We start from the raw sequence: 57,671 nt of genomic DNA, 5'->3' as shown, positions 1-57,671 counted from the left end.
ATTCAAACCGACCTAACTGTTCTCCATGTGTCTGATATTCACAATCATCCTGCCGCCTTTGATTTTATGGCGCAGGTTGTCAGCGCATTTCCGGTTGATCTGATCATTGATACTGGAGATTTAACCGATTGGGGCACTCCTCTAGAAGCGGAAATTGTTGAACGCATTGAAAAACTGGATGTGAGCTATTTGTTTGTTTCAGGAAACCACGAAGCTCCTGATGTCATCAGCCGGTTAAAAGATACGGAAAATGTGATCCTGCTTGGACCTGACCCGATTGAAGTGATGGGCTTAACTATTGCGGGATACCCTGATCCGGCAGTCCAGGACTACTCCCCGAGGGGGGCTTCACTCGCAGAATTAAACGAAATAGCTTCCCGGATTAATGAGCAGTTCAGCGGTCTAGACCATAAAATCGATATTTTTGCAGTTCATAATCATCGAATTGCCGGTCAAATTGAACCAGGTGTTTTTCCGGTGGTCGTCTTCGGACACAACCATCAGCAGTTGCTGCAGCAGGTTGACAACACCATTTATATCAACGCGGGAACCACAGGGGCTGCCGGCATTAGAGGGATTCAGAGCTCACAAGCAGTACCCTTCAGTCTTGCCCTTCTTTATTTTACCTATGATCAGGAGCTGGAACGGCATGTGCTGGCAGCGGTTGACAGCATCCAGGTGCAGAGTCTGCAGCAGAGTTTTTCATTGGAGCGGACATTCATTACATACCCGGGCAGGAATCGGCAAGAAAACGTCGAAAATGATAGCGAGGAATCAGACTAGCTTGCAATGAGGTGAACGTTTCGCAAGAGCTCTCCTCTTTTTTATTAGCTCAAAAAGCGAACAAAGGTTTTCTTATTATCGTTAAATAGGAGTGAAAATCACCATGAATGAAGATCGGAAAAGAGCTTTAGATACAGCCATTTCCCAGATTGAAAAGCAGTTTGGCCGCGGTTCAATTATGAAATTAGGCGAAGCTGCTTCAAAATCTGGTATAGAAGTCATACCTACAGGATCTTTGAGTTTGGATCTTGCTCTTGGTATCGGGGGAATTCCCCGGGGCAGAGTAGTTGAGATCTACGGACCGGAAAGTTCCGGTAAGACTACCTTGACCCTGCATATTATGGCTGAAGCCCAGAAAATGGGTGGAGTTGCCGCTATGATTGACGCAGAGCATGCGCTTGATCCTGTTTATGCCCGTAAACTCGGTGTTGATATCGATAACCTCCTAATATCCCAGCCTGACCACGCTGAGCAAGCTTTAGAGATTGCTGAGCATTTAGTGCGCAGTGGAGCAGTTGATGTTGTGGTGGTTGACTCCGTTGCTGCTTTGGTACCGAGAGCTGAAATTGAAGGAGAAATGGGAGATGCCCACGTTGGTCTCCAGGCAAGGCTGATGTCTCAGGCACTGCGCAAACTAACAGGAGCAATCAGTAAGTCAAACTCAACCGTGATTTTCACCAACCAGCTCCGGGAGAAAGTGGGCGTAATGTTTGGCAACCCAGAGACCACTCCAGGTGGACGGGCGCTGAAGTTCTATGCTTCGATTCGCTTGGATATCCGCAGAATTGAAATGATCAAGCAGAACAATGAAATGGTGGGCAACCGCACTAGAGTGAGAGTACTGAAGAATAAACTGGCACCGCCTTTTAAAGAAGCGGAGTTCGATATTATGTACGGTGAGGGAATTTCCCACACCGGTGATGTTTTAGATATCGCTGCCGGTCTTGATATTGTCGCTAAGAGCGGAGCCTGGTATTCATATGGCGATATGCGCCTTGGCCAAGGTCGGGAAAATGCCAAGGACTTTCTCAGACAGAACCCGGAATTGTTGATGGAGATAGAGCGAAAAGTCAAAGTTCATTACGGATTAATCCAGGAAGAGCCGGATAAAGATGACAAGAAAGCAGAACCAAAAGAACCAAAAGCCAAATAACCCAAAAGAGCGGGCGGTAAGGCTTTTATCTTACCGCAATTATACCAGCGCCGAGCTGCGCGAGCGGCTTGAGCGTGAAGACTACTCGCTTGATGAGATTGAGTCAGCAATCGGATGGCTGGAGGAGATCGGATATCTTAACGATCAAACTACCGCTGAATTATGGGTTGATCATCGCAATCGCTTCCGACCGACAGGAATTTATGGCTTGAAGCGCGAATTAGAACAAAAAGGCGTAGATGCCGAAATCATTGATGCAGTCATAAATACACCGGAAGAAGATTATGATCTAGCATTAAAATTGGCCAAGACTCGATTGGAAAGGCTGAAGAATCTGCCTACCCAGAAGCAGTACCAGCGCACAGCTGGATTACTGCAGAGGCGGGGGTTTAGCTGGGATGTTATCAATAAGGTTTTAGGCTCCTTGTTTAATTCCTCACTTGACACTGATCTGTAAAAGGTCTAAAATAAAGCTGAGGTTTAACATCTCAAATGAGGTCTATGAGTAATTGAGGCCGAGTTTTATGCTCGGCTTTATCTAATCATGCCACTAGTAGGAGGTGAACAATATACAAGTATTTGTGGAAATTATTAAGTATGTCGTCATTGCTGTCATTGCAGGGGCAGTTGGCTATTTTGTGCGCAGAACCATCGCCGAAGCAAAGATTTCGTCAGCTGAAGCCGAAGCAGAGAGAATCATAACTGAAGCAAAAAAAGATGCAGAAACCAAGAAGCGGGAAGCGCTGGTAGAAGCTAAAGACGAAATCTATAAAATGCGAAGTGATATGGAACGGGAAAACCGCGAGCGCAGAGTCGAACTGCAGCACCTTGAACGCCGCCTAGTTCAAAAAGAGGAAAGCCTCGACCGCAAGAGTGAAGCTCTCGAGCGCAAAGAGGAGAGTTTAAACAACAGTCGGAAAGAGGTCGAGAAGCTTCGTCATGAAGTTACCACGGTTCTAGAGGCGCAGCGAGCTGAGCTGGAGCGGTTATCCGGTTTAACTGCTGAGGAAGCGCGTACGCTCATTCTCAAACAAGTTGAGGATGACGTTAAACATGAAGCTGCAATGATGATCAAAGAAGTTGAAGCCCAAGCAAAAGAAGAAGCAGAGAAACGGGCACGGAACATTATTTCACTTGCAATTCAAAGAACTGCAGCAGATCATGTTGCAGAGACTACAGTATCTGTAGTCAGTCTGCCGAACGATGAGATGAAGGGCAGAATTATCGGACGTGAAGGACGCAACATTAGGGCGCTCGAAACTCTCACCGGAATAGATCTGATTATTGATGACACACCGGAAGCGGTGATTTTATCCGGATTCGATCCAATTCGCCGGGAAATTGCCCGTATTGCCCTAGAGAAACTGATTGCTGATGGACGCATTCATCCAGCTAGGATTGAAGAAATGGTAGAGAAAGCACGCAAAGAGGTAGATGCTGCGATTCGCGACGCCGGTGAGCAGGCTACCTTTGATGCGGATGTGCATGGACTGCACCCCGAGCTGATTAAATTGCTGGGAAGACTGCAGTTTAGAACCAGCTATGGACAGAATGTACTCAAGCATTCGGTGGAAGTTGCTCATTTAGCGGGAATCATGGCAGCGGAGCTTGGTGTCGATCCTCGTCTTGCGCGCCGCGCAGGGCTGCTGCATGATATCGGTAAGGCCATTGACCATGAGGTTGAAGGTACCCATATTGAAATCGGAATTGATCTGCTGAGAAAATATAAAGAGAACGAGGATGTCATTCACGCAATGGCTTGTCACCATGGTGACTATGAACCTCAAACGGTTGAGGCAGTGCTAGTTGCTGCTGCAGACGCAATTTCTGCGGCTCGTCCCGGTGCCAGACGTGAAACTCTGGAAACCTATATCAAACGGCTGCAGAAACTTGAGGAGATTGCCAATGGCTTCGATGGAGTTGACAAATCATATGCGATTCAAGCTGGTCGCGAGATTCGCATCATGGTCAAACCTGATCGAGTCGACGATGTGCACGCTGCCAAAATGGCCCGTGATATCGTTAAACGCGTTGAAGCTGAACTTGAGTATCCCGGTCAAATTAAAGTTACAGTTATTCGTGAAACACGAGCTGTTGAATACGCTAAATAAGCCAGGTGCATTAACCTGGCTTTATCCATAATTGGAGAAAGAGGTTTATGGAGTTGAAAGCACTCGATGACAGCAACTCACCACAGGTTAAAATGATGATTGGAGTACTGCTGAGGTTTTGGCAGATCGGGCTGATCGAATATGATTCTATTTCCAAACAGTGCAGGATTTCAATCTACCTAAAACAGATTTCCGAAGCAGAGTTTAGCGAACTTAAAGAAAAAATTCATTCCCATCTTAAAGTGCACAGCAGGTTGACTAAACAGGATAACAGTGCCTTAGTCGATATCGAACTGACAAACAAGGGTGAATTGTTCCAGATTATGATTAAGCGGGTAGTGGACTCCATGTTTCGGAAAGATATAACTATCGCAACAGAACTAATTACGAACTATCTGTCAGCAGAGCGGATTTTTTCTGATGAGTTTGCCCTGTTCGATGATCTGATCAGTGATGATGAACTGGATTCACTTATTTTGGATGCGCTGAGTGACCAGTCGGATTTAAAGCTGAGGGGAATCAGATCCGATGGCCGGCTGGCAGTATACCCTACAAAAGCTGCTGATTGAGTTTTAATCAGAGGAGGATCTATTTGAGAGTATTGTTATTAGGAGATATCTGCGGACGTCCAGGCCGGGATATCGTGAAGGAGAAACTGCCGGAGATTCGGAGCACATATCAACCGGATTTAGTGATTGCAAATGGCGAAAACGCTGCCGGCGGTTTTGGTTTAACCAAAAAAATAGCTGAAGAACTTTTCGGACTTGGTATCGATGTGATTACCAGCGGAAACCACATCTGGGATAAAAGGGAAATCTACCCGTATCTGGGCGCAGAAGCCCGTTTGTTGAGACCGGCAAATTATCCCCCAAGTGTTCCTGGTAATTACTTGTATTATGCAAAAGTGGGCGAACAAAAAGTGGCGGTAATTAATTTGATCGGTCGGGTTTTCATGGGTGATTTTGACTGTCCTTTTAGGAAGATCGATGAAATTTTAGCCGAGACCAGTTCCGTTACACCGATTTCGATCATAGACTTTCATGGAGAGGCCACTTCCGAAAAGCAAGCCTTCGGCTGGTATGTCGATGGTCGGGCCAGCGTGGTCGTTGGCACCCATACCCATGTTCCGACTGCGGATGAGCGGATTCTCCCGGGCGGAACTGCCTATGTTACGGATCTGGGAATGTGCGGACCAATGGATGGGATTCTCGGCATGCAGCGTGAGCCGATTATTAGAAAGTTTACAGATCAGCTGCCGACAAAGTTTTCGGTTGCCAAGGGTGACCGTCATTTGTGTGGAGTATTAGTTGATATAGACAGTTCTGGCAAGGCTCTGAAAATTTCCCGAATTTATTACGAGAAAAAAATTATGTAAAAAAAGGAATTTTGGCCTCGAGGCGTAATATATATATATATACGGCGGAAGTAACAGAATTGAAGAAGATTTGCAAAGGGAGGTCACTTACACATGGAAGTATTAAAGGTTTCGGCAAAATCTAGTCCAAATTCAGTTGCAGGAGCTTTAGCAGGTGTCTTGAGAGAACGTGGGAGAGCAGAGGTCCAAGCGATTGGTGCAGGCGCGTTAAATCAGGCGGTCAAAGCTGTGGCTATTGCACGAGGTTTTGTGGCCCCGAGCGGCGTAGATCTAATCTGCATTCCAGCATTTACAGACATCATGATTGATGATGAAGAGAGGACTGCAATAAAACTAATTGTAGAGCCTCGGTAGTGTTCTATCCAATTCATCGAAGCCTGTTTGTGTAATGCAAACAGGTTTTTATTTTATTCTGAGGTGATTTTCCCATGTTTATCTTTGATGCCCATATAGATACATTAGGTATTCTCGCGGAGCGGGGCTGCGAGGATCTGGCAGCCCTTACCGACAGCCATGTTAATTTGGAAAAAATGGAAAAGGCAGGAATTAATGCCCAGTTCTTCGCTGTTTATGTCCCCAGCCGCTATCGTTTCGGTTTAGCTCTTCATAAAGCAATGGAAATGATCGATATTTTTTGGCAGAATGTTGAACGTTATCCCGAGAAACTGCAGCCTCTTTTGAATCGCGAGGACTGCCGGATTTTAGAGACAAACAGACAGCCAATCCGCTGTCTGCTGTCAATCGAAGGCGGGGAGGCGTTGGAAGGCAGTCTCAGCAATCTCCGCAACTTTTTTAAATTAGGAGTCAGGGCGCTGACGCTTACCTGGAATCACCGCAATGCGCTGGCGGATGGAGTCGGTGAAGGGAAGTTCGCTTCCGGTTTAAGTGAATTTGGGCGCGAAGTGGTGGACGAAATGAATCGGCTGGGGATGATTGTTGATGTATCTCATTTAGCTGAACCAGGTTTTTGGGATGTTGTAGAAGTAAGCAGTCAGCCGATTATTGCTTCCCATTCCAATGCCTATAGGCTCTGCGGCCATCGCCGCAACCTGACTGATGAGCAGATCAAAGCCATCGCTGATTCAGGTGGAGTAATCGGTGTAAATTTCCATCCCGGTTTTTTGGCTGATCCGCCCCGCACAGCGAGTATTGATCATGTTGTGGAGCAGATTCTCTATCTGCTGAAACTTGGCGGCAGCGATACACCGGCTTTGGGGTCTGATTTTGATGGAATCAGCAGCACTCCTGCCGGATTGGAAAATGTGGAAAAAACACCAAATTTGATAACCAAACTGGAAAAGCAGGGAGTATCGGAAACCCTCATCGAAAAAGTAATGGGAAAGAACCTGCTGCGGGTGGTCAGCCAAGTCTTACCTGAAAAGAGCTCATAGAAGAGCTCTTTTTTTGGTTATACTACTACCGGAGGTGGAAGCAATGGCTGTAATAAAAGTAATCGAATTAGTCGGCCAATCCAAAACAAGCTGGGAAGATGCTGTAAAGGCTGCAGTTAAGGAAGCCTCAAAGACGATTAGACACATCAGCGGTGTGGAAGTTCTCAACTGGACCGGAAGGGTTGATGACGATGAAATTGTTAAGTATAGAGCGAATGTCAAGATTGCATTTAAAGTAACCTCAGATGACTAGGAATTTTCCGGGTTAAGGAGGTAGATTTCGGGAAATACTATTAAGGGATAAAACTGAAAATGAGGTGATGTAATGGATTGGCTGAGTGCTGTCGTCCGTTTTGTTGTTTCAGCACTCGTACTGATGGCGGTTGGCTTTGTCCTTCCGGGATTCAGCATGATGGGATTTTGGAACGCCTTATTAGCCGCAGTTGTAATCGCTGCTATCGGTTGGGTGATTGAAGCGACACTCGGCAGGCGAGTTTCGCCATACAGCAGGGGCATTGTCGGTTTCTTAGTCTCCGCTGTAGTAATCTGGACAGTCCAATTCATAGTGCCTGAAATGGAAGTTACGCTCATCGGTGCGCTATTGGCAGCATTTGTCATCGGCATAATTGACATGTTTGTTCCGACAACAGTACGATAAAAAGCGCCATTTTTACAGGCGCTTTTTATAAAGCATGGATAAGGGGATATGCTATGGCGGTACCAGTTGAAAAAAACTTGAAGCAGAATTTGGAGTATTTAAAGGAAAAGCTGGGTATTGGCATCACATTTGATATTATTGTACGGGAAATTTGTATCGGTGAGCGTGATGCCGCGCTGATATTTATCGATGGGTTTGTTAAAGACCGGGAAACTTCTGCGATCATGAAATCCCTCATGGATGTACCGCGGGGGCAGTTAGGGGTTAACGGGATAGAAAAGATTCTTACCCGCTATCTCCCCTATTTTGAGGTGGATACAACTGATGATTTGGAGGAGGGGATCGACCAGCTGTTGGCCGGTCCGATGCTGATGCTGGTGGATGGTTTGACCAGCGCTGTGGTTATTGATGTGCGGGAGTATCCGGTCAGAGGAGTAGAAGAACCTGATTTGGAGCGGGTTACCCGCGGCTCTCATGAAGGATTTGTGGAAACAGCAATCTTCAATACCAATCTGGTGCGCCGCCGGATTCGCGATCCTAAACTGCGTTTTGAAGCAATGCAGGTAGGTCAGCGTTCCAAAACTGACGTTTTTATCGGCTACATTGCAGATATAGCTGATGCGGGTTTAGTAAAAGAGGTTAAAAAGAGAATTTCCCACATCAAACGGGATGCGCTGCCCATGGGAGGTAAGAACCTAGAGGAGTATATTCTCGGCACATCAATTAATCCTCTGCCGGTAACCCGCTACACAGAGCGACCGGACGTTGCCGCTGCCCATATGTATGAAGGTCATGTCTGCATCTTTGTTGATACGTCACCTTTTGCGATGATAGTGCCGGTAACAGCCTGGCATTTTACCCAACACGCTGAGGAATACTTTCAAAACCCTCCGGTAGGAACTTATCTGCGGTGGGTTAGAACCATGGGTATTATTTTGTCTATGCTGCTGATCCCGGTATGGTACGCGCTAGTTCATACTCCAAATCTGCCGGATTGGCTGAGCTGGTTGGGTCCAACCGAAGAAAGTGTGGTGCCGCTGTGGTTTCAGTTTGTTATTCTGGAGATGGGCTTGGATATGATTCGAATCGCCTTAGTCCATACCCCCAATGCGCTGGCAACCTCTCTTGGTATTGTAGGGGCAATTCTTTTGGGAGATTTGGCAGTTACGGTAGGGATTTTTGTTCCGGAAACGATTCTTTATATCGCGGTTGTAGCGATCGGTACTTTCGGCACCCCCAGCCTCGAGTTTGCCTGGGCACTGCGGCTGTTTCGCTTTCTGATTTTGTTCAGCACATTCCTGTTTCACTGGATTGGATTCGGGATAAGTATTTTAGTCACATTTTTAATTTTTGGGCTGACAAAATCGTTTGGACTGCCGTACTTGTGGCCTCTGGTTCCCTTTAATGGACCGGCCTTGCTGCGGATTATTTTCCGCTATCCAATACCGAATATCACTATGCGCCCGAAAGCAATTGCTAAAGACAAAGATCGCGATGTCCGCAGTAAATAATCCGGGGGGATGGATATGAGAGTGGGAATCGCAAGAGGATTATATTACTACCGCTATTTTCCGTTTTGGCAGGCCTTTTTTCAGGGCTTGGGGCTGAAAGTGGTTGTTTCCGATCCCACGACTAAGCAAATTCTCGACTTTGGCCAAGCCGCAGCGGTTGATGGCATATGTCTTCCGGTTAAGGTATTCATTGGGCATGTTCAAAACCTGATCGAGAAAAACATAGACCTTCTCTTCATACCTTATATTATCAGTGTAGAAAAGGCGGAATACATCTGTCCCAAGTTCATGGGTCTCCCTGATATTGTTGCGAGCAGCATCCCGCAGCTGCCGCCAATGCTGTCCCCGACAATCGATGGACGCCGCGGGTCACTCAGGATAATGCGAACCTACCTGAACTTGGGACTGCGCTTTGCTCCTCTGCCAAAGGTGCTCCGCGCTTATTATGACGGGATTTATCAGCAGCATGAGTATGAACACAATCAAATAATAAAAGAATGCCGATCAGAGGACAAACTGCAGATCGGCATCCTCGGGCATGAGTATTTGATCCATGATGAGTTTGTATCGATGGGGATTAAAAAAAGACTTGAGCAGGCTGGATGTATTACAGTTGCGGTCGAAAATTTAGATGGGGAGACGCTTAAGGCTAATAGTAGTTTTCTTAAGAAACGGATGTTTTGGACTTCAGGTAAACGTATCCTAGGGGCGGCAAACTACTTTGCTGCCAGAGTTGATGGGATCGTATCGCTGATGTCTTTTGCCTGTGGAACTGACTCGTTTACCATCGACTTGGTGGAGCGATACTGCCGCCGCAGCCAGATTCCCCATCTGCTGATCAGTCTTGATGAACATACAGGACAGGCTGGCGTTGTCACCAGAATCGATGCCTTTGTCGATCTGCTGCAGAGGAGGAAAAACCGTGAAAATCACTGTTCCGCACATGGGTAATGTCTATATTGCGGTTGAAGCACTGCTAAACGAACTTGGCCATGATTTTATTATTCCGCCTCAAAGCAGCAAGCGGACGCTTACTTTGGGAACGAAATACAGCCCGGAAACAGTTTGTCTGCCCCTTAAACTTGGGATCGGAAACTTCCTGGAAGCAGTTGAGCTGGGAGCAGATACAATCCTGATGGTAGGAGGCAGAGGACCCTGCCGCCTCGGGTACTATGCAGCGCTGCAGGAAGAAATCCTGAGTGATTTGGGCAAACAGGTTGATTTTATTGTGCTTGATCATCCTAAAGAGGATTTTGCAAAACTGAAGTCCCAAGTGCTGCCTTTAATTAAAAAGAGGGGCATTAGGGCACTTTTAAGGGGCCTCGTTCTTGCTTGGGAAAAGTTAGTCGCAGTAGAAAAGCTCGAACGCACCTCTCACTATGTTCGCCCGCGGGAATCAGAACCCAGAATTACCAGTAGGCTGTTGGAGAAGATTTTGCAGGACTTGCGCGATGCAAATACTATAACTGGGATCCGGCGAGTGTGCCGGCAGGGATGTGAAGCTCTGCTTGACGCAGCTGACAAGACCAAAAATGTGCGGCTTAAAATCGGCATTGTAGGTGAAATTTACACTATTCTCGACCATTTTTCGAACCTAGACTTAGAAGAACGTTTAGGTCATCTGGGATCTGAAGTATACCGCACTGTCAGTTTGGTCAGGTGGCTGAAGAACCATGTGATCCTATCGTCCTTAGGCTTATACAGCAATAAACCGCTGATTAACCAAGCCCGGGGTTATCTGCACGCATCGGTAGGCGGCCACGGCTTAGATTCTGTGGCTCAGACTGTGAAACTAGCTGAGCAAAAATTCGATGGGATTGTTCATATTCTGCCGTTTACCTGTATGCCTGAAATTATTGCCCAATCGATTCTGCCTCGTGTAGCAGCTGATTATCAGACTCCGGTACTGTCACTGGTTGTGGATGAGCACACCGGGGAAGCTGGATTTCAAACGAGGTTGGAGGCCTTTGTGGATCTATTGGCCAGACATGCCAAACGGGCAGAAGGGGGACAGGAACTTGGAAAACCACTCAGTTTATCTCGGCGTTGACGTTGGATCGGTCAGCACTAATCTCGTGGTTTTGGATGCATCCAGCTTGGAGGTAATCAGCAAGATTTACTGCCGAACCCAAGGACGTCCAATTCAAGCGCTCCAGAAAGCTGTAGAGCAGATTGCGAAGCAGGGCTCCTGGCAGGTTGTTGGTGTCGGAACTACCGGAAGCGCTCGCCAGTTAGCCGGAGTGATGCTGGGGGCGGATGTAGTAAAAAATGAGATCACAGCTCACGCCCTTGCAGCTCTCCATCAAGAACCGGATGTCCAGACCATTATCGAGATTGGGGGACAGGATTCAAAAATAATCATTCTGCGGGACCAAGTGGTTACAGATTTTGCCATGAATACAGTCTGCGCTGCGGGTACAGGTTCCTTTCTCGACCAGCAGGCAGGTCGCCTTAATATTCCCATTGAGAAATTTGGTGATATTGCCCTTCAAAGCCGCAGCCCGGTGCGGATTGCCGGCCGGTGTACTGTTTTTGCAGAATCGGATATGATTCACAAACAGCAGCTCGGGCACGGTATTGCGGATATTCTTGCTGGTCTCTGTGATGCGATGGTCCGCAATTACCTGAATAATGTCGGTAAGGGCAAGGAAATAAAGGAGAAGATACTCTTTCAAGGTGGTGTAGCAGCCAATAAAGGGATGCGCCGCGCTCTTCAGGAGGCCTTAAACGCAGAAGTGCTTGTTCCTGCTCACTTTGATGTAATGGGAGCTATTGGAGCTGCGCTTTTAGCTCATGAACAGATCAGCAGAGGCAGTCAGACAAACTTCTATGGTTTTCAAATGGTTGACAGTGTGTTCGAAAACCGCAGCTGGATCTGCCAAGATTGTGCCAATCACTGTGAAATTGTCGATATCCTGCGCGACGGTCAGATCATTGCCAGCTGGGGATCGCGATGTGGCAAGGTCCAAAGCGGCATGGAATCAAGCTCTCGTCTTGCTATCTCTTAACTCTTGTGCTAAAATATTACTATCGATTATTGATGTTTCATCCCCCGCCCAAGCGGGGGTTTATATTTAGATGGTTGGGGAGGAGCCAATTTGAATTTCTGGACAGAACATATTAATCAGGCCGGACACCTTGTGATCGGAGGCTGCGACTTAGTCGATTTGGCTTCCCAGTATGGAACTCCATTTTATCTTTTAGATGAAGAAAGACTAGTCAGCAATATTAATCGATATAAACAGGCTTTCAGCAAACTGCCTAACTGCGAGATTATCTATGCCGGTAAGGCATTATTAACGGTGGGTATCGCTAGATTTATGGCGAATCAAGGGCTTTCCCTTGACGTGGTCAGCGGCGGTGAGCTCTATATTGCTTTACAGGCCGGATTTCCGCCGGAACGGATTTATTTCCACGGGAATAATAAGTCCCCTGCCGAATTGGAGTCGGCACTTCAGGCAGGAGTTGGCAGAATCGTAGTTGATAATCTCTATGAGCTTGAGGTGTTATCAGGTTTAGCGGAAAAACTAGGCCGCAAGGCAGATATTCTGCTGCGGATTATCCCTGGTGTTGAAGCGCATACCCACACCTATATTCAAACCGGCCAGCTTGATTCTAAGTTTGGGATCAGCATCGCCCACAACCAAGCTGTAGATGCAGTCAAAAAAGCGGCTGCTGCGCCGAATTTGAATTTAAGGGGACTGCACTGCCACATCGGCTCGCAAATTTTTGAGTTGGAGAGCTATGCGAAGACTGTGGAGGTCATGGTTGGTTTAATGGCAGAAGCTGCGAAGCTTGGTATTAGACTTAGTGAACTGGATCTGGGCGGTGGTTTGGGCATTAAGTATGTGCCCGAGGATCATCCAGCGTCGGTCCAGGCCTTAGGCGATCTGCTGACAGAATCACTTGCTGACGCCTGCGGCAGCCATGGAATCCCCATGCCCAAGGTGATGGTTGAACCCGGCCGCTCATTAGTGGGGGATGCAGGTGTTACTGTCTACCGTGTTGGTTCCATTAAGGAAAATATCGGTGGTCGCACCTATGCAGCAGTTGATGGCGGCATGGGCGATAATCCCAGAGTCGCATTGTATCAGGCTAAGTACCACGCAGTGGTGGTCAACAAGGCTGATCAGGAGCCGGAGAAACTCTATACGGTTGTGGGAAAATACTGTGAATCCGGCGATGTCCTGATTAATAATATTAAATTGCCCCGTTTAGAACCTGGTGATCTGCTGGCTGTCTTTAGTACCGGAGCGTACAACTATGTCATGGCCAGTAATTATAACGCTGTTCCCCGGCTGCCTCTGATTGCTGTCTACAAAGGAACCAGCGATATTCTGGTGGAACGGGAATGCTATGAGGACTTAGTCAGACTGCATCGGATTCCCGCGCGGTGGTCGGACTAGATTTAGTCAGGAGGAAAAACCATGGGTTTGGGAATGCATTTACAACAGCTTAATTTGGAACAGCTGGTTTTCCGTGTTATTGCAGCTTTGTTTGCCATATCGGTTCACGAGCTAGCTCACGGTGCAGTGGCGTACAAGCTTGGCGATCCTACTCCTAAAGCGCAGGGAAGATTGACTCTCAATCCCCTCAAGCATCTCGATCCAATTGGAATTCTGATGTTGGTTTTTTTCAGAGTTGGCTGGGCCAGGCCGGTGCAGATCAATCCCCTGTATTTTAAGAATCGCCGCAGAGATGAAATTTTAACGGCGGTTGCCGGTCCATTGGCCAATATTACTGTAGCGTGGATCTTAAATCTCCTCAGCGTCTTTGTACTGCGTCTTCCTGTCAACGGCCAGACATGGTATCTTTTGTATACGCTTTTAGTGATCAATTTCCAGATCAACATCTGGTTAGCGGCCTTTAATCTGGTACCTCTGCCGCCTCTGGATGGTTCGAGGATCCTTGGCAACCTGCTGCCGTTAATATGGCGGATTAAGTATGAGCGCATTGCCCCTTACGCACCGCTGATCCTGATTCTGGGGGTTTGGACCGGTTTGCTGATGTGGGTTGTCAGTCCGATTGCCAATTTTTTGATTTGGATCATCCAAGTGCTTTCATTATAGATTTTAAACGATAACGACAAATAGGTGGGAGCCATGGGATATTTAGTTAAGCTGGAAGTGTTTGAAGGTCCGTTCGACCTGCTTTTGAATCTGATCGATCAAGCTGAGATCGACATTATGGATATTCCCATTGCTCAGATTACCGAGGATTACTTAGGCTATCTGCGCCGAATGCAGGAGCTTGATTTGGTTGTGAGCGGCGATTTTTTGGTGATGGCAGCAACTCTGCTGCAGATTAAGGCGAAGATGCTGCTGCCGAAAAAACCAAAACTTGATGAGAATGATACTGATGATGAAGAGGATCCCCGCGATCAGCTGGTAATGCAGCTGTTAGAGTACAAGTTCTATAAAGAAGCTGCCGAAATTCTTAAAAACCGGGCTGAGCAGATTACTGTTTTTCCACGGGTGTATCCTGAACCTAGTGAGCAGAAACCACCAGTTTTTGCTAATCCTGTTGGAGATGCTGATGCTCGAACTCTGGCTAATATGTTTGCGCAGGTTTTGAGCGCTTTAGAAGAAAGCAAAAAGGTATCGTATGTCAAACGGGGACTGAGTGTAGCTGAATGTATTGGCAATATCCGCTTAACGCTCCTTAAGCAGGAGAGTGTTTCATTTAGCGATTTGCTGGTGCACAGAGATCGGGCTTTTATTGTAGTGACATTCTTGGCGGTATTGGAATTAGTGCGCATGCGGGAGATTAACGCAGTGCAGAAGCATGATTTTGGTGATATCCGGTTGATTAGGAGGTAAGCAAGTGACTTTAGAAGAGTCCTACAGGATTATAGAAGGGCTGATTTTTGCTGCCCCTTATCCGCTAACCATAAAAGAAATTAGTGAGATTATAGCAATAGATGAGAAACTCACAGCCAGATTGGTTGAGGATATCGCTGAGAAGTACCGGAACTCTGGATTTATATTGAGGAATGTGGCGGGAGGATATCAATTCGTCACCCGTCCTGAGCTGAGCGAGTGGATTGAGAAACTTGGGCGGAAAGTGATCCACACACCCTTATCAGCTCCCGCTTTAGAAACACTGGCAATTATAGCTTATCAACAGCCGGTCACCCGAGCTGAAATTGAAAAGATCAGGGGAGTGCGGGCGGACAGCGCCATCAATACTCTGTTGGAGCGGGAACTAATTGCTGAAGTTGGACGGAAAGACGGGCCGGGTCGGCCGCTCTTGTTTGGAACGACCGAGAAGTTTTTGCTGGAGTTTAATCTAAAATCATTAGATGATCTGCCGCGCCGCTCTGAGTTTCCGCAGCTTGCAAGCACTGATGAATAAGCCTAACCAAAATTTGAAAAATTAAGATCGAGAGATGGAGAGTGAAGCCATGCTGCTCGGTCTTTTTTTATTGGCAGGTGCGCTGTGCGCGGCCCTGCTCCTGCTGCCCTTTTACTTAGAACTGGAATACCTTCTGCATCAGACAAATGGAAGCTGGAAGATAATCTTTTGGATTTGGAAACTGCCGATTGCAGTGCGGGTATCACATCTTGAGCGGCTCGGAACCCGCTGGCTGACAGAGGCAAATATTCAAGTTCCCAAGGCTTCCCGGGATGTTTTTACGGTCACATCCCTTGAAAAACTGAAAAGGCTGCTCAGTACCCCGCTGCCGCGGGCAATTAAGTTCGGATCGAAACTCGCTTTGTTTTTGTTAAGAGAAATCGAGAAATTAGAAGTTAAACTGCGATACAGTACTGGAGAAGCTGCCCTGACCGGTATTTCTGCCGGCGCGGCTTGGGGACTGATCTCGATTGCGCTGAGTATTATCGGCAGCCGCGTGAGGTTTCTCCATCAACCTCAGATTCAGATTAAACCCGTATTTGGACCGATTCAATTCGAATGCTGGTTTCACTGTATATTTAAGATCCGTCTCGGTCACATTATTGTTAAGTACATCAAACAACAACTGAAGCTGGGGAAAGGAGGCTGCAGATATGGAAGAGAATCATCCGATTGAAGGTCTGATGGAAACCGCAATGGAAAGCCTCAAAGCAATGGTTGATGTTAATACAATTTTGGGTGATCCGGTTGAGACCCCAGATGGGAATGTGATCGTTCCGGTGAGCAGAGTCAGCTTTGGCTTTGCAGCCGGGGGAACAGAATTTCAAGGCCAGAACGACAATTCCGGCGGTGAACTGCCTTTTGGCGGCGGCAGCGGCGGCGGGATTTCGTTAAATCCGGTAGCCTTTCTTGTGGTAGGCAATAATGAAGTGCGCCTACTGCCGGTGGACAATACTGCCATCTATGACCGCTTAGTAGACATGATCCCAAAAGTAATCGATCAGATTCGGGGTACTGCTGACCAGAAACAATTTGAAATCTAAGGCCGCGGCAGGAGGGGAGTTTCCCCTCTTTTTTTCTTGTAAAAATCTGTTCAGTCAGGTAAGATGTTATTCATGAGGGAGCAGTGATGTAAATGAAAGAAAGACTGCAGAAAGTAATTGCTCATGCTGGCATTGCCTCACGCCGCGCCAGTGAAAAGTTGATCACAGCCGGGCGGGTAACAGTAAACGGCAGAGTAGTTACGGAACTAGGCACAAAAGTTGATTTGAGGTATGATACGGTCAAAGTAGATGGTAAAGCGATCCGATCAAAGGAGAAGTATGCCTACTATCTTTTAAATAAACCGCGGGGTTATTTAACCACTGTCAAGGACGATCGGGGCAGAAAGACAGTAATGGATCTTTTGACCTCGGTTGAAGAGCGGGTCTATCCTGTGGGTCGTTTGGACTATGAATCTGAAGGTCTGCTGCTGTTAACTAATGATGGACAGCTTGCTAACCGCCTGATGCATCCTAAATATGAGGTGCGCAAGTTTTATCTGGTGGAGGTGATCGGGGAGGTCTCAGAGGATGATTTAGCGGTGCTGCGATCTGGTGTTGAACTGGAAGACGGCATTACCAGACCCGCCTATGTGGAGTTGTTGTCATCTACTCCTCGTAAGTCAGTTCTTAAGATCGGCATTCATGAGGGCCGCAACCGCCAGGTTCGCCGCATGTGTCAGGCTCTCGATCTGTCTGTGCGCAGGTTGATCCGCACTCAGTTCGGTCCAATTAAGCTGGGAAAACTAGCACCCGGCAGCTGGCGGCAGCTGACAGAGCAGGAAATTGGCAAACTCAGACAGGCGGTGAAGCGCCGTGGCAAATAGAGTGATAGTTGTCGGAGGAGGAGCCGCAGGATTGATGGCAGCAGGTACGGCAGCCGGACAGGGTGCTGATGTACTGCTGTTAGAAAAAAATGATCTTCCAGGCAAAAAGATCCGCATCTCCGGCAAGGGACGCTGCAACATTACCAACGCCCGGACAATTCGGGAGTTTATTGCTCATTATCCGGGCAATGGTAAATTTCTTTACAGTGCCCTCCACCGCTTTACAAATTCAGATTTGATCAATCTGCTGAGTCAGTATGGGCTTGAAACCAAGGTTGAGCGGGGGCAGAGGGTATTTCCGGTATCCGATGATGCTGACCAAGTTGCCGATACCTTGATTCGCTTCGCTAAAGATTCAGGTGCAAAAATTAAGCCCAACACGCAAGTTAAGAAAGTGGTTGCTTGGGATGGGAAAGTGCAGGGTGTAGATACTAGCAGTGGTTACTATGAGGTGGACCGAGTAATTATTGCCACCGGTGGAGCCAGCTATCCCGGAACAGGCTCAACAGGCGATGGCTATACTTTTGCCAGGGAGCTTGGACACACAGTGACACCAATCTTTCCGGCGCTGGTAGCATTGAAAACCAGGCAAACCTGGGTAAAGCAGGTTTCCGGCCTGAGTTTACGGAATGTAACTGCCAAACTTTCCAGTGAAGGAGAAAGCGTCAGCGAATTTGGTGAGATGCAGTTTGCCCATTTTGGAGTTACAGGGCCGATCATTCTGACCTTAAGCCGCCAGGCAGCGCTGTGGTTGCGGGAGGGTCGAACTGTAACCATAACCATAGATTTAAAACCGGCTTTAACAGAGGACGAACTGGACAAAAGAGTTCAGAGAGATTTTCAGAAGTTTCAGCGCAAGCAGTTTAAAAACAGCCTCAGAGAGCTGTTGCCGAAGAGTCTGATTCCGGTAATGATCGAGCGGTCGCAGATAGCACCAGAAAGGCCGGTTAACCAGATTACCAAAGCCGAAAGGCTGAAGCTGGTTCAGCTGTTAAAGCGGCTGGAACTGGTCATTACAGATACTCTTCCCCTCTCATCGGCGATTGTTACCGCCGGAGGTGTCAATGTAAATGAAATCAATCCAAAAACAATGGAATCAAAGCTGATACAAGGTTTGTATTTTGCTGGGGAAGTGATCGATGTGGATGGTGTAACCGGTGGATTTAATCTTCAGGCTGCATTTTCAACAGGAAGTACAGCAGGATTTTATGCGGCTCAGGGTTAATTGATAAAGGAAAAGAAAGGAGATGCGGACTTTGGTACGTGCAGTAAGGGGAGCAATTACTGCTGCCAAAAACAATGAACAAGAGATAATTGATGCTACCAAATATCTGCTGTCAGAGATGATTAAGCAGAACAACCTAACCGAGGATGATTTGATCAGCATCATTTTCACGGTAACTCCGGATCTCGATCAAGCTTTTCCGGCTCGAGCAGCGCGTGAGTGCGGCTTTACCCAGACACCTCTGATGTGCTCTGTTGAGATCCCGGTTCCCGGCAGTCTGCCGCTGTGCATTCGGATTTTAATCCACTGTCATACAAGCCTAAGTAAGGCAGAAATTCGCCACCTATATCTGCGGGATGCAGTAAAATTAAGGCCTGATTTAGTAAAGGATGTGGAGTAATGACAATTAGGTATCGGAGCGAATTGGACCAGATTACACCATATGTTCCCGGCAAGCATATTGATGAAGTAAAACGGGAGTATGGCGTATCTGATATTATTAAATTAGCGTCAAACGAAAATCCCTTGGGAATGGGCAGCAAGGCTCGCAGCGCTATTCTCGAAAATCTTGACAGCGTCCATGTGTATCCTGACGGCAGCGCAGTTGGTTTGAGAAATAAGCTTGCGAAGCAGTTGGCAGTTGAACCTGAGCAGATTATCGTCGGCAACGGCTCTGATGAGCTGATTAAATTAACTGCCGAAACTTATCTGATGCCGGGTGACGAGGTGATTATCTGCGAACCAACTTTTTCCCAGTATCGGTTTGCTGCTGCTTTAATGGGAGCAAAAATTGTTTCGGTTCCGCTGGACAACTATCGGTATGATTTAAATGCCATGGCGGAACAGATTTCTGAACATACTAAGATTATTTTCGTGTGCAATCCCAATAATCCCACCGGCACTATTGTTGACACAACCGAACTGGAGCGATTTTTAAGCGGGGTACCCAAGCAGATTCTGGTAGTTATTGATGAAGCTTACTACGAATATGTCAGGTCTGATGTTTATCCGCAGACGATCGATTTGCTGCAAGACTATCCCAATCTATTAATCACGCGGACTTTTTCAAAAATACATGCTCTCGCTGCTCTCCGCGTTGGATATGGAGTAGCTGATCCAAGTGTTATTAACGCAATGCTGAAGACCAAAGAGCCTTTTAACGTGAACTCTTTGGCTCAGGCTGCAGCCGCCGCCGCGTTAGATGATCAAGATCATCTGCAGCGCAGTATAGAAGTGAATGAGCTGGGCAAGCGGTATTTATATGAACAGTTTGCAGAGATGGGGCTGGAATCCATCCCGACAGAGACCAACTTTGTTTTAGTCGATCTAGAATCGGATGCAGATGCGGTATGCCGTCAGCTGATGGCGCGAGGTGTGATTATCCGCTCGGGTGCTTCATTTGGACTGCCCAGCTGTGTACGGATTACGATTGGAACTATGGAGCAGAACCGCAGGATGATGGGTGCTTTAAAGGAGGTTCTGGCATGCAGATAGCGATCGACGGACCGGCAGGCGCAGGTAAAAGCACTGTTGCTAAGCTGGTTGCCAGCAGACTCGGGTATCTGTATATCGATACAGGAGCGATGTATCGTGCCTTAACCTACCTGGTACTAGAAGCGGGAGTGGAGCCTAGTTCTGAGGAGGAAGTACATCGGATTCAACAGCAGATGGATCTGCGTTTGGTTCCTGCTGCGGATGCGTTGGTTTCCTGTCGGGTATTTATCGGAGATACAGAGATAACCGAAGCAATTCGCAGACCAGAGGTATCCCAGTACGTTTCTATTATTGCGAGTCATCCCAAAGTGCGCTCTGGTATGGTCAGAATGCAGCAGCAGCTAGCGGCTGCCAATAATGTTGTGATGGATGGCCGGGATATTGGTACAACTGTTCTACCTGATGCCGATGTTAAAGTTTTTCTCTGTGCATCAGTGGAGGAAAGAGCTCGCCGCAGGTATAATGAGCTGGTAGCAAAAGGCCATGATCTTGATTTCGGTAAATTAGTGTCCGATCTCAAACAGAGGGATCATCTTGACTCCACTAGAGCGGTCTCACCACTGCGCAAAGCCGATGATGCAGTTGAGATTGATACTACCGATTTAACTGTTGCCGAAGTGGTGGAACAAGTTTTAAAGTTAGCTGCGCGGAGGGAGAAAAGTGTATAGAGTACTGCGGCTGATAGCGCTGATTCTGTTCAATATTTGTTTCCGAATAAAGATTGTCGGTTTAGAAAACATTCCGGATCGAGCGGGTGTCTTGGTGGCAAATCATGTCAGCATGCTGGATCCAGTCATGCTCGGAATTGCCGTTAAAAGGCCGGTTCATTTTATGGCAAAGGCGGAGTTATTTAAAAACCGCTTGTCGGCATGGTTTTTCGGCCAGCTGCATGCGTTTCCCGTCCACCGCGGAACTGCTGATACAAGTGCAATCCGCACTGCTTTGCAGATTCTGCGTGACAATAAGCTGCTGGGTATTTTTCCTGAAGGTACGCGAAATAAAGGCGAAGAGCTGCTGCCGTTTCACAGCGGGGCAGCGATGCTGGCGCAGCGGACTCAATCACCAATTGTCCCTGTACTAATTCGGGGAACCGAGAAACTTCGCTTTCGTCAGAAAATTGAAGTGCTTGTCGGCAGGCCAATTCAGCCAAAAGAAGGTAAAAAGGCAACCAAAGAAGAACTAGCTGAAATAAATAATTTGATTTTTGAACAATTTACTAGTCTTAATAGGCAGGAATTTAAGGCTTAAGCGAGAAATGAAACAGAGAAATGATTTTAGATAGGAAATTATTTCGAGAAAGATGACATACTATAAGGGAGTATAATTTAGATTGTGTTTTAACCTATACTGGCTTTTCATAAAAACTTATACATATTATGAGAAACAGTGATAGGTATAAATATAATAAATGTAGTGGAAGTTGTCCTGAGGTTGGGGCAGTAAGATGCGCTTGTCTCCGGACTGGTAATCGAGGGGGTTATTGAGAGAATGAGTGAATTCACAGAGGAAAAAGTTGTAGTCAATGGTCCAGTTGACCAAGACGAGACGAAACAAGAAGTTGAGACACCTGAAGCTGAGGTCGAAGCAGTTGAAACTCAGGCAGCAGAGACTAGCGGAGATCCTGAAGTTTCTCATGAGGAAGTAATGCAGGAGTATTCTGATATGCCTACACCTGTACCGAACACAATCATTTCCGGTAAAGTTGTTCAGATCGGTACTGATGAGGTACTTGTAGATATAGGTTACAAATCTGAAGGCCGGATTCCCCTTAACGAAATGGGATTAAAGCCAAATCAGGAACCAAAAGATGCTTTTGCTTTAGAGCAGGATATTGATGTATGGGTGCTCAAGGTTGACGATGCTGAGGGCAATGTAGTGCTGTCCAAACGCAGAGCTGATGCTCAGAAAGCATGGGCGGAATTAGAACAGCTCTATGCTGAAGGCAAACCAATTACTGCCGAAGTCACTCAAGTGGTCAAAGGCGGCTTATTGGTAGACCTTGGAGTGCGCGGGTTTATTCCTGCCAGCCATGTATCCCGCAACTATGTCGATGATTTAGAAAAATATGTAGGCCAGACGCTTGAATTAAAGATTATTGAGCTGGATCGCCAGAAGAATAATGTTGTGCTTTCCCGCAAAGATCTCTTAGAAGAAGAATATCAAAAAGCTAAAGAAGAAATCTTCAATACTCTGGAAGAGGGAAGCGTTGTTGACGGTGTTGTCAGAAGAATTACCGACTTCGGTGCTTTTGTCGATATCGGTGGCGGAGTAGAAGGTCTGCTTCACGTATCAGAAATGGCTCACAGCCGTGTTAAACATCCCTCTGATGTTGTTTCTGAAGGTGATCAAGTTAAAGTTATGGTCCTTGGTCTCGATAAGGAAGCAGAGCGAATTTCGCTCGGCCTGAAGCAAACTCTTCCGGATCCATGGGATACTATTGAAGAAAGATATCAAGTAGGTGACAAAGTCAGCGGTATTGTCACCCGCACAGTTGATTTTGGTGCGTTTGTTAAGCTTGAAGACGGTGTCGAAGGCTTAATTCACATTTCACAGCTGGCTCACCGCCATGTGGCTAAAACTGACGAGGTTGTGAAATCCGGTGACGAAGTTGAAGCGAAGGTTATCAGCCTTGATCCGGAAGCAAGACGGATTGGCTTAAGCATCCGCGAGTTAGAGCCGAAGCCGGAAGTGAAAAAAGAAGTTAAGAAGATGGAGAAAGTCGAAGAAAAACCCGAGGAAGAAGAACAGCTGACTACTACTCTCGGCGATATGTTTGGCGATTTGTTCAAAGACCAATAAACTAAAAGAAACTTTTAAGGATCTTGTTTTACGACAAGATCCTTTTTTTGTGCCTGTTTTCATCCTCCTCGAACAAACTGTTTACATATTGGTTTAAAGGCAAGGGAAGAATAGCCTTAGATTGGAACAGTAGGAGGGATATTATGCCGGCAGGCATGATTTTACTTTTGATTGCTGCAGCGCTCGTTTATTTCGGCGCGGGGCAGAGAATACTCGATCGCATGCGCTTAACAGACAGCCAAGCTTTGCTGTTTATCGGTATTATGATTGGCGGCAGCTTTATCAATATCCCCCTTTATCGGGGAACGGTAGAAGTAAGCGTAAATGTGGGAGGAGCACTCGCGCCGCTCGCCTTGTGCATCTATCTCCTGAGTAGAGCAGATACAACCCGAGAATGGGTGCGCGCCCTTGTTGGAGCTGCTGTTACGGCCGGAATTGTCTTTGGTCTAGGTCAGCTGACAGATTTTGATCCAACCGGACCAACATTTATTGATCCTATGTGGCTGTTCAGCATCACCGCGGGAGTGGTTGGCTACTTGATGGGCAGATCCCGGCGTTCCGCTTTTATTGCCGGAACTTTGGGCCTCATCCTGACTGATGTGATCCATCTGGTCCGCTCGTTTGCAGCAGGGCTACCATCCACAGTTGCCATAGGTGGAGCCGGTGTGTTTGATGCCATTATCATTGCTGGATTCATCGCGGTAGCGTTAGCTGAGCTCGTGGGCGAAACTAGGGAGCGTCTTCAGGGTGGTCCTGAAGCTGAATCCGATGATGAACTGTTTGTTAAAAATGTACCCAAGCTTGAGCATGAAGAAACTGGTCCAGCAGAATCGCAGCTCTCGGATGCGGAGCGTAATCTTTACATGCAGGGCATTCACGGAACAAGCTCCGATGAAGGGCAGTCTGACAGCAGCGATGGAAGGGAGGAGCAGGATTGAAGCGGGCAGTAATTTACCTGGTAATACTTGGAGTATTGATTGGAATAAGTTCTGCAGCTCAAGCATCTTGGTTGGAGACCAGTCTTTTTGAACGCAATGACAGCGGTTACTTCAGCCTTGAAGATGAGAATGGTGTAATCACTTACACCGCAAGGATCCTAGATGTAGGTGACTCGTATATCGCCGCGGACAATCAGCGGTATGAGGTAGTGGAAATTACCGGCGACCGCATAATTGTGGAAGCGAAAGAAAAGATTACTCTTCCTGATATGAAGCAGCTGACCACCGCTGTTAAACCCAGTATCTGGGAGCGGCTGTTTGGTGCTGCCGCGTCCAAGCAAGATGATGAGGAACGAGAGTGGAACACAATCGGCATTTACCATACCCACAACGCAGAATCTTATGTACCAACCAGCGGCGTTGATTCAGAAACTCACGGCGATATTATGGAAGTTGGCAGAGCACTGGCAGATGCCCTTAACAACTTAGGATACAATGCAGTTTGGTCAGACAACAGCCATCTTCCCCATGATGGAGAGGCGTACCTCCGTTCGCGGCGTACTGCCGTTGAGCTGATGAAGCACAAACCCGGGACACTGATCGACGTTCACCGGGATGCCACTCCTCCGGAAGTGTATGAAACCGAAATAGAAGGCAAACCGACAACCAAGGTGCGGATTGTAGTAGGTCGCCAAAATGAAAACCGGGAGACCACGTTAGAGTATGCCAAACGAATTAAGGCGGTAGCAGATGAGAAGTATCCCGGGATCATCGAAGGTATTTTTGATGCGCGGGGCAATTATAATCAGGACTTAGGCCCAAGGATGATTCTATTAGAATTTGGGGCCCATACCAATCCTTTAGAGTTAGCGGAGCAGGCAGCGCAGTTTTTTGCCGAGATTATTCCTGCAGCTGCGGGATTATCCAGCTCTGAAGCAGCGCAGCAGGAAACAGAGCAGACTTCCCCTCTTGCCTACCGCAGCATTCTCTGGATATTAGGCATCACGGCGGTGATAGTTATTGGCTACCTAATTATCAACAAACAAAGCCTAGGTTCCCTTGGATCTTTTTTCCGCAGAGAATTTGCTGGTGAGCAGCCTCAGGATGATCAAGACGATGAGCAGAATTAGGTGAATGCGATGGATTATTTATTTTCAGTTGTGCTGGCGGCTCTATCCGGATTGGCAGCCCGGCTCTATATGCTGAGGCGGGATTACCGCCAATATCCCAGCTACCCTCAGGGCTGGGCTATCCACTTGTTTATTGGTTTTATCGGAGCGCTGTTAGGAGCAGTTTTGGTTCCGTCTCTAATTGAAGCGGAGTTTGCAGCTGTATCGTTTTTACTGATGGCAGCATCCCAGTTTAGAGAAGTGCGAAATATTGAGCGCAGTTCGTTGGAAAAACTAGAGGCTGATGAGTTAGTAGCTAGAGGAACAGCTTATATCGAAGGAATTGCACGGGTTTTTGAGGCACGCAACTATTTGGCGATCTGGACTGCCTTTATTGTCGCGGCAGTGTCTGAATTGACTGCAGCTTTTTCCCTGTGGCTGCGGTTAGCAGCGGCAGTTGGAGCAGCTATAACCAGTGCTGGACTGCTGAACTTTTTGATGCGGGGACCGTCAATAGCCGATATTGCTGAAATCCGCTCCACGGAGATTGAGTTTGATGGACCTATATTGGTTGTCGGCGGAGTGAGCGTGATGAACGTAGGCCTGCCAAGTGCAAGGGAGTGGTACCTTAAGCAAGCGGTGGCGGCTGAGATTATTCCTAAAGACGTTGATGCGAAGGCTACGTTGGCTAATATTGGCCAGATGCAGGCGATCGCCCATGATGCTACCGCGATGGTTGGAGTTTTTATGGATGTTGGTGAGCAGGAGTTCACACCTCTCGTCCGCCGCGACCCCCAGTCGGGAAAACTGGTGGTGGTGATGATTCCTTCAGAGGACAACCAAGCCGCCTTCTTAGAGGCAATTTCCAATGTCCCGGTCCTTGAAAGCGCAATTCGGAAGCCGCTCCGCTCTGTCGCGGGCCGGATGTTAGATGGGAGATGAGACAGATGGAAGTTGTGGCTGCTAATCAAATCTTGGCTGTAATCACTACTGATAAAGAGCGAGTTGGTGGTTCTGCCCCAACTTTCTATGCTGAAAATACTGAGGAGCTGGAGAAAATTGCGGTCTATTTGGCCCGCATCTTTATGGCCGCGGTTCATGATTTGGGAAATAACGTATATATTATTGTTAAGCATTGATTATGAGGTGAACTGGGTGGATATTATCTACTGCTGTTATGGAGGAGCGCATTCGTCGCCTATTGCAGCTGCGATTCACATTGGACAGCTCAATTCTGAGCAGATTCCAACCGCTTCTGAAATCTGGAATGTCCAGCTTTACGATCGGGTTGAGTCTTCTGATCGCGGCAAAGTGAATTTTATCGGTGAGGATGAGTGCGGCAACCGGGTTTATGTCTGCGGCAGGGGCAGTGAGAAACAGGGGATAGAGCAGGCTATTAAAAGCGGCATACTACTTGCAGGAGGCAGTACAGACGGTCTAGTCTTTATTGATACGCTTCCTGCTGTTAATATATTAATGAGGATAGGCGGCTTTATGTCGCGAAAGCTAAAATGGGTCCGGCTCGGCAGACCGCTGGTCATTAAGGGTACGCAGCTGGCTTTTTTCGATCTGGTCCGGATTGTAACTGCCGCTAAAAAAGAGTATGGAATCGACTGCGCGGAAGCGAAATCCAAGCCAGAAAAGAGGAAAACCCATTAAGACTAGAGAATTATCTAAGCTGGTAAAGATTTGGTAGAAACTGTAAGGGAATGAGTGGATTATGGCAAAACCGATTGTTGCAATCGTGGGAAGACCGAATGTGGGCAAGAGCACCTTGTTTAACCGCATTGCCCGCGAGAGAATAGCTATTGTTGATGATCAGCCGGGGGTAACCCGAGATCGGATTTACTGCGAAGTAGAATGGACCAATAAACGTTTTATTTTAGTTGATACAGGCGGTATTGAGACCGAAGAAGACATCATTACTAAACAGGTTAGAGAGCAGGCGGAAATTGCTATTGAAGAAGCGGATGTTATTATTTTTGTTGTCGATGGGCGTGAAGGATTAACGGCAGCAGATGAGGATGTCGCAGATCTGCTGCGCCGAACCAATAAGGAAATAGTGCTCTGTGTCAATAAAGTAGAGGATTACTCGGCAAGTATGGAGATGACCGCCGAGTTCTGGGCGCTGGGATTAGGGGAGCCAGTCTCTGCATCCGCTGAGCACGGTCGAGGTGTTGGCGATCTGCTGGACAAAGTAGTAGCTAGATTTCCGGAAGATGCGGACCTGGGCGAAAGCGATGCTTTAAAGATCGCAGTTGTTGGACGTCCAAATGTAGGGAAATCTACTCTGATCAACCAGTTTGTCGGCGAGCAGCGGGTGATCGTTTCTGATATTCCTGGCACAACCCGCGATGCTATCGACACCTTTTTTACCTTTGAGGATCAGGAGTTTGTCCTGATCGACACTGCTGGATTAAGGCGGAAGAAGAAAATTGAAGTAGGTGTTGAACGTTACAGCGTGCTGAGAACTCTCCGCGCAGTTGACCGCTCTGATATCGTGTTTTTGATGCTTGATGCTGAGGAAGGCGTTACCGAGCAGGATAAGAAGATCGCCGGTTATGTGCATGAAAGCGGCAAAGGCTGTGCGATTATTGTCAATAAATGGGATCTAGTTGAAAAAGAAACAAATACAATGCGCGACTTGGAGCAGGAGATTTATTCCGGTCTGCAGTTTTTATCCTATGCTCCGATTGAGTTTATCTCGGCGCTTACCGGCAGAAGAGTTAACCGCTTGATCAATTTAGCGGTGCAGATTGCCGAGCACCGGAGTATGCGGATCCCAACAGGCAGGCTGAATGAGATTATACAGGATGCCGTGGCCATGCATCAGCCTCCTTCAGATAAAGGTGTGAGGTTAAAGATTTTTTATGCAACACAGGCTCAGGTTAATCCACCTGTATTTTTGCTGTATGTGAATCACCGAGAACTGATGCATTTTTCGTACCTACGCTACTTGGAGAACCGCTTGCGGACAGAATATGGATTTTACGGCACTCCGATCATTCTGAGTGTGAAGGAGAGATCATAACATGGGTGGATTTGTTCAGAACATCGGATTAATTTTCGCTGCATATGTGCTTGGTTCGCTGCCTTTTGGGCTGTGGGTAGCCAAGCTTTGGGCAAATATTAATATTAGGGAATACGGCAGCGGCAATATTGGAGTTTCTAATGTGCTGCGGACTATTGGTCCTGTGCCCGCAATAATCGTTTTAGTATTAGACGCTGGAAAAGGTTTAATTCCTGTCTTACTTGCAAAACAAATGCTGTCCAATGAGACTATGTGGTTTATCGTTGGTATTGCGGCAATCATTGGGCACAGTCTGTCGCTGTTTGCCAACTTTAAGGGCGGCCGGGGTGTCGCAACTGCCGGCGGTGTTTTATTAGGATTATCATGGAAAATAGTGCTGACACTTCTGATCGTGTGGTTGGTCACACTTTGGATCAGTCGTTTTATCTCGCTCTCGTCAATTTTGGCAGCTGTATCGCTGCCAATCAGCTTAGTAGTCTTCGGGTTTCCTCCCAGCTATTGGGTTTTGGGGGCGGGATTGGCTCTATTTGTTATCTGGCGCCACCGACCGAATATCGAGCGGCTGCTTGCCGGAACTGAATACCGGATTGGCGAGAAAGCGCAGAAACACTAGGAGTGAATATTTTGGTATAAATCACGGACAATCCGCAAGTCGCGGGTGTTCCGTGATTTTTTTGCTTCATTTTGTTATATTTTCTCCAAGCTCCTAATATAGTTATAGTGTCCATCCGCATGCATGCCTAATTGTAGACGAGGCTGGATTCATAGAGGGTGCGGTAAGTAGGAGGGGTAAACCCAATTCAAAGGAGGGAAGCCTTGATGGAGAAATTCAGTCTTTTCGCTGATATCGCGGAACGTACTGGCGGAAGTATCTATTTAGGCGTCGTAGGTCCGGTGCGTACAGGAAAATCGACTTTCATTAAGCGGTTTATGGATTTGTTAGTCCTGCCCAATATTGAAGATATCCATGTCAAGGAGAGAACGAAGGATGAACTGCCTCAGAGTGGGGCAGGTAAAATGATTACCACTACCGAACCGAAATTCGTACCCGAAGAGCCCATTGAGGTAGTTTTAGAAGAGAACATTAAGTTTAAGGTGCGGCTGGTTGACTGCGTTGGTTACACAGTTCCCGGGGCGATAGGTTATCATGACGAGGATGGACCGCGGATGGTGATGACACCCTGGTTTGACCATCAGATTCCCTTTCAAGAAGCAGCAGAGCTTGGTACCCGCAAAGTGATCAGTGAGCACTCTACACTTGGATTAGTGGTGCTGACAGACGGCTCAGTCACTGATATCGAGCGTGACGATTATCTTGAAGCTGAAGAGCGGGTAATTGCTGAACTGAAAGAATTGGAGAAACCCTTTATTGTGGTGCTGAATTCGGACCAGCCCCATAGTCCTCAAACCACTGCCCTGGCAGAAGCATTAGAAGACAAATATGGGGTTAAGGTAGTTCCTTTAGACTGTCTGCGCATGACTCAGGATGATATCCTGGGACTGATGCGGGAAGCGCTCTTTGAATTTCCGGTTAGAGAAATTAACTTCCGCTTTCCCCGCTGGATTGAAGAGCTGCCGCAGGATCACTGGCTGCGTCAGGAGTTCGAACAGGCAGCCTATGAAAGTGTGAATTTGGTTGAGCGGCTCCGTGACGTAGCAAGCTCAATGGAGTACTTAGCCGCAGCTGAAGCTCTCGACAGTGCTTTATTGGAAAGAATGGATATGGGCACAGGAACTATCGATGTTGAGTTGGGAGCGGACCGTTCGCTGTTTTATCAGGTGCTTGCCGACATGACAGGACTGGATGTTGAAGGTGATCACCATTTGATCCGGCTGATGCATGATCTGTCAGTTGCCAAGAGAGAGTATGACAAACTGTCCTCAGCGCTGATGGAAGTGCGGGAAACAGGCTATGGTATTGTCTCTCCGTCTGTAGATGATATTACATTTGAACATCCGGAGCTGATTAAGCAGGGACGCCACTTTGGAATTAAGCTGACTGCTTCAGCACCATCCATTCATCTGATCCGCGCCAATATCATGACAGAAGTAACTCCCTTGGTCGGAACTGAAAAACAGGGCGAAGAGCTGGTGCAGTCACTGTCAGAGGAATTTCAGGCTGATCCCGATGCTTTATGGAACCGTGATTTTCTCGGACGCTCACTGCAGGACTTAGTCAAGGAAGGAATTCAAGCAAAACTGAACCGCATGCCTGATAACGCGAGAGAAAAACTGCAGGAAACACTGTCCAAAATCATCAATGAAGGAAGCGGCGGATTAATTTGCATTATCTTGTAATTTTTGATAATCCTCATCATTAGTGGTTAAACTAGGGATAACACCTAATGAAGGAGGATATCGGATGACTAAAACCGATTTAGTTGATCAGGTTGCAGCTAAAACAAATTTGACGAAAAAAGATGCTGCTGCTGCTGTAGATGCTGTTTTTGCCTCTATCACCGAGAGCTTGGCTCAGGGTGAGAAGGTGCAGATTATTGGCTTTGGTTCCTTTGAAGTTAGAGAGAGAGCCGAGCGAACTGGCCGCAATCCCCAGACTGGCGCCGAAATGACTATTCCAGCAAAGTCAGTTCCTGCTTTTAAAGCTGGTAAACAGCTGAAAGATGCTGTTGAAAATAGGAAATAACCCTTGCTTTTTTTTCGGAACTATGGTATCCTATTTTCTGTCAGTCGGGGCGTGGCGCAGCTTGGCTAGCGCGCTACCTTGGGGTGGTAGAGGTCGCAAGTTCAAATCTTGTCGCCCCGACCATTCAGCTTACAGAATCCTTCCAGATTTGGGAGGATTTTTTGTTTATGCAGGAAATGACCTCTAAACAGCAAATAATATTAACGTAAGACAAGCAGACACAAATTGAAGGAGGCTGCTTCTAATTGAGCATTAAACGGTGCGGCTTGCTCCTGGTCATTTTGTTAATCAGCTTTGCCGCGAATTCAGCGGCAGTTCAAGCTGAGTACTTATTGGCTGAACAGCCTTATTTGCACAATAGTATTATCACTGCAGCAGATGTCTTAGATACCGGAGCGGATCAGATCATTGCTGGTCTTGGCAGTGAGGTTAAGATTTATGATCAAGAACAGGTGCTTGAAACGATTTCCGGGTTTTCCGGTGTGGTTACTGCTGTCGCAGCTGGTGATTTGACAGGTGACTTTCGCCCTGAAATTTTAATAGGAACCGATAAAGGCAGCTATTATATCTACCAGAAAGTCCAAGGCAAGTGGCAGCAGGTTTTTGAGCAGCGGTACTTGTGGACTCCTGTTGTTTATCTTGAGGTGTGCGATATTACCGGTAACGGTTGGGGTGACGTAATAGTCCGTACAGCTCGCGGCGAGGCTTTTGTTTACTTATCTTGGGATGGTAAGTTGGAGCTTTTCTGGCGCTCTCAGCCAAACGCAGCTGTAAAGTATATCCAAGCAGCAGATTTGACTGGCTCTGGTCGCGACGATGTAGTTTTTACCCATAATTCTGGTTATGTTGGGGTCTTGAGCTGGCAGGAAGGTCAGTTTGAACTAGTTTGGCAGAACTTTCCTTGGGGAACCATCGACAGCTTAGTGGTAGCCGAACTGCAGAGCGGCCAGCTGCCCGAGATCATGGTAGTAACTGGACAAAATATTGTGTATACCTGGAGATGGAACGGAGAGACAATTGCAACCCAAAGGCATTTTCCCTATGAACTTGAAGGTAATGTGACCAAGATAGTGCCGGGTTTAGGCTTGGTCAATATCTCAACAGCTTCAGGTATTACCTCTTATAGCATAGGAGCCAGCAGCTTGAGCGTTCGCTCAGTATATCCCTTAAGCGGTGTGCGAGACATAGTTATGGTTAATGACACCATGCTTATTGAGGAAACCAGTGGCAGGTACTATACGCTTTACGATGTCGATCCTGAGCAGATTAGAATATTTGTGAATAATAAAGCTACTAATAAGCCAATTGGGCTTCAGGTCTATTCCGGAAAGATCTATCTCGATGTCGATGGATTGGCTTCAGCGTTAGGATTGATTCGTTTTGGAACAAAGCGCATATTCTTAATTAAAGGCCTAGATTATTTTGTTATTGATCCAGAAGAAGGCGCTGTGCTGTGGCGGAACACTCCGCTGCCGTTCGCTGATCAGATTTTGACTCAAGATGGAAAAACCTATATTCCGATATCTCTCATAAGCCTGATGGGTTATGATGTCGATTTTGACTACTCCACTAGTGAACTGCGGATTACCAAGAGCTGGGGTTGGTGGTAGACCCTATTCTTCCAGTTTTTTGGATTAATTTCACGGAGAGGAAGGAAGGTGCCCTCTTCTTGTGGAATACTACAGAGGAATGTAAACAATTAGTTAATAATGTTTCCTGTTAAAATAGAGGCAGTAGGACAAGAGGAGGAGATTTAGTGAAGAACTACAGTATTGACAAATTACGTAATGTAGCCCTGGTTTCCCACAGTGGTGCAGGCAAGACATCGCTGGCAGAAGCGATGTTATTTGTATCCAAGGGTATTAACAGGCTCGGCCGCGTCGATGACGGTACAAGTACCCTCGACTACGATCCCGAAGAGGTTAAACGGCAGATCAGTATTAATTTGTCCATGGCTCCGATTGAGTGGAAAGACCATAAGATTAATATCCTCGATACTCCGGGATATTTCGATTTTGTTGGTGACGTTACTGCTGCTCTTCGAGTTGCAGACACAGCGCTGATTGTGGTCTGCGCTTCTGCCGGAGTTGAGGTTGGAACCGAAAAAGCATGGGACATGACTGAGCAGAATAATATCCCGCGCATGATCTATATCAACAAGATAGAGCGGGAGAATGCAAACTTTGATCGCGTAGTTGAGCAGTTGAGATCAATGTTTGGTCAGAAGATTGTTCCGGTACAGATTCCAATCGGCACTGCTGATAGTTACCGCGGTCATATCGATCTGATTCAGCAGAAAGCTTATCTGTGGGATGGAAACAGTGTTACCGTTGGTGATATCCCTGCAGAAATGGCTGATGATGTGGAAATGGCAAGAGATGCTCTCATCGAAGCTGTTTCCGTAACCGATGATGAACTGATGATGAAGTACCTTGAAGGCGAGGCATTAACTGATCAAGAGGTTGAAGCCGCTCTGGCAGTTGGTACCAGAACCGGAGATGTTGTTCCAGTATTCTGCGGCTCCGCTTCGGCAAATGTGGGTGTTTCTGAACTCTTAGATTACTGCATCAAATGTGCACCGAGTCCAAAGGAAAGAATCGATGTTGGCATTGATACCAAGTCTGGAGATGAAGTAGAGATTTCACCTGAAGGCGACAAGCTGTGCGCATTAGTATTTAAAACCCTTGCAGACCCGTATGTCGGCAAACTAACATTATTTAAGGTTTTATCAGGAACTATGAAATCAGACAGCACTGTCCACAACCTCAGTGCTGGACGCGATGAGCGGGTCGGTCAACTGTTTGTTATTAAAGGTAAAGAGAATATTCCGGTTACTCAAATCTCCGCAGGAGATATCGGTGCTGTGGCCAAGCTGCAGGAAACCAACACCAATGATGTACTTACTGTTAAAGGTGCTACAGTAAAACCGAAGGGAATCGAATTCCCGCAGTCAGTTATGACAATGGCTGTGCAGCCTCTGGCAAAAGGCGATGAAGATAAAATCGGTAATGGCTTGGCGCGTCTTGCAGAAGAAGACCCAACCTTTAAGGTTGAGAAGAGTGCTGAAACCAGTGAAATTCTGATTTCCGGTTTAGGCGATCTGCATTTGGAAATCATGTGCAGCCGTCTCCACAGCAAGTTTGGTGCTGAAGTAGAGCTTTCAACTCCCTCCATTCCTTACCGTGAAACAATCCGCGGTTCAGTCAAAGTTGAAGGTAAGCACAAGAAACAATCTGGAGGTAGAGGTCAATACGGCCATGTATGGCTCGAAATCAGTCCGGGCAGCGGCGAAGGCGACGATGAGCTGGAGTTCGTTGACAATATTTTCGGTGGAGCTGTTCCCCGTCAGTATATCCCGGCGGTTGAAAAAGGTATTCGGGAAACAATGGAGGAAGGAATTATTGCCGGCTATCCGATTGTTAACCTGAAAGTATCGCTTTACGATGGTTCATACCACAGTGTAGACTCTTCGGAGATGGCGTTTAAGATTGCGGCGTCTATGGCCTTGAAGAAAGGATTTGCCGATGCCAATCCAGTGCTGCTGGAGCCAATTTTGAATGTCAAAATTGTAGTGCCTGAGAGTTTCATGGGCGATGTAATGGGAGATCTCAACAAGAAACGCGGTAAGATCTTAGGTATGGAGCCCCAGGGCGGAAATCAGGTAATCCGGGCTCAGGTGCCTATGAGTGAAATGTTTAAGTATGCGATTGACCTGCGTTCAATAACTCAAGGCAGAGGCTCATTTACAACAGAATTCAGCCACTATGAAGAGGTTCCGCAAAATATTGCTGAGGACATTATTGCGGCAAGACAAAAAGAAGCGTAAAGGTATAAGTGGATCTTACAATATGCAGTCCATTTCGGTGGACTGCATATTTTTTTTTCATGAAACATAGTGTTAAATGAGCGACCTGATTGAATGGGAGTGAATACCTGTGAAAAACACAAACAGTGCTGTTAATTTCGCTCAGCTCGGCAAGGGCATTTTATTGACTTTTTTTGCTCTTTTTGTGTTTGCTTTAGTAATAGCTGTGGCAGCCTATGTTTCCTCCTGGCAGTATACTGATGGAGTTATATCGGTAGGAGTGTATGTGAGTATTGCCTCTGGCGCGTTCTATATGGGGTCAAAGTTGAAGCATAAACTGTGGCTGCATGGGATTTTGGTTGGTGTTATCTTTCTGGTGGTTGTAACAGTATTGAGAGCGGATTTTAGCTTGTTTTTGCGCTGGACTTGGTTTAAACAGTTGTTGTTAGTCAGCCTCTGTGGGCTGCTGGGTAGTGTGATAGGAGGCATCTTTAACCAGTAGCATAACTATATACTGTCAGCTGCCGGGCGCAGCATAGGTGTTGGAACATAAAATGCAAAGTCTAGAATTGGCTTTCGATATAAAATGGCAGTAAGCTGATAATTTACCCAAAACTCCAAGACAATGGAAAAATAAAGATTTGCAGTTATATGCCCATGATGGCATAATTAGAGTATCAGGAAGCATAAGCTGGGGTTTTAGGAAAATATTAGCTGAGGGATATCAAAAAATGTGTACTTTTTTTCAAGATAGCATTTTCTGCGTAGCTAACAACTAATAAATGTGGTACCATTTAACCGAACTACACATATATTGATTGTTTGTCCGCTTTTATTAAGATATCTTTAACAAGCAAAAAATGAGAAGGTTGGGGTGTGCGCCTTGTTTACTAGGAACAAAAAATGGACTACTTTTTCGGTAACTTTATTGCTTTTATTAGCTGTGGTGAAGCTAGCATCAGCAGCTGCACCTTATGAGAGTTACCTTTTTAATTTCTGGGGCGAACGGGTGCCGGCACCACAAGCATATTTCCCTTCATTATTAGTAGACGGACAAGCCCTTGGTGTCGGTGCTTTAAGAAGGCCGCAGGATTTAGCAGTCGGTCCGGACCAGAAGGTCTTTATTGCTGACTCAGGAAACAACCGCATCATCCGCTTGTCTGCGGAGTTAGAGTTAGAGTTGGAGATTACAACCTTTATAAATAATGGCAGTGATGATACATTCCGCAATCCTTCCGGAATTGCAGTCAGCGATATTGGCGAAGTTTACATTGCCGATACTGACAATGCTCGAATCGTTGTTCTAGACGCGGATGGGAATTTGCTCCGCATAATCGGGCAACCGGAATCTTCTGACAGAGCGTTGATCAAAGATGATTACATTTATCGGCCTCTTAAAATCGAAGTTGACCCCTTAGGCAGAGTTTATGTTATCGCAGCTAATGTCTATGAGGGGATTTTTCAATTTGATAAAGAAGGTAAATTTCTCGGGTTTATTGGAGCTCCCCGGGTAACTCCTTCAGCCGTGGATGTGTTTTGGATGCGGCTGGCCAGTGATGAGCAGCGGGCTCAGCTGCAGCTGTTTCTGCCTATTGAGTATGCGAATTTTGGCATCAACGAGGACGGTATGCTGTATGCGGTTCTGCGCGACACTGCTGCTGATGGAAACGAAGAAATTGTCAAGCTTCTTAATCCGGCCGGAAAAGATATTATGCGCCGGGTCAGCCAGCTGCCGATTATCGGTGATGTTGAGATCACTGGAAGTTCATTTATTGCCCAATCCTCTTTTGTAGATGTTTTAGGCCGAAAAAATGGCGTTTTCAGTGTACTTGATGGAGCAAAAGGGCGAGTGTTCACCTATGATCGCAACGGTGACCTGCTCTATGTATTCGGTGGAATCGGCGACGTTCTTGGTCGCTTCCGCAATCCAGTAGCCTTGGCAGAGCTGGATGGCAACAGACTGGTTGTTTTGGATAACAGGGGTATAACTGTATTTGAACCCACTGCGTATACTCAGGCTATCCACCAGGCCATTGATTTTTACGACCGCGGTTATTATTTTGATGCTGCCGAAGTTTGGCAGGATGTTTTAAACCAGAACCCCGGTTTCGAGATTGCGTATAACTGGATTGCTACAACCGCGCTCTTGGAGCAGGACTATGATAAAGCAATGCGGTTTTATCAATTAGGTCAAAACCGCACTGGTTATTCAGACGCATTTTCTGCTCATCGCCAGAAATTTGTTGGCGATAATATTGCTTGGATTATGACCGGCGTTTTTGCTGTCTTTATTTTTTTGTTTATTGGACCAAAACTGAAGCTGGGTAAACGCTTCAGTAAGTTTATTGGCCTTGCTGATAATCCGAAAGCGCTCGCAGAATTAAGTGCACAGATGGAATCAATGCCGGAGAACAGCATTCCGCATGCGGTTAAGCGTGAATATTCGTTTAGGAAGCTTGTGGACAGCTTGCTGTATTCACTTCATGTTATTTTTCATCCGTTTGATGGATTTTGGGACCTTAAGCATGAGAAACGGGGTACTACTGCCGCAGCAAATACTTTATTAGTCATGACAGTTCTCGCTTATGTTTTCATGCGCCAGTACACAGCCTTTACATTTAATACGCTGGATGTAACTGAAGTGAATCTGTTTGTCGATGCAACCAGTATTCTAGTTCCGTTCTTACTGTGGGTGGGAGTAAACTGGGCGTTCACTACCCTGATGGAAGGCAAGGGTACCTTAAAAGAGATCTTTATCATGTCTGCCTATGCCTTAACACCGGTTATTATCTTGAATATACCTTCAACCGCCGTAAGCCACTTCCTAATTGAGGGAGAAGGCAGTTTATTGACCTTAGTTCGCGTTATTTCAGTCGCCTGGACCGTGATGCTGCTGCTTATTGGTACAATGACACTGCACGAATACACCATGGGCAAGACTATCATAACAGCGATTTTGATTATCTGCGGAATTGCAGCGGCGCTGTTTGTTGGACTGCTGTTTACGAGTGTAGTAGATCACGTCAGCCGGTTTATCATCACGATTTTAACCGAGATAAATTACCGGCTGTAAGGCGCTGGGAATAGGAGGTAATTAAGTGCAATTCAGATCGCGTTTTATCAGGCAGATAGTTTTATGCGCAGTAGTTGCTGCACTCAGCTTAATACCTGGGGCAGCTGCCGCAGCAGATGAATCTCTAGTTCCAGAGCTGCCCCGCGGCTATGAGTTAGCAGCTGAGAATGAATTTCTGCAGCTGTACCTCAACGAGCAAACTACTCAATTTGCAGTAGTTAATCGCACTAGCGGGCGGGTTTGGTACAGCAATCCCAATAACCAAAAAGCCCAGGAGCAGGTACTCATTGAATACTTTACTCCTAGTGATGATGCTCGCACTATGAACAATGCAGCAGATAGTGTTGCTTATGAGCAGTTTGAAATAACACCAATCGATGACGGCGTCAGGATCGACTATGTGTTCGGACAGGTGTGGAATCAGGAGGATTATGTCCCTGTGCTGATTAGTGAAGCACGCCTCAACGAAGTACTTGCAAGCATTGAAAACCAAAGGGATAGAGATTTTGTCCGCAAGAATTTTGTCCGCTTTACAATGGAAGAGATGCCGGAAGATTACCAGCGGGTAAATATTACTAATCTCGATAAGAATGCTTTATTTGGTTCGTATACAATCATGCCGGAAACCAACTTAAGCGGACGGCAAAAAGGTGACTTTGTCAGACACATTTTGGAGCAGATCCGGAACAACCGTAATGATATTGGTTCGATTACTCAATTAAAACCTGAAGATATCGCCGCCTTTATTGATAATCCCACATTTGTGCGCAAGCAAAATATGTTTCCGTGGGATTTAGAAGATATGGCTGCGATTCTAAAGGAAGCAGGATACACTCCTTATGATAAACAGGACGACAATACTGCTTATGGTTTAGTTCCGCCAGAGCAGAAAGTTGAAAACTTTAAGATTCCTGTTGAGTATCGGTTAGACGGAGACAGTTTAGTGGTACGCGTTCCTATGGATGAAGTGGTTTATCCTAAGAATGCCTTCACCAGCGATATCTGGGGTATGCGTGGAGTTCACTGGACGGTAGTTACTGACGAGCGTTTAATGGAAGCATTTGGGGGTATTGGCGGTGGCGGAGAAGTAACTTTTCCGCTCCATGCTATCAATCTGCTGCCTTATTTCGGTGCTCCAGATGAAGCGGAATCAGGCTATATTCTCATTCCGGATGGTTCCGGATCGTTGATCTATCTTTCCGGCGATCGGGTTAGGGCGACTGACGATTTAACACTGCAGCACCGTCTCTATGGTGAAAACTTAGCTAACCTCGGCACAACCACTGATATTCAATCCGAACTTGAGCTGCGCCGCCATTTCCAACCGCAGCAGCTGCCAGTCTTTGGTATGAAGCGTGGTGACGCAGGGTTCTTCGCTATTATTGAAGAGGGCGATGCGGTTGCCAGCATTGTAGTAAAAACAGCCGGCAGAGTTAATCCTGTGGATACAGTTTATGCCCGCTTTAATGTAATGCCTGTTGGCAGCGTACAGTTAGCGGTAAGTTCCCGCGGAGGTGGCGGATCGTATATTAACACCTATCAACAGAGGCTGGTGGATTCAGATCTGCAGATTCGCTATCAGTTTCTTGAAGGCGAAGAGGCAAACTATGCCGGTATGGCTCGTTTATATCAAGAGTATTTAGTTGACAACTTTGGTTTAGCAAAAACTGAGTCTGATCAAGAAATACCATTTTACCTTGAGCTGGTTGGCGGCGTTCACCGCAAGCAGCCAATTCTCGGAATTCCGCGGGAAGTAATTGTACCGCTGACTACTTTCGAGCAGGCTGAGGCAATTGTTGATGAGCTGCTTGATGATGGTATTGACAATATTAAGCTGCGCTACACTGGATGGCTTGCCGGTGGTGTAGAGCACATCTATCCAAATAAAGTGGAAATCGAAAAGGCGCTGGGAGGGCAAACCGGCTTTACCGGTCTCGTAGAATCCCTGCGAGCTAAAGGGATAGCTATGTTCCCGGATGTAACGCAGACCATTGCTGCCAGAGATACCATCAATGACGGATTTAATTCGACAAATGATGCGGCATACTCCCTGAATAAGAATTATGTGCAGCGGGTACTTAATACTGGAACGAATGCCTGGGTGGTATCGCCGAGAAGCTTAAAAGCCCAAATAGAGGGCTTCCAGAGCGACTACAGCGCTTATGGTTTGAACGGGCTCTCGCTGAGAGATCTCGGTACCGCCTTAAACGCAGATTTCCGAGAAAATGATGAGCTGTTGGTAGACCGCCAGCAGGCAAAAAGGATCATCGGTGCAGAGATTGGCGAACTTGCTAAATCCTATTCGCTGATGATGAATGGCGCTAATGTTTACGGATTAGTCCACGCAGACCATATTCTCAATATGCCGGTAGACAGCAGTGGTTTTGTCATCAGTGACCAAGCTGTGCCATTTTATCAGATAGTTGCCAGAGGATATGTAAACTACGCCGGTGCCGCTCTTAACTATGCAGTTGATTTTGATGACGCTAAACTAAAATTGCTGGAAGTAGGAGCTAATCCATATTTTATTTGGAGCTACGAGGATTCATCGATTCTTAAGGATTCGCCATTCCAATACCTGCTGTCGATTAATTACCGGACTTGGAAAGAGCTTGCTGTCGAGATTTATAATGAAGTTAACCAGGTCTTGGCTCCACTGCAGGGTCAGACGATAATCAACCATCAGCAGCTGGATGAACAAGTTTTTGCAACCACCTATGAAGATGGTACCAAGATTATCGTCAACTACAACAGCGATCCTGTGGAAGTTGACGGTTTGCGGATCAACGCAAAAGGCTATCTGGTGATGGGGGGAGAGCAATGAAAAAGCGTAAAGTGAGAAGGAAGGGATTATCACTCAGGCAGCAAAACGTAGTAGCCGGATATTTGTTCTCGCTGCCGTTTATCCTGGGTTTCCTGTTCGTGTTTCTCTATCCATCAATTTTATCAGCTATCTTTAGTTTTCATGAACTGGTTATCACAAGATCTGGTTACGAGTTGAACTTTGTTGGATTAGAGAATTACCGCCATATCCTTAGGGTTCATCCCACTTTTGTGCGGGATCTAACTGAAACCATTATGGGTATGGTAAGCAATGTTTTCTGGGTTTTGATCTTCAGCTTCTTTGCAGCGATTGTCTTAAATCAGAAGTTTAGAGGACGTTTATTAGCGCGGACAATTTTGTTCCTGCCAATTGTCATGACTTCAGGTATTATTCTTAAGATCGAAACCGAGGACTATATGACCGGAATTTTAGAATATGGTATGGAGGCAGCCTCAACGTTTTTGGTTACACCATCTTTGAGTCTGTATTTGTCTAATTTTCAGCTGCCGCCCGCTTTGATCGAAAACATCTTACTGGCGATTGAATCGCTGCCAAACATTATCCGCAGTTCAGGAATCCAGATTCTCGTTCTCCTGGCAGGACTGCAGGCTATCCCGAGATCTTTGTATGAAGCATCAGAAGTAGAAGGTGCTACAGCCTGGGAAAACTTCTGGCTGATTACACTGCCGATGGTAAGTCCATTAATTTTAACTAATATTGTTTATACCGTTGTCGATTATTTTACATCGACATCGAATCAGATGGTAACTACCATTCGGTCAGCAGCCTTTGGTTCTTTGGGATATGGGATCGGCTCGGCTATGTCCTGGGTTTACTTCCTGATTATTGGTCTGTTTTTGGGAGTAACATTCCTGATCTTTTCCCGGCTTGTGTTCTATCATGAATAAGACATCGTATCAAAGGAGGGGTGGGGCATGGCTGTCACTAACCGAAGGAAAATAATAAGAAACAATTTCTTCAAGTATATTTGGGTATTTGCTCGCGCTGTGATTTTAATCGGGGTGTGTTACATTGTTATCTTCCCGATCCTAAGCAAGATTGCATCTTCGTTTATGTCGCGGAATGATTTGTGGGATACCACTGTAGCGTGGATTCCCCGCAATCCAACACTCCGTAACTATGAATTGGCGTGGAACTATATGAAGTACCCGCTGGCATTTTGGAATTCTATAAAATTAGCTTTTCTGGTCAGTGCCCTCCAGTTAGTATCCAGTACACTTGTGGCCTATGGGATTTCCCGCTTTAAATTCAAAGGGGCAAATGTCCTGTTTACTCTAGCGATTATTACACTGATTGTTCCACCCGAGCTGTTTATAATTCCTTTATATCTAAACTTCCGTTATTTCGATTTATTGGGTGCACTGCCAACCAGCATCAACCTGATCAACTCGCTGTGGCCGCTAGTGATCATGGCAGCTACTGCTACTGGCCCGCGGAATGGTTTGTTCATTTATATTATGCGGCAGTCGTTTAAGGGAATGCCCCGTGATTTAGAAGAAGCAGCCTATGTGGATGGAGCAAGCACTTTCCGCACTTTCATACAGATTATGCTGCCAGCAGCTGTGCCGTCGATGGTAATCGTCTTCTTATTCGCGTTTGTCTGGCAGTGGAATGACTATTACATGACCCAGATGTTCTTGGGCAATGCAGTTACTCTGCCAATGATGCTGGATAAGCTTCCATTCAGTGTGCTGGGGGATCGTTGGGGATCTTCTATGCCTGAGACTTCATTATTAAACAACACTGGTAGTCTGCTTGTGATTGCTCCAGTTGTTATCCTGTATATCTGTCTGCAGCGGTTCTTCGTTGAAAGTATCCAGCGCACAGGTATAACAGGACAATAGAATTCCCAATTATCATTAAGGGGGTGGTAAGGCCAAAAAAGTTGTTTGCAGTATTTGGATAAAATTCTAGACTTTAAAAGGAGGCTAATCATGAAGAGAATCCTAACTGTCAGTCTATTAGTGCTGACCCTCATTATGTCCGCTGCGGCTGTCTCTGCTCAGGATTATGTTCCTAGCCCGGGAGTATTAAGCCCTGATCAAGTTGACTTTGGCGGCGCAGTTATTACCATTATTGGAACAGTTGATGAAGATACCTTTGCTGAAGGAACAATCAGAGAAGGCCGCTTAGAAGAAGCTATGGAGCTGTTCAACATCGGTGGCATCGAGTTTATGTTCAGACCAAGCTCTGAAGTTGTCATGACCAGAATCGTTACTGGCGAAGCCACTCACGACATTATTCACAGAGACTGGCGCAACGAGTACTACAACATGGCTGGTCACGGTATGCTTCTGCCATTAAATGATCTTCTAGGTGATGACTACTACGATTACCTGTACCCAACAGACAGCATTATTCACCAAGATATTCTCAGCGTAGGCAGTAATGTTTATTCTTTTGGTCATCTTTATGGCAGCAACTGGAGACCGACTGCTCTGGTTTACAACAGAAGCCTACTGGAGCGCGAAGGCCAGCCTGATATCTATGATCTGTGGACTTCCGGCAACTGGACTTGGGAAGAAGCAGAAAAGATTATCCAAAATGTTACTAGAGACACTGACGGTGATGGCGAAATTGATCAATGGGGTATCGCATGGCGCCGGATCGACTACGCTATTTATATGAACAATGCTCAGTTTGTTAAGAAAGATGCAGATGGCAAATATCGCTACGGCTGGGCTGATGACGATGCAATCTGGGTGTTTGACAAGATTGCTGAGTGGTACCGTGAAGGTTACATCGTACCCAAAGAGCTTGACGGCTCTAACCGCATTAAGAATGGTACCGTTGCAATGCAGTTTGGTTCCGACCATGCAGAGGGCGGACAAGCTAACAATGGAGATACTTTGATTTATGCTCCGATTCCAATGGGACCTCACGCAGATCGCCACATCTATCCGGAATGGGCAGTAAAATTTGCATCTATCCCGGTAACTGCTGAAAATCCGGAAGGTTTGATTGCTCTGCATGACTTCTTATTTAGAAAAGAAGACTTTGATTTCGACAGCTGGTTCGCAACTGAAGTAAATGAACGCATGTTTAACCGCGAGTCTGCTGAACACCTGCTGTATGCTCTGGAAAACTGGCAGGGTGATGTAGAGTGGGTTAACGGTTTAGACAGCCCGGACGTCAATATTAGATTCAGTGATGATATGGATCCGCTGTTCAGAGGTATTGAACCGGTTCGTTCGTATCTCGAAGCTAAAGGACCAACAGCTCAAGCTCAGATTGACGCTCTGTTCGGTCAATAAAACACTCCCCCAATAAGATTCAAAGTCGGATAATAAATAGCCATGGTTTCACCCCCGGTTTCGACCGGAGGGTGAAACCATGCTTGCATAGCAAGCACTAGAAGGGATCAGGATCAATGCGTGTCAATGACAGAATTCCCAGGATTAAGCTTACAGTTACTAATGACAGCTCGATTACCCGGAACAAGGAACTAATATCCAACGGGCTGCCGCTTCCCCAGCATCTGCGGGTGCGAGATACCGCTAAGTTAGCTCTTTTTAGCGAATCAGGTGCATATGTACCGGCTCAATTTCAAGCTCTTTCGTGGTGGCCGGACGGTAGTTTGAAGTGGGTATTAATCAGTTTTGTCGCAGATGTTAGTGCTGATGAAACCAGGATTTTCTGGCTCGATCTGAATTCATCTGGATCTACTACCGACCAGTTTATTGCCAGTGTTGCAAAATCCGGAGATATATGCGTTGATACAGGAAAGTTGGGTTTTTCTGTTTCCCGGAGCTGCCGGTCACTATTTGATGATCTGAAACTTAAAACTGAAGCAGGATGGATTAGACTCGACACTTATAACGGTTTTATTGGTTCGAAAGTAACAGTCGATTCTCAACAGCTTGATATCGGATCAGCTAAAGAGATAATGATTGATGATAATGGTTCAGAAAGAGCCGTTATTTGTTTTACCGGTTACTATGAAAGTTCCAGCGGACAGGCATCTAATTTGATGTATATTATCAGAATTACCGTCCATCGCGATAGTTCTGCTGTACGCGTTTTACATACAATCCGCAATTTAGGATCTGCGATCGAACTTAAGGGATTAGAGTTTTTAATTCCTCTCCAAGCGAATCATATAAAGGTATATCATGATAATCATTTAATTGAGAAGTATTGTGCAGCCAGTAATGAAGGCTCTTTTGGCGTTCTTCACGATAGTCCCGATGAGTATTACCACGGGAACCTTGCCAAACAAGATGCAAAGACTTCTGGACAGTTTGCTGGGTGGGCAACGGTGGAAACAGAATCTGGCTGGGCTCTTTCCGCAGCAGTTCGCCATTTCTGGGAGAAGTATCCCAAGAGCTTAGAGCTGGGGCAGACCGGCTTCAGTCTGGGGCTGCTGCCGACTTCATCCCGCACTTTTGATTCGTTTTTACCGGGAAATCAAGTCAAGCACAGCTATGCATTGAGGCAGGGTGAATCCCGGACCCATGAGTTTATGCTGTATTTTCATACGCCTAATCCTGATGGCGGTCAACTTCCGTCTGTAATGAACCAATGCCATGCGCCGCTGCTAGCGCTGGCGCCTTGGGATTGGTATGCGGAAAGTGGTGCGCTGGGTGATCTTTCCTGTCAAAACTTTAAGCGCTACCCTGAATATGAGCATGCCATCGAATTAGATTTTCAAGCTCTGATGAAGAAGCGAGCTGAACATAGACTTTATGGAGATCGCAATTTTGGGGATGATTCATACCGCAGGCTTGGGTCTTGGAACAACTGCGAATACGACTATCCCCATGTGGGGATGCTGATGTTTTTGCGTGGGGGTGGACGCAAGTGGTATGATCTGTTTGCTCTGCCAGCAGCCAGACATATGATTGATATCGACTTTATCACAGCGGGATCTGAGCAGGGAATGGTTTATCAGCACGACAATGACTTTGATCCCGATGTTCTCGGACACAGTTCTGCGGGCTCCGGCAAACTCGGCTCCCACGCGTGGGTGCAGGGACTTTTTGAATACTACGCTTTTTCTGGCGATTATACAGCCCGCGACGCGGCTTTAATAGTGGCGGATCGGTGGGCAGAATTGACTTGGGAGCAGTATCAAAAGGTTGCCTTAGGACAAGTTCCAGCGGCTCGTATGTACAGCACCGAACGGCAGTGGGGCTGGACAAATCTTGCTTTAATGGGAGCTTATCATGTTATTCCTAAAGAGGAATATCTTAAAAGTGCTGCCGCGTTAGTTGATATAGCGCTGGAACTGCAGAACCAAGATGGACTCTTTACAGGCTTTTTTGAGCGTAATGGCTTTGCTGGAATGCTGATGGGAAGTCCTATAATTGATTCGCTGGTACTGTACTATCAAGCCACCGGTGATGAGCGGGTAAGAGAAATGATTGTTAGAGCGGGACGAGCATTTTCAGAATACGGATGGATCGATCCTCCGGGCGCTTGGGCGTATCATGCCGCTCATCGAGATTACAAAGCCAGCTCCGATCGCAATTTAGCTCCTGCAGTTGCCTATGCGTACTATTATTCCGATACAAAGGAGCAGGACAAGGTTTTATGGGAGCGGGCGGTTAAAGGATTTACTAGAAGCTGGCATGAAACTTCTTCCGCAGGGAAGGGTTTGACTCAAGGCCACCGATTTGCAGTTAGAATGCTGGCCTTGATGGATAAAATTGAACGTCAGGATTAACACACCATTCTTAAGGAGGATAAATGTGGTTAATATCTTAGATTTTGGAGCAGTAAGAGATGGCAGCCAAGTATGCACCCAAGCATTTAAAGCAGCAATTGACGCTGCGTTTACGCAGGGGGGAGGCACAGTGCTCGTTCCGGCCGGCACCTACCTTACCGGACCAATTGAATTAAAAAGCAATATCACTCTGCATCTGGAAGCAGGGGCCGTTATTAAGTTCAGCAGTGATTTAAACGACTATCCGGTAATTGTCACCCGCTGGGAAGGAGCAGATGTTTCCGCTTATATGCCTTTGATTTATGGCAAAGGTCTTGAGAACGTTGCGGTTATAGGCCGCGGCACTCTTGATGGACAGGGTTCTTTTTGGTGGCACAAAAAATGGGAGCACGCCCGTCCGCGCATGATCAGCTTTGTGGAAAGCCGCGATATTCTGATTGAAGGCGTAAAGCTGATCAACTCGCCGGCTTGGACAGTAAATCCCATCGAATGTGAGAATGTAGTAGTGGATAAGCTGACTATTGTTAACCCAGCAGATTCGCCCAACACTGATGGGATTAACCCTGATTCATGCAAAAATGTTAGGATCAGCAACTGTCATATTGATGTAGGCGATGACTGTATCGCTATTAAATCAGGAACTGAGAAAAATCCGAAGCGGATTCCCTGCGAAAATATTACAATCACTAACTGCACAATGGTTCACGGCCACGGCGGGGTGGTAATCGGCAGTGAAATGAGCGGCGATGTCCGCAATGTAACTATTTCAAACTGCATTTTTGAAGGTACCGATCGGGGTATCCGCCTGAAAACCCGTCGGGGCAGAGGCGGCGTGGTTGAAGATATTAGGGTCAACAATATCATTATGAGAGGCGGATTCTGTCCGATCGTTCTTAATCTCTTTTACCGCTGTGGTGCAGATGGAGATCCGGTCGTAGAGGACCGCAATGCCCGTCCCGTCGATGAAGGAACTCCAAGCTTTAGAAGAATTCGCTTCAGCAATATTACGGCCCGTGAAATTCAGGCTGCTGCAGCTTACCTCCAGGGCTTGCCGGAAATGAAGCTGCAGGACATTACTTTTGACAATATCTCAATTCACATGGCAGATGATGCTGAACCAAGAACACCAGCTATGGTCCGCAATCTCAAGCCGATGGCACAAATGGGTATTATTGCTGATCAAGTTGCCAATCTCAGGTTTACTAATGTGGATGTAATCAATCAAGTTGGTGATGAAATTACCGTCACTAACGGTGAGAATATTGTAATCGAATAATAAAAACGTAAAGGAGGATACCATGTCTAAAAACAGTGTATGGGTATCAGATCAAGGAGATGGAACCTATATCAACCCCATTTTGCATCTTGACTATTCTGATCCGGACGTGATCCGCGTTGGAGATGATTACTTTATGACTGCTTCCAGTTTTCAGTGCACTCCGGGTCTGCCAATTCTTCATTCTAAAGACCTGGTCAACTGGCAGCTGGTAAATTACGCCATTAAAAATGTTGACCTTCCCGGATATGATAAACCGCTTCACGGCTGCGGAATCTGGGCACCATCTATCCGCTACCATGCTGGCAAGTTTTGGATCTGCGTGGGTCTGCCTGATGAGGGAATCTACATGACTACCACCGAAGATCCTTTCGGCGAGTGGTCACCCCTGTTCTGCGTTAAACCGGGGAAAGGCTGGATTGATCCCTGCCCCTTCTGGGATGATGATGGTCAGGCTTATTTGGTCCATGCCTTTGCTGCCAGCCGCTGCGGTATTAAAAGCAAGCTGATTTTACACAAGATGGCTCCCGACGGCAGCCGCGTTTTAGATGAAGGCAAGATTATCTTCGATGGGACTGTAGATCATCCGACCCTCGAAGGTCCGAAAATGTACAAGCGCAATGGCTACTATTACATTATGGCTCCCGGTGGCGGAGTAACCAATGGCTGGCAGACTGTGCTCCGCTCGAAAAATGTTTGGGGACCATACGAAGACCGGATCGTTCTGCGGCAGGGCAGCACTCCTATCAACGGACCGCACCAAGGCGGCTGGGTAGAGACCCAAACTGGAGAATCCTGGTTCATCCACTTTCAGGACCGGAACGCCTATGGACGGATTGTTCACCTGCAGCCGGTTGCATGGATCGACGACTGGCCGATCATGGGGGATAACGAAGAACCGGTACTACGCTATAAAAAGCCGAATGTGGGCAGGGAGTATCCAATTGCAGCTATTCCCACATCGGACCAGTTTGATCAGGACAAGCTGGGTCTCCAGTGGCAGTGGTTTGCCAACCATAAAGACAGCTGGTACAGTTTGGGCAAACATGGCCTGCGTCTGTTTCCCCAGAACATTCCCGGTGAGCGGAAGACTCTGTGGGAAGTACCGAATATTGTCGCACAAAAATTCCCAGCGCCCGAGTTTGCGGCCACCACCAAGCTAACATTTCAGCCGCAGCTTGAGAGTGAGCAGGCAGGACTGATCGTGACCGGGGATAAATATTCCTATCTATCGCTCCGCAAATCCGGTTCTGGTTGGACGCTTGAGCGCTGGGTAGGCCATAAGGATCAAGATGAAGATCAGCTGACTGCATCAGTTGATTTAGACACCAATACTGTTTATTTAAGGGTAGAAGTAAAAGAGCCTGCAGTATGCACTTTCACATACAGCCTTGATGGTCGAGAGTACGTTAAGCTGGGGGATGAACTCCACGCCGTTAAAGGACGCTGGATTGGCTCAAAGGTCGGTCTGTTCAGCACTAATACGACTGGTGAAGGATCTCTTGGGTACGCTGATTTTGCCTGGTTTGATGTAAGTAAGTGCTGAGAACAGGTTAATGAAGCAGCCGGCAGATTGCTCTGCCGGCCTATTTTCCAGACTCTAAGGAGGGCACTTATGCGGAAACTGGTAATTTTAACTCTAATAATCTGCTTGGCTCTTGGCCTCACAGCTTGTGCGGCTGGTTTGAATTCAGAGGATGAAAGCATTATTCTAGAGGCTGTGTCTGACTTGGCCAGCGGCGATCTCAATGTTAAACGTGAAGCACTGGCAGTGCTGAACAGTTATGGTGAAGCTGCTGTTCCTCTCTTGGTTAAACAGATGCAGCGCAATCAGAGTGAATCATCTTTTATCGGCTATGATTTAGTAGTCTTCGCTGAGCAGCTTGGCGAAGGTGGTTTGCCCATCATTGTTCAAGGTCTGCGTGATGTGAATTTAACCACAAGGACGAGAGCTGCCAAAGCTGCGTATACCTTAGGGCCACAAGCAGAGGAAATTGTTAATGAGATAGCAAAGGTAGTTTTGGACCGCAGGGAAGATGCGGGCGTGCGTTCTCAGGCGGTGGATGCGCTGCGGGCAATTAAAGCAGTCAATCCTGAAGTTATTAGGGCATTAGCAGTTTCGATGGCTGCTGAGCCAATGGTGGCGTGGAAAGCAAATCAGGCGATTACAGCTCTCAAGGTCAGCTTCGATGAAATCATTCCAGTGCTTTTCGATGAGTTAGCCAATAAGCGCAATATCTATGGTGTTGTTTCCGGTATCTCCGCAAATCTTTACAAAGCATCTGATCCGGTTGGACTGCTTCGCGAAGCATTTGCCAGTCCGAGTGAAGCGCTGCAGAATAATCTCTGGACCATAATTGACGGTTTGTATCCCCGCATGGCATCTTATACTCCGGAGATTTCCGGGCTGCTGAAGGAGCTTGCTGCAAACCACACGGGTACTCTCAAGGAGCAGGCGATATATGCGCTGGGTGAACTCACCAATTATGACGAAACACTAGTTAGCGATATCTTAGCTATGATTAATAATCCTCGGGCAGCTGCAGAAGACGTGGTACTCCTTGCGTTAGCTTTAGAAAAGACTAAGCCCGATCAATCAGAAGTGATCGAATTCTTCATTAATGCGCTGTTAGATGAAGAAACAGATAGTCAAGTAAAACTGGCAGCTGCACGCTATTTAGAACACTGCGAGGCGGTACTTGAAGAAGATGCGCTGTATCTCCTAAGTGCTGTTGAGTCATTTGAAGAGGATGTTCTATGGAGACTAAGCCCAATCGTTTACCAGGCAGCTGAGCAGTCCGAAGCAGCAGTTGACACTCTGTATCAAATTACAGATCATGAATCGCAGCTGCTTCAGGACTTTGCCGTTAGTGTGCTCAGCGCTCTCGGGAAAGAAGTAAAAGCAGAACGTGGATTGGTGATGGCAGATGATAACGCCGAACAAACCCCTGCTTTTCCCACTGCCGAAGGATATGGCAGATATACTGTAGGAGGCAGAGGCGGAGATGTGTACATTGTTACTAATCTCAAAGACAGCGGTCCCGGCAGCTTAAGGGAAGCTGTCAATGCTTCCGGACCGAGAACCGTAGTCTTTGCCGTATCCGGAAACATTATGCTTACAAGTTCTCTTGATATTATTAACCCATACATTACCATTGCCGGCCAAACAGCTCCCGGAGATGGAATCACAGTAGCCGGTGCCCCGGTTAACATCAATACTAATCAGGTTATTATCAGGTACTTGCGGTTCCGCATGGGCGATTACAACCGATATGAGGCTGATGCCATCGGCGGCAGAGGTGTTTCTAATGTGATCCTGGACCATATTTCCGCAAGCTGGTCTACGGACGAATGCGTTAGTTTTTACCTGACCAACAATCTGACAGTCCAGTGGTCAATTATCTCAGAAAGTCTGCGGGGATCAGTGCATGTTAAGGGCAATCATGGCTATGGAGGAATCTGGGGAGGTTTTTCTTCCTTCCACCACAACTTGATGGCTCACCATTCCAGCCGCACTCCTCGGTTTGACGGAGAAAGAAATACCAATCAGCCTGCTACCGATATGCGCAACAATGTAATCTACAACTGGGGCTTCAACAGCACGTATGGCGGCGAGGGCGGCAACCACAATATGATTGCCAACTATTATAAACCCGGACCCGGGACCAATAGAGGCAGTGTAAATCATCGTATAGTTGAGATCTCCAATGGCGGCAAATGGTACATTGCGGATAACTATGTGGATGGCTATCCCGCTATTACAGCTGATAACTGGGCTGGTGGAGTACAGCCGAGAGTAAACCGAGCCGAAGACGTAAAGCATGATGAAGAATTTCCGGTTCCGCATGTGACAACTCACAGTGCTGAGGAAGCATTTGAGCTGGTCTTAAAACACGCCGGTGCTTCACTGCCGGGCCGCGATGCAATTGACAAGCGGATTATCGAAGAAGTTAGAACCGGAACCGCGGCTTATGGAGGACAGACTACCGGTTTAGGAACAGGCATTATTGATTCTCAGGACGATGTCGGCGGTTTGGTATTTTTAAGAAGCTTCAGGATGCCTCTGGACAGCGATATGGATGGAATTCCCAACTGGTGGGCTATCAAGTATGGCTTTGATCCCAATGGTGGAATAGATCAGGCTGCCGATCTTGATGGCGATGGTTACACTAATATAGAAGAGTATTTAAATGGAACTAACCCGCTAATCAGTGATCTCTAAGAGATCCGCTGTATAGAAAAATAAGTCCCTCATTTGGGGCTTATTTTCATTCGACCACATTTTGATAGCATTTTTAATAAACCTTTGTGTGCAAAAATATGTGGAATTTCTCTAAACATGCAAGAATATGCGTAGCAATCGTTAATGGGTAGGGTGTATAATTAACCTGGGTTTATTATAATTTAACCATCTTTACAGCTATGTGCCTTTTTGGCATGAGGAGGACGATTATGGGTAAACAAAGTCAGATTGCGAGATCTTTGCTGGTGTTTTTTACTGTTATCATGTCTCTGGTGTCTGCAGGTTTTACCGTTTTGGGAGCCGGTTTCAACCCCGAAAGCGGATTAGATGGAAGCAACCCGGGGATTATTGATAATGAGGAAATCATAGAGTATGTCAAACTGCTGATTTCACCGGATAATACGATCCGAGCAAATGCCGAGCAGAAATTGGAAGATTTAGGTGATGCGTCAATAACCGCCATCGAGAAGGTGCTGCGGGATTTGGATCCTGAAACCAAGGTGTTAAGAGGTGTAGCTGCCAAGTTCTTGGCTAGAATAAAGAGCCCGAGAGCATTACCCGCGCTGCTGTTTTCCGTGAATAATGATGAAGATACATTTACCCGGGTAAACGCTATTCACAGCTTAGCCAAAATCGGCATAGCAAATTCAGAGGTTTTAAGTACGCTTGGCGAAGCACTATTTGATTTGGATGAAGATGTGAGAACAGCTGCTGCTGAGGCATTAGGAGCCTTTGGGGAACCGGCAGGAGAGTATGGAATCGATCTGCTGCTGCTCTCCCATTCAAGCAGTGCTCGGTTTGCCTGGGCCTGTCGGGTGGCAGCAGGAAAAGCTGCACCGGGAATTATGTCGTTTACCGACGATACAATCGAAGAAATCATTTCCCGCCTTCCTACTTTGGAGTGGCAGGATTTGGCGGCCACCGCTCTTGGCAGAAATGCGAATAAAACTCTGCCGCGGGTAGCTGAGATTGCTTTTGACCAGAACCAGCTTTTAGGAATGCGGATACCGGCTTTAAAAGCGATCGAACGCTCTGGAGTGCTTGACCAGGTGATAGTTGCAAGACTGCTGGATTTGATTGCTTGCGAGAACGAATCACCGTTAATCAAGATGGCAGCCAGAGACGTGCTGGTTAAAAGAGACCCAACGCGGTACCCGGAATTGGCTGATCAAATTGCCGCAGTAATCGCGGATAACCCTCTCAGCCAGTATGTTTCCGATAATCGGATTCCAATTCAGGTAGAAAACTTCGCTGTAACCGATCGGGAAAATGTGCTGATTCGCGCAGTTATCGGTTTTCCTGCGGAGTATAAAATCGAAAGCGAAGCAGATTATGCGGTAAGAGATGAGGACAGTAGGGCTCTTTACTTTAGAATGAAGCCTCTCAGTTATTGGGAAGATAACCTTTCGGCAGTGCGTGCTGCCGAGATTGAGTTTTATGCAGACTTAAAGGCGCAGGATCGGGGGATATACTATGTTGATTTCAATCAGCACGAAAGACCCGCTGCACCTGCGGTCATTGATGCTTCCGGGCAGGTAAGGGTCAGTATTCCGGAGCAGGGAATGGATGTTATTTCGACGCCAAATCTGGACCTAGGAGAGCGGTGGCTGATGCAGTTAGTCGTTGCGCAGGATGGCTCAGGTAATTTTCCTACTGTCCAGGCAGCGGTTGATGCGATACCCGGCTTTAATGATCAGCGGGTAATTGTTTATATTAAAGAAGGGTTTTACCACGAAAAGCTGATTATCCCCGCTGACAAGGATATGATCACTTTTATCGGGGAAAACCGTGATACGACCATCCTAAATTTCAATGAAACACCATATGTCCAATATTCCACCGATGCTCAGTACCGCATTGCCAATGCAAGCACAGCGATCCTCAGCGATGACTTTACAGCCGAGAACATTACTTTTAGCAACTTGGCTCCTGTTGGAACAGGTCAGGCTCTTGCTGTGGATCTCAGGGGAGATCGGATGGTATTTACGAACTGCAAGTTTGTTTCCCACCAGGACACAGTGTTTGCGAACACCCAAGGAAGATTATACTTTTACCGGTGCCATATTGAAGGAGATGTGGATTTTATTTATGGTCCGGCAACAGCGGTGTTTGAGGAGTGCGACATTGTTAATGTCAGAAAGACCGGCGGATACGTTACCGCAGCATCTACTCCTCCTGAAAAAGAGTTCGGGCTAGTTTTCATTAACTCGCGCATTATCGGAGATGTCAATCCGGGCAGTGTGTGGTTGGGCAGACCATGGCGTCCTTATGGCCACACTGCGTACATCAACTGTTATATGTCAGAGGTAGTACAGCCGACCGGATGGCATAATTGGGGCAAACCCAGCAACGAAGAGACAGCCCGCTATGAGGAATACAACAGCTATGGACCGGGAGCTAATCCAGACAGTCGGGTAAAATGGAGCAGACAGCTGACTGATGCCGAAGCGAGCCACTATACAGTAGAAAATATCCTTAAAGGCGATGATGGCTGGAATCCTAAGCGGTAAATAGAAATAAAGAACGATATTAGAAAAGCAGGGATCAGTGTTCGTACTTTGTCCCTGCTTAATTATTGGGTTCCTATACACTTGCTTTGAGGGGGAATTTGCTCTGCTGCACTTTGCGAAATTCGGTTGGACTGTACCCAGTAACTTTTTTAAATGTCCTGTTAAAGTGAGAGATATTGTTAAATCCGGTATCAAAGCAGATCTTGGAAATAGAAATACTGGTGTTTCTTAACAGCTTCTGGGCATGACCGATCCGCACAGCATTGAGATATTCAACGATAGTTAATCCGGTCACTTTTTTAAAGGTGCGGGATAAATGGGATTTGCTGACATGGAACTGGTCTGAGAGCAGCGGAAGAGTAATATCATGCATGTAGTTATTTCCGATATAGGATACAACATCATAGATTTTTTTGTCCACGCTTGTTTTCTGCACCAGCTTGTGGTTAGCGGATAGGGCATGACGGTGAATATGGATTAAAGCTTGCGTTATGTATGTCTGGATAGCCGACCGATAGCCCATTGGCCTGGTTTTCAATTCGACTAAGATGTTGAAGAGGATTGATTCGATTATCGATTGATTCTTTTTGTCAAGAGATACTACTGGGGTGGTGTAGTTGAAGCACTCTGTCAGATCGATATCGTTAAGTTCATTGGCGGTTAGGAATTCTTCCGGGATTTGCAGTACAATACGCTCATAATCCGGTACATTTGTTGTGGAGGTTTTATGAATGATATTGCGGTTAATTAGAACGATTTCTCCCCGCTTGACATAGTATCTTTGTCCGTTAACATAGTAGGAACGTTCGCCATTGCAGAGATAGTAGAGTTCATATGTATCGTGAGCATGATAATTGCTCATATTTGCACTGGAATATCCGGGATTATTGACATAATTAACCCGAAAATTATCACAATGGAATTCTAATTTTTTACTCATGGCATCAGAATCCTCCATTAATATAATCCAGCTGCTGGCACTATTATATCATAGATCGGGAGCAGAAAATGCAAACTTCATCGAACAGGAATAAAATGACTATAGATAGAAATTATGGTGCATAATATCGATTGGTAAAGAAACTGAGAATTAAATTGAGCTTTAAGGCATTCAACTCCTAGGAATAGAAGAGGATCGTTTGGTGTACGGGCTGATTAGATCCTATACCCAAAGAGGAGCTCCAATGCTGACAATCTAAATGCTCATATAAACAAAAAAGTCCGGTTTTTATCCGGACTTTCCGATTATGTTTATAATTGTTTTGCCCACTTTTGCCCAATGGAGCACAGGTGTCAGCGATGGGCTTCATCAAAATGTCTGATAGAAGTGGCAGGGGAGACAGGACTCGAACCCGCAACACCCGGTTTTGGAGACCGGTGCTCTACCAATTGAGCTACTCCCCTAACACAATTTATAATATACCACAGGAATTCGCTCAGGTCAAGCCCTTTTTGGTAAATAAATTCAAGATTCTTCCAGCGTGCACCACTTATGTCCTGCTCCATAGTATATGGAGAGGAGAGAAAGGATGGTGCAGTTTGGAGTTGCTCACAATTTTACTTTTAGCAGCAGCCGTTAGCTTCGATTCTCTGGCTATTGGAATGACGTATGGGATGGCGAAAATTGTAATACCTATTTTGCCCCGGATTATGCTGAGTGCAATCTCGTTTGTGACAATACTCTCAGCCATGTTCATTGGAGACTTATTGATCATAAACATGACGCCAAAGGGGGCTGAATTATTTGGGGGAGGAATATTGGTGCTGCTTGGATTATACAGTCTCTGGCGGACTTATCAGCAGTCAGACCAACCAGTAGAACTCCCACAGGAGCCTGTGCAAGAAGTATCCGTGATAACAGTCATGCGTGTTTTCAAAGACCCGTTAGAAGCGGACTATGACCGCTCTATGACCATTTCACTTTTTGAATCGGTTTTCCTAGGTCTAGCATTAGCGTTCGATTCGTTTGCTGCTGGAATAGGCGCTTCCGTTCTTAATTTTCCCCGATTGTTTACATCTGGCGCTGTAATGGCTTTTAGTTTGGTTTTTCTCTCACTTGGGTTACTGTTGGGAGCAAAAATTGATGCAGCAGTAAAGGGAGCCTTTTTGAAATGGATACCTGGTGCCATTATTGTCTTAATCGGGTTGATCAAAATATCAGTTTGATTATATAAAAAGAAGAGGAGCTCAGCGGCTCCTCTTGATTGTTAGTTTCTTGCTCTTTGTTCCTGGTTTTCAATACTTCTAGGGAGAAGCAGATTCATAAGAATACCTACTACAGCTGATAAGGCCATTCCCTGAATCTTAAATGCACCAGCTGAGATTCCGGCTCCGCCAATTCCCAGTGTTAAGATTACTGATGAGATAATGAGATTGCGTTTATTCGAATAATCGATTCCGCTTTCAACTAACGTTCTCAATCCGGACGAGGCAATTACACCGAATAACACCATGGATACTCCACCCATAACCGGTTCCGGAATAGTAGAAATCAAGGCTTCGGCTTTAGGTATGAATGAAAGCAGAACAGCAAAGATTCCGGCTAAACCGATTACCCAGACACTGTATACCTTGGTAATTGCCATAACACCAACGTTCTCGCCATAGGTTGTGTTAGGAGGACCTCCCCACAGAGCAGCCCAGGAGGATGCTATGCCGTCTCCAAGCAGTGTGCGGGCTAATCCTGGGTTTTTATAAAAATCACGTCCTGTGATTTTGCTCAAGACCAAAACATCACCCAGATGTTCTGCGATGGTTACTAAGGCGACCGGAGCAATCATAGTAATTGCCGCCCAACTGAATTTGGGAAGCATAAAGTTTGGCAGTCCAAACCAGGCTGCCTCACTCACAACAGTAAAGTCAACTGCCCCTCTTAATACGGCAAAAATATATCCTGCTACAATCCCGATCAGAATTGGAATCACAGCGAGGAAACCTTTAAAAACAACCGAACCAATTACTGTAACCAGAAGTGTAAACAGGGCAATTTGAACGTTAACATTGGCTATGCTGACGTTATCTCCCGCTAATCCAGCCATACTTACGGCAGTAGGAGCCAAGCCAAGACCAATTACGATGATAATTGAACCGATTACAACTGGTGGCAGCATTCGATCGAGCCAGCCTGTTCCCGCGCGGGAGATGAAAAAAGCAACTATGCCGTAGATTATACCGACAATCAAACCACCACCCAGTGCGTAGGGTAGGCCATGAGCAGCGGCAACTGCTGTAATTGGGGCGATAAATGCAAATGATGAACCTAGATACGCGGGAACTTTTCCTTGCGTAATAAAAATAAATATAAGTGTACCGGTACCAGAAGTAAACAGAGCCACGGCCGGTGATAATCCCGTTAATATAGGTACCAAGACTGTCGCGCCAAACATCGCGAAAAGATGCTGCAATCCTAATGGAACCATCTGAAAAAATGGTAAGCGTTCGTGAACGTCAATCGATTTTCTCATAAGTTATCCTCCTAACCATTAGTCAGTTCTGATTGCAGCTGCCCTTTGGAAAATTACTGAATGCTGCTTAAACAACCTCCTTTCTTCTTTAAAGAAGCTCAAAAAAATAGCTCCTGCCAGCAGACAGGAGCATAGAGTATCCCTAAAACAGACACCATAATACTAAGCTTCCTTACTGGCCTCTCTGGACTAGTTTAAAGGGCAAGCTACTTTCTCTAACCAGACTTTACCTGATCAGGCCAGCAATGTCAAGGGTTTTTTAACTTTTTTAAGAATTTGTCTGGAAAGGGTCATCTACATTCACTACTTCGGAACCTGTTTCTGCTAAAATGCGTCTTATGTCAGGG

At 46.5% G+C, this 57,671-nt stretch carries 52 protein-coding genes and 2 tRNA genes (1 of these 54 running past the window's edge); 51 read left to right on the top strand and 3 right to left on the bottom strand.

All coding sequences use genetic code 11. The features are described from left to right. The 50 genes from GX019_03510 to GX019_03265 form a co-directional block, all read left to right on the top strand. Nucleotides 1–783, top strand: partial view of a metallophosphoesterase gene (locus GX019_03510; GenBank protein HHT36226.1) — the 3' portion only. Its footprint begins 678 nt before the window's first position; the window shows 783 of its 1,461 coding nt (coding positions 679–1,461); its start codon lies beyond the left edge, outside the window; it ends in the stop codon at nt 781–783. Nucleotides 784–874: 91 nt separating this feature from the next. Continuing rightward, on the top strand, nt 875–1,936 hold the full coding sequence (gene recA, locus GX019_03505; protein ID HHT36225.1) for a recombinase RecA: 1,062 nt from the start codon (nt 875–877) through the stop codon (nt 1,934–1,936). After that, nucleotides 1,896–2,393, top strand: a complete 498-nt coding sequence (locus GX019_03500) for a regulatory protein RecX (protein ID HHT36224.1) — start codon at nt 1,896–1,898, stop codon at nt 2,391–2,393. Before recA ends, GX019_03500 begins: the two co-directional genes overlap by 41 nt. A gap of 112 nt (nt 2,394–2,505) precedes the next feature. Beyond that, nucleotides 2,506–4,047, top strand: coding sequence for a ribonuclease Y (rny, locus tag GX019_03495; GenBank protein HHT36223.1), 1,542 nt, complete (start codon nt 2,506–2,508; stop codon nt 4,045–4,047). Between the two features lie 47 nt (nt 4,048–4,094). Beyond that, complete coding sequence (locus GX019_03490; GenBank protein HHT36222.1) at nt 4,095–4,616, top strand: hypothetical protein; 522 nt, start codon at nt 4,095–4,097, stop codon at nt 4,614–4,616. A gap of 23 nt (nt 4,617–4,639) precedes the next feature. Then, nucleotides 4,640–5,422, top strand: coding sequence for a TIGR00282 family metallophosphoesterase (locus GX019_03485; protein ID HHT36221.1), 783 nt, complete (start codon nt 4,640–4,642; stop codon nt 5,420–5,422). Nucleotides 5,423–5,515: 93 nt separating this feature from the next. Beyond that, nucleotides 5,516–5,776, top strand: a complete 261-nt coding sequence (spoVS, locus tag GX019_03480) for a stage V sporulation protein SpoVS (GenBank protein HHT36220.1) — start codon at nt 5,516–5,518, stop codon at nt 5,774–5,776. A 74-nt stretch (nt 5,777–5,850) separates the two neighbouring features. After that, a complete protein-coding gene (locus GX019_03475; GenBank protein HHT36219.1) occupies nt 5,851–6,813 on the top strand; it encodes a membrane dipeptidase in 963 nt (320 codons plus the stop codon). 43 nt (nt 6,814–6,856) lie between these two features. Next, nucleotides 6,857–7,066: a dodecin domain-containing protein gene (locus GX019_03470; protein HHT36218.1), complete on the top strand. Its 210-nt coding sequence runs from the start codon at nt 6,857–6,859 to the stop codon at nt 7,064–7,066. 72 nt (nt 7,067–7,138) lie between these two features. After that, nucleotides 7,139–7,471: a phage holin family protein gene (locus tag GX019_03465; protein HHT36217.1), complete on the top strand. Its 333-nt coding sequence runs from the start codon at nt 7,139–7,141 to the stop codon at nt 7,469–7,471. Between the two features lie 53 nt (nt 7,472–7,524). Beyond that, nucleotides 7,525–8,982, top strand: a complete 1,458-nt coding sequence (locus tag GX019_03460; GenBank protein HHT36216.1) for a spore germination protein — start codon at nt 7,525–7,527, stop codon at nt 8,980–8,982. Between the two features lie 15 nt (nt 8,983–8,997). After that, nucleotides 8,998–9,933 (top strand): hypothetical protein, encoded by a 936-nt coding sequence (locus GX019_03455; GenBank protein HHT36215.1) that lies wholly within the window; start codon nt 8,998–9,000, stop codon nt 9,931–9,933. Continuing rightward, a complete protein-coding gene (locus GX019_03450) occupies nt 9,905–11,032 on the top strand; it encodes a CoA protein activase (protein HHT36214.1) in 1,128 nt (375 codons plus the stop codon). The genes GX019_03455 and GX019_03450 overlap by 29 nt, the downstream gene beginning before the upstream one ends. Continuing rightward, nucleotides 10,971–11,990: a 2-hydroxyglutaryl-CoA dehydratase gene (locus GX019_03445; GenBank protein HHT36213.1), complete on the top strand. Its 1,020-nt coding sequence runs from the start codon at nt 10,971–10,973 to the stop codon at nt 11,988–11,990. The genes GX019_03450 and GX019_03445 overlap by 62 nt, the downstream gene beginning before the upstream one ends. Before the next feature lie 90 nt (nt 11,991–12,080). Beyond that, a complete protein-coding gene (gene lysA / locus GX019_03440; GenBank protein HHT36212.1) occupies nt 12,081–13,388 on the top strand; it encodes a diaminopimelate decarboxylase in 1,308 nt (435 codons plus the stop codon). Nucleotides 13,389–13,409: 21 nt separating this feature from the next. Continuing rightward, nucleotides 13,410–14,051: a site-2 protease family protein gene (locus GX019_03435; GenBank protein HHT36211.1), complete on the top strand. Its 642-nt coding sequence runs from the start codon at nt 13,410–13,412 to the stop codon at nt 14,049–14,051. Between the two features lie 33 nt (nt 14,052–14,084). Further along, nucleotides 14,085–14,801 carry a segregation/condensation protein A gene (locus GX019_03430; GenBank protein ID HHT36210.1) on the top strand — a complete coding sequence of 239 codons (717 nt, stop codon included), beginning with the start codon at nt 14,085–14,087 and terminating at the stop codon, nt 14,799–14,801. 4 nt (nt 14,802–14,805) lie between these two features. Further along, nucleotides 14,806–15,336, top strand: a complete 531-nt coding sequence (scpB, locus tag GX019_03425; protein ID HHT36209.1) for an SMC-Scp complex subunit ScpB — start codon at nt 14,806–14,808, stop codon at nt 15,334–15,336. Between the two features lie 49 nt (nt 15,337–15,385). Next, nucleotides 15,386–16,012 carry a DUF2953 domain-containing protein gene (locus tag GX019_03420; protein ID HHT36208.1) on the top strand — a complete coding sequence of 209 codons (627 nt, stop codon included), beginning with the start codon at nt 15,386–15,388 and terminating at the stop codon, nt 16,010–16,012. Continuing rightward, a complete protein-coding gene (ytfJ, locus tag GX019_03415) occupies nt 15,990–16,379 on the top strand; it encodes a sporulation protein YtfJ (protein ID HHT36207.1) in 390 nt (129 codons plus the stop codon). Before GX019_03420 ends, ytfJ begins: the two co-directional genes overlap by 23 nt. 92 nt (nt 16,380–16,471) lie before the next feature. Then, complete coding sequence (locus tag GX019_03410) at nt 16,472–17,203, top strand: rRNA pseudouridine synthase (protein HHT36206.1); 732 nt, start codon at nt 16,472–16,474, stop codon at nt 17,201–17,203. Nucleotides 17,204–17,237: 34 nt separating this feature from the next. Next, nucleotides 17,238–18,428: an NAD(P)/FAD-dependent oxidoreductase gene (locus GX019_03405; protein ID HHT36205.1), complete on the top strand. Its 1,191-nt coding sequence runs from the start codon at nt 17,238–17,240 to the stop codon at nt 18,426–18,428. 22 nt (nt 18,429–18,450) lie between these two features. Next, nucleotides 18,451–18,828, top strand: coding sequence for a chorismate mutase (gene aroH / locus GX019_03400; GenBank protein HHT36204.1), 378 nt, complete (start codon nt 18,451–18,453; stop codon nt 18,826–18,828). Beyond that, nucleotides 18,828–19,922, top strand: a complete 1,095-nt coding sequence (locus GX019_03395) for a histidinol-phosphate transaminase (GenBank protein ID HHT36203.1) — start codon at nt 18,828–18,830, stop codon at nt 19,920–19,922. The genes aroH and GX019_03395 overlap by 1 nt, the downstream gene beginning before the upstream one ends. After that, a complete protein-coding gene (locus tag GX019_03390; protein ID HHT36202.1) occupies nt 19,913–20,590 on the top strand; it encodes a (d)CMP kinase in 678 nt (225 codons plus the stop codon). The genes GX019_03395 and GX019_03390 overlap by 10 nt, the downstream gene beginning before the upstream one ends. Continuing rightward, nucleotides 20,583–21,170 carry a 1-acyl-sn-glycerol-3-phosphate acyltransferase gene (locus GX019_03385; GenBank protein ID HHT36201.1) on the top strand — a complete coding sequence of 196 codons (588 nt, stop codon included), beginning with the start codon at nt 20,583–20,585 and terminating at the stop codon, nt 21,168–21,170. Before GX019_03390 ends, GX019_03385 begins: the two co-directional genes overlap by 8 nt. A gap of 240 nt (nt 21,171–21,410) precedes the next feature. Further along, complete coding sequence (gene rpsA, locus GX019_03380; GenBank protein HHT36200.1) at nt 21,411–22,721, top strand: 30S ribosomal protein S1; 1,311 nt, start codon at nt 21,411–21,413, stop codon at nt 22,719–22,721. A gap of 143 nt (nt 22,722–22,864) precedes the next feature. Continuing rightward, nucleotides 22,865–23,659, top strand: coding sequence for a DUF1614 domain-containing protein (locus tag GX019_03375; protein HHT36199.1), 795 nt, complete (start codon nt 22,865–22,867; stop codon nt 23,657–23,659). Further along, nucleotides 23,656–24,789 (top strand): stage II sporulation protein P, encoded by a 1,134-nt coding sequence (locus tag GX019_03370; GenBank protein ID HHT36198.1) that lies wholly within the window; start codon nt 23,656–23,658, stop codon nt 24,787–24,789. Before GX019_03375 ends, GX019_03370 begins: the two co-directional genes overlap by 4 nt. Nucleotides 24,790–24,798: 9 nt before the next feature. Then, the gene (locus GX019_03365) at nt 24,799–25,710 is read left to right on the top strand and encodes a hypothetical protein (GenBank protein ID HHT36197.1); all 912 of its coding nucleotides are present in this window, start codon (nt 24,799–24,801) and stop codon (nt 25,708–25,710) included. A gap of 5 nt (nt 25,711–25,715) precedes the next feature. After that, nucleotides 25,716–25,907 carry a hypothetical protein gene (locus GX019_03360; GenBank protein ID HHT36196.1) on the top strand — a complete coding sequence of 64 codons (192 nt, stop codon included), beginning with the start codon at nt 25,716–25,718 and terminating at the stop codon, nt 25,905–25,907. Next, nucleotides 25,894–26,427, top strand: a complete 534-nt coding sequence (locus tag GX019_03355; GenBank protein HHT36195.1) for a DUF3189 family protein — start codon at nt 25,894–25,896, stop codon at nt 26,425–26,427. Before GX019_03360 ends, GX019_03355 begins: the two co-directional genes overlap by 14 nt. A 61-nt stretch (nt 26,428–26,488) precedes the next feature. After that, nucleotides 26,489–27,799 (top strand): ribosome biogenesis GTPase Der, encoded by a 1,311-nt coding sequence (locus tag GX019_03350; protein HHT36194.1) that lies wholly within the window; start codon nt 26,489–26,491, stop codon nt 27,797–27,799. 1 nt (nt 27,800) lies between these two features. Then, entirely contained in the window at nt 27,801–28,412 is a 612-nt protein-coding gene (gene plsY / locus GX019_03345) for a glycerol-3-phosphate 1-O-acyltransferase PlsY (GenBank protein ID HHT36193.1), read from the top strand. Nucleotides 28,413–28,618: 206 nt separating this feature from the next. Continuing rightward, the gene (gene spoIVA, locus GX019_03340) at nt 28,619–30,097 is read left to right on the top strand and encodes a stage IV sporulation protein A (protein HHT36192.1); all 1,479 of its coding nucleotides are present in this window, start codon (nt 28,619–28,621) and stop codon (nt 30,095–30,097) included. Nucleotides 30,098–30,161: 64 nt separating this feature from the next. After that, nucleotides 30,162–30,443 carry an HU family DNA-binding protein gene (locus tag GX019_03335; GenBank protein ID HHT36191.1) on the top strand — a complete coding sequence of 94 codons (282 nt, stop codon included), beginning with the start codon at nt 30,162–30,164 and terminating at the stop codon, nt 30,441–30,443. Nucleotides 30,444–30,488: 45 nt separating this feature from the next. Next, nucleotides 30,489–30,566: transfer RNA gene (locus GX019_03330), tRNA-Pro, on the top strand. Nucleotides 30,567–30,688: 122 nt separating this feature from the next. Continuing rightward, a complete protein-coding gene (locus GX019_03325; protein ID HHT36190.1) occupies nt 30,689–32,053 on the top strand; it encodes a hypothetical protein in 1,365 nt (454 codons plus the stop codon). A 146-nt stretch (nt 32,054–32,199) separates the two neighbouring features. After that, the gene (gene fusA / locus GX019_03320) at nt 32,200–34,269 is read left to right on the top strand and encodes an elongation factor G (protein ID HHT36189.1); all 2,070 of its coding nucleotides are present in this window, start codon (nt 32,200–32,202) and stop codon (nt 34,267–34,269) included. 109 nt (nt 34,270–34,378) lie between these two features. After that, nucleotides 34,379–34,750: a TIGR04086 family membrane protein gene (locus tag GX019_03315; GenBank protein HHT36188.1), complete on the top strand. Its 372-nt coding sequence runs from the start codon at nt 34,379–34,381 to the stop codon at nt 34,748–34,750. A 441-nt stretch (nt 34,751–35,191) separates the two neighbouring features. Continuing rightward, nucleotides 35,192–37,321: a hypothetical protein gene (locus GX019_03310; protein ID HHT36187.1), complete on the top strand. Its 2,130-nt coding sequence runs from the start codon at nt 35,192–35,194 to the stop codon at nt 37,319–37,321. A gap of 25 nt (nt 37,322–37,346) precedes the next feature. Beyond that, complete coding sequence (locus GX019_03305; GenBank protein HHT36186.1) at nt 37,347–40,145, top strand: hypothetical protein; 2,799 nt, start codon at nt 37,347–37,349, stop codon at nt 40,143–40,145. Further along, the gene (locus GX019_03300) at nt 40,142–41,053 is read left to right on the top strand and encodes a sugar ABC transporter permease (GenBank protein ID HHT36185.1); all 912 of its coding nucleotides are present in this window, start codon (nt 40,142–40,144) and stop codon (nt 41,051–41,053) included. Before GX019_03305 ends, GX019_03300 begins: the two co-directional genes overlap by 4 nt. A 27-nt stretch (nt 41,054–41,080) precedes the next feature. Continuing rightward, nucleotides 41,081–42,010, top strand: coding sequence for a carbohydrate ABC transporter permease (locus tag GX019_03295; protein HHT36184.1), 930 nt, complete (start codon nt 41,081–41,083; stop codon nt 42,008–42,010). Nucleotides 42,011–42,100: 90 nt separating this feature from the next. Beyond that, complete coding sequence (locus GX019_03290; GenBank protein ID HHT36183.1) at nt 42,101–43,420, top strand: extracellular solute-binding protein; 1,320 nt, start codon at nt 42,101–42,103, stop codon at nt 43,418–43,420. A gap of 116 nt (nt 43,421–43,536) precedes the next feature. Further along, the gene (locus GX019_03285) at nt 43,537–45,831 is read left to right on the top strand and encodes a hypothetical protein (protein HHT36182.1); all 2,295 of its coding nucleotides are present in this window, start codon (nt 43,537–43,539) and stop codon (nt 45,829–45,831) included. 19 nt (nt 45,832–45,850) lie between these two features. Beyond that, a complete protein-coding gene (locus GX019_03280; protein ID HHT36181.1) occupies nt 45,851–47,107 on the top strand; it encodes a glycoside hydrolase family 28 protein in 1,257 nt (418 codons plus the stop codon). A 22-nt stretch (nt 47,108–47,129) separates the two neighbouring features. Further along, nucleotides 47,130–48,653 (top strand): glycosyl hydrolase 43 family protein, encoded by a 1,524-nt coding sequence (locus tag GX019_03275; protein HHT36180.1) that lies wholly within the window; start codon nt 47,130–47,132, stop codon nt 48,651–48,653. Nucleotides 48,654–50,027: 1,374 nt separating this feature from the next. Then, the gene (locus GX019_03270) at nt 50,028–51,329 is read left to right on the top strand and encodes a pectate lyase (GenBank protein ID HHT36179.1); all 1,302 of its coding nucleotides are present in this window, start codon (nt 50,028–50,030) and stop codon (nt 51,327–51,329) included. 230 nt (nt 51,330–51,559) lie between these two features. Beyond that, a complete protein-coding gene (locus GX019_03265) occupies nt 51,560–53,860 on the top strand; it encodes a hypothetical protein (GenBank protein ID HHT36178.1) in 2,301 nt (766 codons plus the stop codon). A gap of 73 nt (nt 53,861–53,933) precedes the next feature. Here the strand turns inward: GX019_03265 and GX019_03260 are convergent, their stop codons facing one another. Together GX019_03260 and GX019_03255 are read right to left on the bottom strand one after the other, a co-directional pair. Then, on the bottom strand, nt 53,934–54,800 hold the full coding sequence (locus GX019_03260; protein HHT36177.1) for an AraC family transcriptional regulator: 867 nt from the start codon (nt 54,798–54,800) through the stop codon (nt 53,934–53,936). 388 nt (nt 54,801–55,188) lie between these two features. Continuing rightward, nucleotides 55,189–55,264: transfer RNA gene (locus GX019_03255), tRNA-Trp, on the bottom strand. A gap of 135 nt (nt 55,265–55,399) precedes the next feature. Here GX019_03255 and ytaF point away from each other — a divergent pair. Continuing rightward, nucleotides 55,400–56,026 (top strand): sporulation membrane protein YtaF, encoded by a 627-nt coding sequence (gene ytaF, locus GX019_03250; protein ID HHT36176.1) that lies wholly within the window; start codon nt 55,400–55,402, stop codon nt 56,024–56,026. A 41-nt stretch (nt 56,027–56,067) separates the two neighbouring features. Here the strand turns inward: ytaF and uraA are convergent, their stop codons facing one another. Next, entirely contained in the window at nt 56,068–57,324 is a 1,257-nt protein-coding gene (gene uraA / locus GX019_03245; GenBank protein ID HHT36175.1) for a uracil permease, read from the bottom strand. Between the last annotated feature and the right edge of the window lie 347 nt (nt 57,325–57,671).

This window comes from Bacillota bacterium, assembly GCA_012837335.1.
In the GTDB taxonomy this organism is placed as follows: Bacteria; Bacillota; Limnochordia; order Darwinibacteriales; family DTU012; genus DTU012.
Note: the sequence above shows the minus strand (reverse complement) of the source record. Positions and strands in the feature narration are given on the sequence as shown.

Excerpts from the sequence above, each read along its gene's own strand:
- GX019_03500 (HHT36224.1), top strand. The coding sequence starts at position 1,896 with ATGACAAGAAAGCAGAACCAAAAGAACCAAAAGCCAAATAACCCAAAA.
- GX019_03360 (HHT36196.1), top strand. The coding sequence starts at position 25,716 with ATGGAAGTTGTGGCTGCTAATCAAATCTTGGCTGTAATCACTACTGAT.
- GX019_03270 (HHT36179.1), top strand. The coding sequence starts at position 50,028 with ATGGCAGATGATAACGCCGAACAAACCCCTGCTTTTCCCACTGCCGAA.
- GX019_03300 (HHT36185.1), top strand. The coding sequence starts at position 40,142 with ATGAAAAAGCGTAAAGTGAGAAGGAAGGGATTATCACTCAGGCAGCAA.
- GX019_03460 (HHT36216.1), top strand. The coding sequence starts at position 7,525 with ATGGCGGTACCAGTTGAAAAAAACTTGAAGCAGAATTTGGAGTATTTA.
- GX019_03445 (HHT36213.1), top strand. The coding sequence starts at position 10,971 with ATGCCAAACGGGCAGAAGGGGGACAGGAACTTGGAAAACCACTCAGTT.
- GX019_03470 (HHT36218.1), top strand. The coding sequence starts at position 6,857 with ATGGCTGTAATAAAAGTAATCGAATTAGTCGGCCAATCCAAAACAAGC.
- GX019_03285 (HHT36182.1), top strand. The coding sequence starts at position 43,537 with ATGCGTGTCAATGACAGAATTCCCAGGATTAAGCTTACAGTTACTAAT.
- GX019_03335 (HHT36191.1), top strand. The coding sequence starts at position 30,162 with ATGACTAAAACCGATTTAGTTGATCAGGTTGCAGCTAAAACAAATTTG.
- GX019_03405 (HHT36205.1), top strand. The coding sequence starts at position 17,238 with ATGGCAGCAGGTACGGCAGCCGGACAGGGTGCTGATGTACTGCTGTTA.
- uraA (HHT36175.1), bottom strand. The coding sequence starts at position 57,324 with ATGAGAAAATCGATTGACGTTCACGAACGCTTACCATTTTTTCAGATG.
- GX019_03435 (HHT36211.1), top strand. The coding sequence starts at position 13,410 with ATGGGTTTGGGAATGCATTTACAACAGCTTAATTTGGAACAGCTGGTT.
- GX019_03410 (HHT36206.1), top strand. The coding sequence starts at position 16,472 with ATGAAAGAAAGACTGCAGAAAGTAATTGCTCATGCTGGCATTGCCTCA.
- GX019_03295 (HHT36184.1), top strand. The coding sequence starts at position 41,081 with ATGGCTGTCACTAACCGAAGGAAAATAATAAGAAACAATTTCTTCAAG.
- GX019_03365 (HHT36197.1), top strand. The coding sequence starts at position 24,799 with ATGGATTATTTATTTTCAGTTGTGCTGGCGGCTCTATCCGGATTGGCA.
- GX019_03475 (HHT36219.1), top strand. The coding sequence starts at position 5,851 with ATGTTTATCTTTGATGCCCATATAGATACATTAGGTATTCTCGCGGAG.
- GX019_03420 (HHT36208.1), top strand. The coding sequence starts at position 15,386 with ATGCTGCTCGGTCTTTTTTTATTGGCAGGTGCGCTGTGCGCGGCCCTG.
- plsY (HHT36193.1), top strand. The coding sequence starts at position 27,801 with ATGGGTGGATTTGTTCAGAACATCGGATTAATTTTCGCTGCATATGTG.
- GX019_03275 (HHT36180.1), top strand. The coding sequence starts at position 47,130 with ATGTCTAAAAACAGTGTATGGGTATCAGATCAAGGAGATGGAACCTAT.
- rpsA (HHT36200.1), top strand. The coding sequence starts at position 21,411 with ATGAGTGAATTCACAGAGGAAAAAGTTGTAGTCAATGGTCCAGTTGAC.
- GX019_03390 (HHT36202.1), top strand. The coding sequence starts at position 19,913 with ATGCAGATAGCGATCGACGGACCGGCAGGCGCAGGTAAAAGCACTGTT.
- GX019_03265 (HHT36178.1), top strand. The coding sequence starts at position 51,560 with ATGGGTAAACAAAGTCAGATTGCGAGATCTTTGCTGGTGTTTTTTACT.
- GX019_03430 (HHT36210.1), top strand. The coding sequence starts at position 14,085 with ATGGGATATTTAGTTAAGCTGGAAGTGTTTGAAGGTCCGTTCGACCTG.
- GX019_03455 (HHT36215.1), top strand. The coding sequence starts at position 8,998 with ATGAGAGTGGGAATCGCAAGAGGATTATATTACTACCGCTATTTTCCG.
- GX019_03395 (HHT36203.1), top strand. The coding sequence starts at position 18,828 with ATGACAATTAGGTATCGGAGCGAATTGGACCAGATTACACCATATGTT.
- spoVS (HHT36220.1), top strand. The coding sequence starts at position 5,516 with ATGGAAGTATTAAAGGTTTCGGCAAAATCTAGTCCAAATTCAGTTGCA.
- GX019_03490 (HHT36222.1), top strand. The coding sequence starts at position 4,095 with ATGGAGTTGAAAGCACTCGATGACAGCAACTCACCACAGGTTAAAATG.
- GX019_03350 (HHT36194.1), top strand. The coding sequence starts at position 26,489 with ATGGCAAAACCGATTGTTGCAATCGTGGGAAGACCGAATGTGGGCAAG.
- ytfJ (HHT36207.1), top strand. The coding sequence starts at position 15,990 with ATGGAAGAGAATCATCCGATTGAAGGTCTGATGGAAACCGCAATGGAA.
- GX019_03375 (HHT36199.1), top strand. The coding sequence starts at position 22,865 with ATGCCGGCAGGCATGATTTTACTTTTGATTGCTGCAGCGCTCGTTTAT.
- spoIVA (HHT36192.1), top strand. The coding sequence starts at position 28,619 with ATGGAGAAATTCAGTCTTTTCGCTGATATCGCGGAACGTACTGGCGGA.
- GX019_03290 (HHT36183.1), top strand. The coding sequence starts at position 42,101 with ATGAAGAGAATCCTAACTGTCAGTCTATTAGTGCTGACCCTCATTATG.
- aroH (HHT36204.1), top strand. The coding sequence starts at position 18,451 with ATGCGGACTTTGGTACGTGCAGTAAGGGGAGCAATTACTGCTGCCAAA.
- GX019_03260 (HHT36177.1), bottom strand. The coding sequence starts at position 54,800 with ATGAGTAAAAAATTAGAATTCCATTGTGATAATTTTCGGGTTAATTAT.
- GX019_03465 (HHT36217.1), top strand. The coding sequence starts at position 7,139 with ATGGATTGGCTGAGTGCTGTCGTCCGTTTTGTTGTTTCAGCACTCGTA.